The 57,671-nt window shown below is 42.9% G+C and carries 48 protein-coding genes (1 of these 48 only partly in view); 25 read left to right on the top strand and 23 right to left on the bottom strand.

The window, feature by feature from the left end; all coding sequences use genetic code 11:
* Positions 1 to 33: 33 nt before the first annotated feature.
* From nth to DXX94_RS19010, 8 genes are all read right to left on the bottom strand, one after another.
* Positions 34 to 741, bottom strand: a complete 708-nt coding sequence (gene nth / locus DXX94_RS19045; RefSeq protein WP_181901612.1) for an endonuclease III — start codon at positions 739 to 741, stop codon at positions 34 to 36.
* A 204-nt stretch (positions 742 to 945) separates the two neighbouring features.
* On the bottom strand, positions 946 to 1,650 hold the full coding sequence (locus tag DXX94_RS19040) for an electron transport complex subunit E (RefSeq protein WP_116000647.1): 705 nt from the start codon (positions 1,648 to 1,650) through the stop codon (positions 946 to 948).
* Positions 1,647 to 2,279, bottom strand: a complete 633-nt coding sequence (gene rsxG, locus DXX94_RS19035; protein WP_116018795.1) for an electron transport complex subunit RsxG — start codon at positions 2,277 to 2,279, stop codon at positions 1,647 to 1,649. The genes DXX94_RS19040 and rsxG overlap by 4 nt, the downstream gene beginning before the upstream one ends.
* Positions 2,276 to 3,340, bottom strand: coding sequence for an electron transport complex subunit RsxD (rsxD, locus tag DXX94_RS19030; RefSeq protein WP_116018793.1), 1,065 nt, complete (start codon positions 3,338 to 3,340; stop codon positions 2,276 to 2,278). The genes rsxG and rsxD overlap by 4 nt, the downstream gene beginning before the upstream one ends.
* Before the next feature lie 3 nt (positions 3,341 to 3,343).
* Positions 3,344 to 5,998 carry an electron transport complex subunit RsxC gene (gene rsxC, locus DXX94_RS19025; protein ID WP_220348268.1) on the bottom strand — a complete coding sequence of 885 codons (2,655 nt, stop codon included), beginning with the start codon at positions 5,996 to 5,998 and terminating at the stop codon, positions 3,344 to 3,346.
* 19 nt (positions 5,999 to 6,017) lie between these two features.
* Entirely contained in the window at positions 6,018 to 6,575 is a 558-nt protein-coding gene (rsxB, locus tag DXX94_RS19020) for an electron transport complex subunit RsxB (protein ID WP_116018789.1), read from the bottom strand.
* Positions 6,575 to 7,156 (bottom strand): electron transport complex subunit RsxA, encoded by a 582-nt coding sequence (rsxA, locus tag DXX94_RS19015; RefSeq protein WP_116000642.1) that lies wholly within the window; start codon positions 7,154 to 7,156, stop codon positions 6,575 to 6,577. The genes rsxB and rsxA overlap by 1 nt, the downstream gene beginning before the upstream one ends.
* 148 nt (positions 7,157 to 7,304) lie before the next feature.
* Positions 7,305 to 9,179 carry an EAL domain-containing protein gene (locus DXX94_RS19010; RefSeq protein ID WP_116018787.1) on the bottom strand — a complete coding sequence of 625 codons (1,875 nt, stop codon included), beginning with the start codon at positions 9,177 to 9,179 and terminating at the stop codon, positions 7,305 to 7,307.
* Positions 9,180 to 9,640: 461 nt separating this feature from the next.
* Between DXX94_RS19010 and rimP the strand changes: the two genes are divergently transcribed.
* The 9 genes from rimP to DXX94_RS18965 all read left to right on the top strand — a co-directional run bounded on the left by rimP (position 9,641) and on the right by DXX94_RS18965 (position 21,514).
* Entirely contained in the window at positions 9,641 to 10,096 is a 456-nt protein-coding gene (gene rimP / locus DXX94_RS19005) for a ribosome maturation factor RimP (RefSeq protein ID WP_116002404.1), read from the top strand.
* Positions 10,097 to 10,124: 28 nt separating this feature from the next.
* Positions 10,125 to 11,621, top strand: coding sequence for a transcription termination factor NusA (gene nusA / locus DXX94_RS19000; RefSeq protein ID WP_116000640.1), 1,497 nt, complete (start codon positions 10,125 to 10,127; stop codon positions 11,619 to 11,621).
* Between the two features lie 21 nt (positions 11,622 to 11,642).
* On the top strand, positions 11,643 to 14,303 hold the full coding sequence (gene infB / locus DXX94_RS18995; RefSeq protein ID WP_116018785.1) for a translation initiation factor IF-2: 2,661 nt from the start codon (positions 11,643 to 11,645) through the stop codon (positions 14,301 to 14,303).
* A gap of 275 nt (positions 14,304 to 14,578) precedes the next feature.
* A complete protein-coding gene (gene rbfA / locus DXX94_RS18990; RefSeq protein ID WP_116018783.1) occupies positions 14,579 to 14,995 on the top strand; it encodes a 30S ribosome-binding factor RbfA in 417 nt (138 codons plus the stop codon).
* A 3-nt stretch (positions 14,996 to 14,998) separates the two neighbouring features.
* The gene (gene truB, locus DXX94_RS18985) at positions 14,999 to 15,940 is read left to right on the top strand and encodes a tRNA pseudouridine(55) synthase TruB (protein WP_116000637.1); all 942 of its coding nucleotides are present in this window, start codon (positions 14,999 to 15,001) and stop codon (positions 15,938 to 15,940) included.
* Positions 15,941 to 16,128: 188 nt separating this feature from the next.
* Positions 16,129 to 16,398, top strand: a complete 270-nt coding sequence (rpsO, locus tag DXX94_RS18980; protein WP_116000636.1) for a 30S ribosomal protein S15 — start codon at positions 16,129 to 16,131, stop codon at positions 16,396 to 16,398.
* Between the two features lie 331 nt (positions 16,399 to 16,729).
* Positions 16,730 to 18,859 (top strand): polyribonucleotide nucleotidyltransferase, encoded by a 2,130-nt coding sequence (pnp, locus tag DXX94_RS18975; RefSeq protein ID WP_116018781.1) that lies wholly within the window; start codon positions 16,730 to 16,732, stop codon positions 18,857 to 18,859.
* 288 nt (positions 18,860 to 19,147) lie between these two features.
* Positions 19,148 to 20,023, top strand: a complete 876-nt coding sequence (gene nlpI / locus DXX94_RS18970) for a lipoprotein NlpI (RefSeq protein ID WP_116018779.1) — start codon at positions 19,148 to 19,150, stop codon at positions 20,021 to 20,023.
* 174 nt (positions 20,024 to 20,197) lie between these two features.
* Positions 20,198 to 21,514 (top strand): hypothetical protein, encoded by a 1,317-nt coding sequence (locus tag DXX94_RS18965; protein WP_147302317.1) that lies wholly within the window; start codon positions 20,198 to 20,200, stop codon positions 21,512 to 21,514.
* Positions 21,515 to 21,594: 80 nt separating this feature from the next.
* Here the strand turns inward: DXX94_RS18965 and DXX94_RS18960 are convergent, their stop codons facing one another.
* On the bottom strand, positions 21,595 to 21,822 hold the full coding sequence (locus DXX94_RS18960) for a hypothetical protein (RefSeq protein WP_116018775.1): 228 nt from the start codon (positions 21,820 to 21,822) through the stop codon (positions 21,595 to 21,597).
* 145 nt (positions 21,823 to 21,967) lie between these two features.
* On the opposite strand from DXX94_RS18960, the gene DXX94_RS18955 reads away from it, so the two are divergent.
* Complete coding sequence (locus tag DXX94_RS18955) at positions 21,968 to 23,641, top strand: SufS family cysteine desulfurase (RefSeq protein ID WP_116018773.1); 1,674 nt, start codon at positions 21,968 to 21,970, stop codon at positions 23,639 to 23,641.
* 116 nt (positions 23,642 to 23,757) lie between these two features.
* Here DXX94_RS18955 and tcdA read toward each other — a convergent pair whose 3' ends face one another.
* The 3 genes from tcdA to DXX94_RS18940 all read right to left on the bottom strand — a co-directional run bounded on the left by tcdA (position 23,758) and on the right by DXX94_RS18940 (position 27,669).
* The gene (tcdA, locus tag DXX94_RS18950; RefSeq protein ID WP_116018771.1) at positions 23,758 to 24,549 is read right to left on the bottom strand and encodes a tRNA cyclic N6-threonylcarbamoyladenosine(37) synthase TcdA; all 792 of its coding nucleotides are present in this window, start codon (positions 24,547 to 24,549) and stop codon (positions 23,758 to 23,760) included.
* Positions 24,550 to 24,683: 134 nt separating this feature from the next.
* Entirely contained in the window at positions 24,684 to 26,222 is a 1,539-nt protein-coding gene (locus tag DXX94_RS18945; RefSeq protein ID WP_116018769.1) for a response regulator, read from the bottom strand.
* A gap of 160 nt (positions 26,223 to 26,382) precedes the next feature.
* Entirely contained in the window at positions 26,383 to 27,669 is a 1,287-nt protein-coding gene (locus tag DXX94_RS18940; protein WP_116000628.1) for a citrate synthase, read from the bottom strand.
* A gap of 370 nt (positions 27,670 to 28,039) precedes the next feature.
* On the opposite strand from DXX94_RS18940, the gene sdhC reads away from it, so the two are divergent.
* The 8 genes from sdhC (at position 28,040) to sucD (ending at position 38,243) form a co-directional block, all read left to right on the top strand.
* Positions 28,040 to 28,414, top strand: a complete 375-nt coding sequence (sdhC, locus tag DXX94_RS18935; protein ID WP_116018767.1) for a succinate dehydrogenase, cytochrome b556 subunit — start codon at positions 28,040 to 28,042, stop codon at positions 28,412 to 28,414.
* Positions 28,408 to 28,755: a succinate dehydrogenase, hydrophobic membrane anchor protein gene (gene sdhD, locus DXX94_RS18930; RefSeq protein ID WP_116000626.1), complete on the top strand. Its 348-nt coding sequence runs from the start codon at positions 28,408 to 28,410 to the stop codon at positions 28,753 to 28,755. The genes sdhC and sdhD overlap by 7 nt, the downstream gene beginning before the upstream one ends.
* The gene (gene sdhA / locus DXX94_RS18925; RefSeq protein WP_116018765.1) at positions 28,756 to 30,528 is read left to right on the top strand and encodes a succinate dehydrogenase flavoprotein subunit; all 1,773 of its coding nucleotides are present in this window, start codon (positions 28,756 to 28,758) and stop codon (positions 30,526 to 30,528) included.
* A gap of 11 nt (positions 30,529 to 30,539) precedes the next feature.
* Entirely contained in the window at positions 30,540 to 31,250 is a 711-nt protein-coding gene (locus tag DXX94_RS18920) for a succinate dehydrogenase iron-sulfur subunit (protein ID WP_116000624.1), read from the top strand.
* An 81-nt stretch (positions 31,251 to 31,331) separates the two neighbouring features.
* Positions 31,332 to 34,139, top strand: coding sequence for a 2-oxoglutarate dehydrogenase E1 component (locus DXX94_RS18915; RefSeq protein WP_116018763.1), 2,808 nt, complete (start codon positions 31,332 to 31,334; stop codon positions 34,137 to 34,139).
* Positions 34,140 to 34,188: 49 nt separating this feature from the next.
* Positions 34,189 to 35,679 (top strand): 2-oxoglutarate dehydrogenase complex dihydrolipoyllysine-residue succinyltransferase, encoded by a 1,491-nt coding sequence (gene odhB / locus DXX94_RS18910; RefSeq protein ID WP_116018761.1) that lies wholly within the window; start codon positions 34,189 to 34,191, stop codon positions 35,677 to 35,679.
* 525 nt (positions 35,680 to 36,204) lie between these two features.
* Complete coding sequence (gene sucC / locus DXX94_RS18905; protein WP_116000621.1) at positions 36,205 to 37,371, top strand: ADP-forming succinate--CoA ligase subunit beta; 1,167 nt, start codon at positions 36,205 to 36,207, stop codon at positions 37,369 to 37,371.
* The gene (gene sucD, locus DXX94_RS18900; RefSeq protein ID WP_116000620.1) at positions 37,371 to 38,243 is read left to right on the top strand and encodes a succinate--CoA ligase subunit alpha; all 873 of its coding nucleotides are present in this window, start codon (positions 37,371 to 37,373) and stop codon (positions 38,241 to 38,243) included. Before sucC ends, sucD begins: the two co-directional genes overlap by 1 nt.
* Before the next feature lie 953 nt (positions 38,244 to 39,196).
* Here sucD and DXX94_RS18895 read toward each other — a convergent pair.
* The 3 genes from DXX94_RS18895 to DXX94_RS18885 all read right to left on the bottom strand — a co-directional run bounded on the left by DXX94_RS18895 (position 39,197) and on the right by DXX94_RS18885 (position 42,032).
* Positions 39,197 to 40,516 (bottom strand): spinster family MFS transporter, encoded by a 1,320-nt coding sequence (locus DXX94_RS18895; protein ID WP_116018759.1) that lies wholly within the window; start codon positions 40,514 to 40,516, stop codon positions 39,197 to 39,199.
* 406 nt (positions 40,517 to 40,922) lie between these two features.
* Positions 40,923 to 41,549: a VF530 family DNA-binding protein gene (locus DXX94_RS18890; RefSeq protein WP_258872247.1), complete on the bottom strand. Its 627-nt coding sequence runs from the start codon at positions 41,547 to 41,549 to the stop codon at positions 40,923 to 40,925.
* 24 nt (positions 41,550 to 41,573) lie between these two features.
* Positions 41,574 to 42,032, bottom strand: a complete 459-nt coding sequence (locus tag DXX94_RS18885; protein ID WP_116000615.1) for a YHS domain-containing (seleno)protein — start codon at positions 42,030 to 42,032, stop codon at positions 41,574 to 41,576.
* A gap of 278 nt (positions 42,033 to 42,310) precedes the next feature.
* Here DXX94_RS18885 and DXX94_RS18880 point away from each other — a divergent pair, with 278 nt between their 5' ends.
* Positions 42,311 to 42,541 carry a glutaredoxin family protein gene (locus DXX94_RS18880; RefSeq protein WP_116018757.1) on the top strand — a complete coding sequence of 77 codons (231 nt, stop codon included), beginning with the start codon at positions 42,311 to 42,313 and terminating at the stop codon, positions 42,539 to 42,541.
* A gap of 235 nt (positions 42,542 to 42,776) precedes the next feature.
* Here DXX94_RS18880 and DXX94_RS18875 read toward each other — a convergent pair whose 3' ends face one another.
* The 3 genes from DXX94_RS18875 to DXX94_RS18865 form a co-directional block, all read right to left on the bottom strand.
* Complete coding sequence (locus DXX94_RS18875; RefSeq protein ID WP_116018755.1) at positions 42,777 to 44,855, bottom strand: S9 family peptidase; 2,079 nt, start codon at positions 44,853 to 44,855, stop codon at positions 42,777 to 42,779.
* Between the two features lie 181 nt (positions 44,856 to 45,036).
* Complete coding sequence (locus DXX94_RS18870; protein ID WP_116018813.1) at positions 45,037 to 45,846, bottom strand: hypothetical protein; 810 nt, start codon at positions 45,844 to 45,846, stop codon at positions 45,037 to 45,039.
* 222 nt (positions 45,847 to 46,068) lie between these two features.
* Positions 46,069 to 46,791: a sulfite exporter TauE/SafE family protein gene (locus tag DXX94_RS18865; protein WP_116018753.1), complete on the bottom strand. Its 723-nt coding sequence runs from the start codon at positions 46,789 to 46,791 to the stop codon at positions 46,069 to 46,071.
* A gap of 450 nt (positions 46,792 to 47,241) precedes the next feature.
* Here DXX94_RS18865 and DXX94_RS18860 point away from each other — a divergent pair, with 450 nt between their 5' ends.
* From DXX94_RS18860 to DXX94_RS18850, 3 genes are all read left to right on the top strand, one after another.
* The gene (locus DXX94_RS18860) at positions 47,242 to 48,306 is read left to right on the top strand and encodes a transporter (protein ID WP_116018751.1); all 1,065 of its coding nucleotides are present in this window, start codon (positions 47,242 to 47,244) and stop codon (positions 48,304 to 48,306) included.
* A 38-nt stretch (positions 48,307 to 48,344) separates the two neighbouring features.
* Positions 48,345 to 48,887, top strand: coding sequence for a YfiR family protein (locus DXX94_RS18855; RefSeq protein ID WP_116018749.1), 543 nt, complete (start codon positions 48,345 to 48,347; stop codon positions 48,885 to 48,887).
* Between the two features lie 72 nt (positions 48,888 to 48,959).
* Entirely contained in the window at positions 48,960 to 50,993 is a 2,034-nt protein-coding gene (locus DXX94_RS18850; RefSeq protein ID WP_147302316.1) for an EAL domain-containing protein, read from the top strand.
* 109 nt (positions 50,994 to 51,102) lie between these two features.
* Here DXX94_RS18850 and DXX94_RS18845 read toward each other — a convergent pair whose 3' ends face one another.
* The gene (locus DXX94_RS18845) at positions 51,103 to 51,996 is read right to left on the bottom strand and encodes a LysR family transcriptional regulator (protein WP_116018811.1); all 894 of its coding nucleotides are present in this window, start codon (positions 51,994 to 51,996) and stop codon (positions 51,103 to 51,105) included.
* 84 nt (positions 51,997 to 52,080) lie between these two features.
* On the opposite strand from DXX94_RS18845, the gene DXX94_RS18840 reads away from it, so the two are divergent.
* The gene (locus DXX94_RS18840; protein ID WP_116018746.1) at positions 52,081 to 53,244 is read left to right on the top strand and encodes an alkene reductase; all 1,164 of its coding nucleotides are present in this window, start codon (positions 52,081 to 52,083) and stop codon (positions 53,242 to 53,244) included.
* A 111-nt stretch (positions 53,245 to 53,355) separates the two neighbouring features.
* On the opposite strand, the gene DXX94_RS18835 is transcribed toward DXX94_RS18840, so the two are convergent.
* Positions 53,356 to 54,396 carry a DUF2955 domain-containing protein gene (locus DXX94_RS18835; protein WP_116018744.1) on the bottom strand — a complete coding sequence of 347 codons (1,041 nt, stop codon included), beginning with the start codon at positions 54,394 to 54,396 and terminating at the stop codon, positions 53,356 to 53,358.
* 23 nt (positions 54,397 to 54,419) lie between these two features.
* Positions 54,420 to 55,484, bottom strand: coding sequence for an HlyD family secretion protein (locus tag DXX94_RS18830; protein ID WP_116018742.1), 1,065 nt, complete (start codon positions 55,482 to 55,484; stop codon positions 54,420 to 54,422).
* Between the two features lie 99 nt (positions 55,485 to 55,583).
* Here DXX94_RS18830 and DXX94_RS18825 point away from each other — a divergent pair, with 99 nt between their 5' ends.
* Positions 55,584 to 56,444, top strand: coding sequence for a LysR family transcriptional regulator (locus tag DXX94_RS18825; protein WP_116018740.1), 861 nt, complete (start codon positions 55,584 to 55,586; stop codon positions 56,442 to 56,444).
* Positions 56,445 to 56,525: 81 nt separating this feature from the next.
* Here the strand turns inward: DXX94_RS18825 and DXX94_RS18820 are convergent, their stop codons facing one another.
* On the bottom strand, positions 56,526 to 56,921 hold the full coding sequence (locus tag DXX94_RS18820) for a response regulator (protein ID WP_116000604.1): 396 nt from the start codon (positions 56,919 to 56,921) through the stop codon (positions 56,526 to 56,528).
* A gap of 224 nt (positions 56,922 to 57,145) precedes the next feature.
* Between DXX94_RS18820 and DXX94_RS18815 the strand changes: the two genes are divergently transcribed.
* Complete coding sequence (locus DXX94_RS18815; protein WP_116018738.1) at positions 57,146 to 57,403, top strand: DUF2999 family protein; 258 nt, start codon at positions 57,146 to 57,148, stop codon at positions 57,401 to 57,403.
* Positions 57,404 to 57,628: 225 nt separating this feature from the next.
* Here DXX94_RS18815 and DXX94_RS18810 read toward each other — a convergent pair whose 3' ends face one another.
* Positions 57,629 to 57,671 carry the final stretch of a hypothetical protein gene (locus tag DXX94_RS18810; RefSeq protein ID WP_116018736.1) on the bottom strand. Its footprint extends 281 nt past the window's final position, so the window shows 43 of its 324 coding nt (coding positions 282-324); the start codon falls outside the window, past its right edge — the gene reads right to left on this strand; it ends in the stop codon at positions 57,629 to 57,631.

Genomic DNA, 57,671 nt, shown 5'->3' with positions numbered 1-57,671 from the left:
TGTTGAGTAAGCTAGAGTTTTACCTGTATTTTCTTACTTGTGCTTTTTCGCTTGCTCTTTTAGCACTTCGTTAACAAAGCTTTTACGGCCATATTGGCGAGTGATAATACACTTATCTAAATTAAATCCTCTTGCTGGGCAATACTCGCGGCCGTAGTAAATAATCTGTAAGTGCAAGTCGTTCCATTTTTCTTTGGGGAATAGGCGTTTACCGTCGCGCTCTGTTTGCTCTACGCTTTTGCCATTTGATAAGCCCCAACGATACATCAAACGATGAATATGGGTATCAACCGGAAAGGCGGGTACATTGAAGGCCTGTGCCATCACCACTGATGCAGTTTTGTGACCAACGCCTGGCATTGCTTCTAATGCCTTAAAATCTTGTGGTACTTCACCGTGGTGTTGCTCGATAATCATTTGTGACAAGTGCCAAATGCCTTTTGATTTCATTGGTGATAAGCCACACGGTTTGATGATAGCTTTGATTTCATCAATAGTCATTTTCACCATATCGTATGGATTGTCAGCTTTAGCAAAGAGCTTAGGGGTGATTTGATTAACGCGCTCGTCGGTACATTGCGCTGATAACAGCACAGCAACTAAGAGGGTGTAGGGATCTGTGTGATCGAGCGGAATAGGCACTTCGGGGTAAAGTTCATCAAGAATCTCAATGATTGCTTGTACTTTTTCCTTTTTAGAAATTACCTCTTTCTGTGAAATAGGCTCAAGCGCGTCAGTCATAATATCAATTCTCTAGTCTTTTCTGATCTTTCTAGTAATTAGGGAAGAGCAGCAGCTGTGCTTTAGTTTTGGTTTGATAAGAACTCACCTAAGCGCACTGATGCATTGGTTTGTGCCTTGGTTTATGGCATTGTTTTATGCATCGTTTTATGCTTCTGTGAGTTCCATACTGAGAGCTGCTCTAGTCGCGGCTATAGTCGATTTTTAGTCAAAATTAACCCGTACACGCTCAATGTTTTCTTGTTGCTCTGGCGCAGGTTGGCGCGCTGCTGCTTGGCTATCGATATAGTTCTTTAATGCGATTAAAAAGCCCATGCCGATAAAAGCGCCAGGCGGAAGAATGGCCAGTAGAAACTGGCTATCGAGATGCAATACTTCAATACGCAAGCTGGTTGCCCATTCACCAAAGAGTAAATGCGCACCATCAAATAACGTGCCTTGACCAAGCAGCTCTCGCATTGCGCCTAGCACAACAAGTACCGCAGCAAAGCCAAGCCCCATCATTAAGCCGTCAAAGCTCGCTTGCTTGATTGGATTTTTCGAGGCGTATGCTTCAGCACGGCCAATGATCGCACAGTTGGTTACGATTAGCGGTAAGAAAATACCTAGCGATTCGTATATTCCATAAGTAAAAGCGTTCATTAAAAGCTGCACGCAAGTTACGAACGCGGCAATAATAAGCACGAAAATAGGAATACGAATTTCTTTTGGTACCCAGTGGCGAATTGCTGAAACGGTTGCGTTAGAGCCGATTAACACCAATAAAGTTGCGAGCCCTAATCCCAATGCATTGGTAACTGTTGAAGTTACCGCCAATAGTGGACATAAGCCAAGTAGTTGCACAAGGCCAGGGTTGTTTTTCCACAGTCCTTGCCATGCAAGTTCTTTATATTCTTCAGTTAATTTCACTGCTCAACCTCACAGGCATTGGCTTGCTGAAATAGGGTGTCTTTGTGTTGTTCAAAGTAATTCGCGGTTTTTTTCACTGCTTTAACAACAGCGCGAGGTGTAATAGTCGCACCAGTAAATTGGTCAATCATGCCACCGTCTTTTTCAACCGCCCAGCGGCTACTTTCTAGCTCTTCTTTACTGCGGTTGTTGAAGCTAAATATCCAATCACTTTTACGCTCTTCTACTTTATCGCCTAAACCTGGGGTTTCTTGATGTTTAAGCACGCGCACAGCACCAAGCTTGCCATCAACATGCATTGCAACCATCAGGAAAATTTTTCCACTGTAACCATCAGGCGCAACGCTAGTTATGGCAGCAGCAATCGGCTGATCGTTATGCGTGGCGAGATAGGCAAGTTGATCATCTGAGCTGCCAAGTAATGGGTCATTAATACGAACGCAGCGCTGCGACATATCATTGTCGTGGATGTCGTCAGGCACAACGGCATGCAAGGTACTGAGCAATTGTTTTTGTTCTTGTTGTTTTATGCGGTTTTTAGTCAATTCAAAGGTCAGTGAAACCACCGCCGTACAAGCAACGGCGAATAATGCGAGAATTTTGGCATTCTTGGTAATGGCTATTTTCATTGCTTGCCTCCCAACTGATGACCAAAGGTACGTGGGCGAGTGTATACATCAATTAACGGTGCCGCCATATTACAAAGCAATACTGCAAACGCGACAGCGTCTGGGTAGCCACCAAACTTACGGATCAAGAACACCAATAAACCTGCCAGAGCGCCAAACACTATACGGCCTTTAACACTTGTTGCGCCTGAAACTGGGTCAGTAATAATGAAAAATGCGCCGAGCATAGTAGCGCCAGACAACCAGTAAAACATGGTTGATGGGTTAAGATCTGGACTAATTAAATGAGCAATCAGGCTACAAACAAATAAGCTTGCTAGAAAGCTTAACGGAGTAGACAAAGGGATTGCTTTTTTTGCTAGTAGTAATAAACCGCCAGCAAGGAAACCAATGTTTACCCACTCCCAACCTAAGGCAAAGTGTTCACCAAATACCGGAGACTTAGCAGCTTCTGCTAATGTGAAGCCGGTTGCAATCGTCGTTTTTAACGTGTCCAACGGTGTTGCCATGGTGTAACCGTCTATATGCGTGCGCAGCTGTTCTGCTGAATAACCTAGGCTGGTACTTTCAGTGAAGATCATCCATAAGGTGTCAGTAAAACCATATTCAATTGCCATCAGCGGAGCTGGTGGCAGCCATGTGGTCATTTGCACTGGAAATGAAATGAGCAGCATTACATAAGCAGCCATCGCGGGGTTGAACGGGTTGTGCCCTAAGCCACCGTAAAGCTGCTTTACCACAAGAATGGCAAAGGCGGCGCCCAATACCGAAATCCACCATGGGGCGACGGCAGGTAAACAAATGCCCAGCAGTACCGCGGTTAAAATGGCACTGCCATCTAGCAGTTCCGTTTTGATGGGTTTGTCTCGTAACGACAAGACTAAAAATTCGCACACTAACGCGGTAACAATGGCTAAGGCGATATGAATTAAATTACCCCAACCAAAAAAATACCATTGAGCGGCAATACCGGGAATGGTTGCCAAAATCACTAGGCGCATTAACGCCGAAGTTTGTTTTTGTATATGATTATGGGGTGAGCTTGCTATCCAAAATGCCATGGCTTATTTTGACTCTTCTCTTTGTTGCTTCTTTGCTTTGGCTTTGGCAACGGCCGCGGCGATACGTGCTTTTTTCTCGTCAGCAGCACTGCTGGTTGACTCTACCGGCGCCTCTTGTTGTTCGGGCTGAATAACGGCTTCTTCTGTTTCAGTTGTGCTGGTTGAGTTTTCTTTGATGCTTTTGCTATCCGTGTTTTCGCTGTCAGTACTTTCGCTTTCTAATGAAGCTTCACTCTTTGCCTCGCCCTCTGATTTAGCCTCAGTTTTTTGCTGAGCTAGCTTTTTCGCTTTGGCTTTGGCAACAGCATTAGCGATTCTGCGCTTTTTAGCATCGGCTGCATCATCAGAAGCACCTTGCGGCGCTGAATCTTGAGATTGCGCCTGAATATCAGGGTTTTCTTCACTAGCGTCAGCGTGTTTGGCTGCTGGTTCGCGCTTTGAGTCACTGTGTGACTGGTCTGGCGAATCCGGTTCAGCTTTTGTTGCTTGCGCTTGTTTTTTCGCCTTGGCTTTAGCAATAGCGGCAGCAATTTTAGCTTTTTTGTTATCGGCGCTATCAGAATTGCCAGAGCTATCAGCACTGTCTGAAGCAGCTGGCGGCTCTGCGTTTGCTTTAGCATCTTCGCTTGCATTTTCTTGTGCGGTTTTTGCCTTTTTCGCTTTTGCTTTGGCAATAGCTGCGGCGACACGTGCATTCTTTGAAGCCTCTTTGGCTTGCTTATTCTCTGGCTCATGCGAAGCTTCAGTCGATATTGACGGGTTAGTGTCAGTATCCTTTTTACTTTCGGCTTGTTGTGGTTTTTCAGCAGTGCTTTTCTGGTTAGCAGGTGAGTCCCCACTTTCAGCAGCTTTAGCAAGTTTCTTAGCTTTAGTGCGAGCGATTGCCGCAGCAACACGATCATCTTTTGCAGCAGCCGATGTTTCATTACTCTGGTTAGTATCTGCTGCGACACCAGCTTTTTTAGAAGTTTGCTCAGAAGCTTGTTGGGCTTGTGCTGCTTTTTTCGCTTTTGCTCTGGCAATCGCTGCGGCGGCTCTTGATTTCTCTGGGCTCGCGGTTTGCGTAGCTGTTGCCTCTGTCGCAGCCTCGGTTGTACCTTCTGACTGGGCTTTTTTCGCTTTCACGCGGGCAAGTGCTGCGGCCACAGCAGATTTTGCTGACGCACCTTCACCAGAGTCAGCGTTCATCGCCGCTCTTCTTGCTTCCGACGCTTTGCGCTGTTTTTCTTCCCGTGCTTTTTTCTCGCGTTCTAATCGGGCTTTACGCGCTTCGAAACGAGATTTTGCTTTTTCAGCTTTTAAGTCTTGCAGCTCTTGTTGGCGAATTTCTGCTTTTGCAATTCGGTAGTAATGCACCAACGGAATATGGCTTGGGCAAACATAAGCACATGCGCCACAATCAATACAATCAAATAGGTTGAGCGCTTTAAGCTTGCTGTGATCTTTGGCTTTTGCCGACCATTGCAACTCTTGTGGTAGCAGTTTACTTGGGCAAACTTCCGCACATTGGCCACAGCGAATACATTCAACTTCTTTGTTGTTTAAGTTAAGTTCATGGCTGGCGGGCACTAACACACAATTAGATGTTTTCACCACAGGTACCATATCTGTTGGTAGCGTGAAGCCCATCATTGGCCCGCCCATAATAACGGCTTGTTGTGAGCCGTTTACTTTTGCCGGAAGGCATTGGGTAATTAAGTCTTTTACTGGCGTGCCAATGGCAGCCCATACGTTTTGTGGCTTCTCAAGCCCTTGGCCTGAAACCGTAACAACGCGTTTGATTAACGGTGTGTCGTGAATCACAGCTTCGGCAATGGCAAAACAACTAGCAACGTTTTGCATCACAATGCCTTGGTGAATAGGTAAACTACCACTGGCGACTTCTTGGCCTGTCAGCGCTTTGATTAATTGCTTCTCACCGCCGGTAGGGTAGATGGTTGGCAATACACATACTTTAACGTTTTCAAGCTCTGCTGTTGCATTGCGCAGTGCTTCAATTGCTTGCGGTTTGTTGTCTTCAATGCCGATAAGCACCATACGCGGGATTAACAAGTGCTTTAAAATATTAATACCATCGACGATGGTTGCCGTTTGTTCACGCATTAATAAATCGTCAGCCGTAATGTAAGGCTCGCACTCGGCCGCATTGACAATTAAAAAGTCAATATTAGGTTTGCTATCTACTTTAATATGCGTTGGGAAGCCAGCGCCGCCCATGCCGCTAATGCCTGCATTAGCTATTTTCTGGATAATATCAGTGCGTGATAATGAGGTGAAATCTTCACAAACATGACGCTCTCGCCAGCTATCAAGGTTATCTGGCTTTAAGAAAATACAAAGCTCGCTCAGTCCTGAAGGGTGGGCGATGACATGTAAGGCAATTTTTTCGATGGTACCACTGGTTGGCGCATGAATAGGCACTGCCATAGGTGAACTTGGTGAGGTGAGTGGCTCACCTTTAAGCACGTGATCGCCTTCTTTTACTTGAATATCGCCAGGCACACCAATGTGTTGCTGCACTGGAATAATTAACAGCTCTGGCAATTGCAACGGTTTGATCGGCTTATCGGCCGTCAGAAACTTTTGCTCGGGTGGGTGAACACCACCGTGAAACTTCCAGAACTGATTATTTTGGATTCGATTAATAATGTTTTGCACAGAAATACCTAATCAAGCTCTATGACTTTAATTCTAAGACGGGAATAGCGTTTAGATCCCATTGCCAGTTGCGTGTGGTTTGGGCGATAGGGCGCATTTCGATACAGTCAACCGGACATGGCGCAACACAGAGATCGCAGCCCGTACATTCGTCGCTGATAATAGTATGCATCTGCTTGGCTGCTCCGATAATAGCGTCAACCGGACATGCTTGAATACATTTGGTACAGCCAATACAGTCTTCTTCAATAATGAAAGCTACTTTAGGTGTATTGTCTTGCTCGTGGCTAGCATCTAATGGCTCGGGCTCTACGCCCATTAAATCGGCAATTTTTTTGATGGTATCATCACCGCCAGGCGCACATTTATTAATAGCTTCGCCATTGGCAACCGCTTCTGCGTATGGCTTACAGCCTGGGTAACCGCACTGTCCGCACTGAGTTTGAGGCAGCAAGGTGTCTAGTTGTTCAACTAAGGGATCGCCTTCTACTTTAAACTTTACTGAGGCGAAGCCAAGCAATGCGCCAAAGGCAGCAGCGATAAGGCCTAGCACTAATATTGCAATAATCGCTGTCATCAAAATTTCACCAAACCAGTAAAACCCATAAAAGCTAACGACATTAGTCCAGCGGTTATCATTGCGATCGCAGAGCCTTTAAATGGCGTTGGCACATCAGCATCAGCGAGTTTTTCGCGCATCGCAGAAAACATTATTAACACCAGTGAAAAACCAGCTGCGGCGCCAAAACCATAGACAATTGATGACAAAAAGTTGTGTTGTTCTTTAATATTTAACAGGGCAACACCTAACACCGCGCAGTTAGTGGTGATCAGTGGCAGGAAAATACCTAACAATCGGTACAAGTTAGCACTGGTTTTATGCACCACCATTTCGGTAAATTGTACAACAACAGCTATCACTAAAATAAAGGCCATGGTTTCTAGGAACTCTAACCCTAGTGGTGCCAGAATATAAGTGTGTACGAGGTAACTCAGCATAGAGGCCAAAGTCATTACGAATGTAGTCGCAAACGACATGCCGATGGCAGTTTCAGTTTTTGAAGAAACCCCCATAAAAGGACACAAGCCCAAAAACTGAACTAATACGAAGTTGTTCACTAATACTGTGCCGATCAGCAACAGCAGGTAATCAGTCATATAGGAAAAAGTTATCGGATAAATTCGCCATATTATCCGTGTTTATCGTCAAATTAACAACTTATGGATGGTAGGGTTTTTCACTTTTTACTTCTGAAAAGCTCGAGGAAAAACCCCTTTTTGCCACATGAGTGGGATATTACGAAATTTAGATAGGTTTGGGTTTGCCGATGTAAAAGCCTTGGCAACCATCGATAAATAAGCGCTCCAACGTGTGTTTCTCTTCTTGGCTTTCAACACTTTCAGCAAGCACTGTAATACTGAGCCGGTGGGCAAGGTCAACCATTACGCGCAGAAAATATTGGTTGTTTTTATCATCATCAATATCGCGGGTGTAGGTACTGTCCATTTTGATAAAGTCTGGCTTTAAGTCACGGAAGAACTTAAACGAAGTTAAACCAACACCAAATCGCTCAACTGTGACACGTGAACCTGCACGATGAACCAAATCAATAAAACGCTTACTGGTTTTAATGTTTTGTTGCAGACCGAATTCTGTGATTTCAAAAATAATACGAGGTGCGATACTCGCTTCTCGCAACAGTTTACGCTCTAACCAGATCAAGAAGTGCTCATCACTTATCGAGCGCGCACTCACGTTAATACCAAAGCTTTGGTCGACGATATTTTTAGAGATGATCTCATTAATCGCGGTTTCAATGATTAATTTATCTACGGCAGTTATCTTATCGAGCTTTTCGGCCATCGCGATAAAAGATGCGGTTGGTAGCATCTCATCATTTGAATTTAAGAAGCGAGCCAGTACTTCCCCGTACACTTTACTGTTGCGCGTTGTTGGCTGAATCGGTTGAACCAATAAACTGATACGTTGGTTGTCTATCACGTTATCAATTTCTTGGCGCCAATTTTGATTGCCTTGATTGAAGTCAGTATTTTTGAGTGCTTCAGAGTCTTTCTGAATATACCAAGCATTAATGTGTTGGGTTTGCGCAATACTAATGCCTGTATCGACTAGGGCAAGCAATTCACCCAGTGGCTTGGTTTGGTCAAAATAAACAAGGCCAGTGTAAGCAACAGAGTCAAGATCTGCACTTTGTTGGAATTCATTAAAGCGCTGAGTTAAATCGTTAGCAAAGTTTTCCGCCTCTTTTAGCGTGATGTTTGGCAAAATGGTAGCAAAGTCTGAGCTGCTTAGCTTAAACAGTCGGCCTGAGCGGTATGCTGCGACGGCGCTTTGAATTAAGCTAGCGACGTTTTTAATATAATTGTCACCTTCATGGTAACCGTGAATCTGGTTAACGGTCTGTAATTCACTACAACGACTAATGACTAACACCCCAAACTTAGTGGCGCTTTCGGGCTCTCGCAGCGACTCATAATATTGTACAAATCGGTTTCGGTTATCCAAACCAGTTAAGTGGTCAGTATAGGCGTGTTGCTCTAACACTGATGAGGTCGACACTTGCTTTTCTATTAACTGCTTAATTTCAGCTATGCCAGTTTTTAATTCCGGTATTTCAATTAAGTCGTCATAAACCTCAGTGTCATTAGAGGAAATAAGTGATAAATCTTTTTTAATTTGGTGACTAATCGCCGACATGAATTTGCCATTTTTGCGAACACTCATTTGTGCGGCAACAACGACTAATAAAATAATCAGGCCAGTGAGTGAAAAGAGTATTTTAAGTACAAATAACGAGTCTTTTGACGTATTTAATTGGTAGTTAATCATCAAGTCGACGGTGCTTAAGGATACCTTTTGCGCTGGCGGTTGGGTCAGCGGAAAGGTGAAGCCAGGACTTGGGTTGCTGTAACTGTAGATTTTTTCGCCGTCGTAGCTGTTGATGGTTAATTGGCTGTAGTCTTCACTTTTTCTGAGTACATTCGCTAGCTCTTTACTTTTGCCCAATTGCTGGGCGAAAGCACTAATTGCAGCTTGGTGCTGCTCGTGCTTTTGCGTTGTGTACTCGGCCAAAAAAAACACTGAGAGTGCTGTACTTACGATAACAAATACAACGCCCAACAATATATTTCTCGCTAATAATTGAGAAAATGTGTACATGACTTTGCTATGGATCCTGTTGAGAATTGACGCTCTTTACCCTTATTTTATAACATGAATATCGATATAAAACTAACTTGTTGTAAATAATCATGTTATTTAGTTATAAGTGTTAAAAAACCCGACAATTCCCCGTTGTTTACGGCAAACAAATAAAACATCTCTTTTCCCGATTTTAACTTGCTTATATAGTGGGCTAACTATATAATTCCGCGCATCTAATTGAGCGACATGATTGCACTGAGAAGTTTACGTCTGCGTTTACTTTGATCATGAAGCTTTTCATTGATGCTGCTTTATTACAAAGCTGGTGCATCATTGAATACAATGGGCTCAGTGAAATTAAGGCCCCTTTTGTTGGGCCTTTTTTGTTTGTTGCGTTGTTACTATTCAATCGCCGACAAACAACAGCTTTATTTCGCTGGGCTTTATGCCCTTTTTTTATATCTGGAGATTTAGGATTGGCAAAATTCGAGCATAAGCTAACAGACATGCTACGCCCGGCTGTAGAGCAGCTTGGTAAAGAGCTTTTAGGTGTTGAATTTATTAGTGCGGGTAAGCACTCAATTTTACGACTATTTATTGATCATGAAAACGGTATTAACGTTGATGATTGCGCAGAGGTTAGTCGTCAGGTGAGTGCAATTTTGGATGTTGAAGATCCAATTAGCACAGAGTACAACCTAGAAGTATCGTCTCCAGGCTTAGACCGACCGTTATTTGATTTGGCGCACTTTGAAGCCGTTGTTGGTGAAACTGTCGATGTCAAGCTTGGCTTACCGTTAAATGGTCGTCGCAAGTTTAAAGGGGTACTAGAAGCCGTTGAAGCCGAGACACTTGTTGTCGTTGTTGACGGCGAAGCTTTTGAACTGCCATTTAGCAGTGTTGATAAAGCGAACCTAGTCCCACAGTTTTAATTATTGAGTAAGTAGAAGGCTAAAGAACATGAGTAAGGAAGTTTTACTGGTCGTAGATGCCGTATCGAACGAAAAAGCGGTACCTCGCGAGAGCATTTTCCAGGCGATGGAAACTGCGCTAGAAACTGCTACTAAGAAAAAATACGAAGGCGATATTGAAGTACGTGTTTGCATCGATCGCAAAACTGGTGATTTTGACACCTTCCGTCGTTGGTTAATTATCAATGATGCTGAACAAGAAATGGAAAATCCATTTGCTGAAATAAGCTTAGCTGCTGCTCAATTTGAAAACCCAGAATTGAATGTAGGCGACTACGTTGAAGAGCAAATTGAATCAGTAAAGTTTGACCGTATAACGACACAAACTGCTAAGCAAGTTATCGTACAAAAAGTACGTGAAGCAGAGCGTGCGTTAATTGTCGATGCATACCAAGAGCAAGTAGGTGAGCTAATTACCGGTGTTGTTAAAAAAGCAAACCGCGATAGCGTTATTCTAGACTTAGGTAACAATGCTGAAGCGATTGTTTACCGTGATGACATGTTACCACGTGAAGTCTTCCGTCCAGGTGACCGTGTTCGTGGTTTGTTATACGCAATCAAACCTGAAGCTCGTGGTGCACAATTATTTGTAAGTCGCACTAAGCCAGAAATGTTGATTGAACTATTCCGCGTTGAAGTGCCAGAAATTGGCGAAGAAATGTTGGAAATCAAAGGTGCAGCACGCGATCCAGGCTCACGCGCTAAAATTGCAGTAAAAAGCAATGACAAGCGTATCGACCCAGTAGGTGCTTGTGTTGGTATGCGTGGTTCTCGTGTACAAGCTGTATCTGGTGAACTTGGTGGTGAGCGTGTTGACATCGTGTTGTTCGACGACAACCCAGCACAGTTTGTTATCAATGCTATGGCGCCAGCAGAAGTTGCATCAATCATTGTTGATGAAGACAAAGGCACTATGGATATTGCTGTTGAAGAGGGCAACCTTGCAATGGCAATTGGTCGTAACGGTCAAAACATTCGTTTAGCTAGCCAACTAACAGGTTGGGAACTAAACGTGATGACAGTTGACGACATGAACGCTAAGCACCAAGCGGAAAATGACAAAGTATTAAACCTATTCACTGAAAAGCTAGATATCGACGATGAGTTCGCTGGTGTATTAGTGGATGAAGGTTTCACATCGTTAGAAGAAATTGCCTACGTACCTGTCAATGAGCTATTAGAAATTGATGGTATGGACGAAGATATCGTTAACGAATTACGTGAGCGTGCCAAAGGTGCATTAACCACTCAAGCACTAGCAAGCGAAGAATCATTAGAAGGTGCTGAGCCAGCAGAAGACTTATTAGCACTTGAAGGTTTAGATCGTCACTTAGCATTTGTACTTGCAAGCAAGGGTGTAGCAACACTTGAAGATCTTGCAGAGCAAGGTGTTGATGATTTAGTTGAAATTGAAGAACTTGATGAAACCAAAGCAGGTGAGCTAATCATGGCTGCTCGCAACATCTGTTGGTTTAACGAAGAATAGAACGCCGGGGGAATTATTTAAATGGCAGAAGTAACCATATCCGAACTCGCCAGTGAAGTCGGTACGCCGGTTGATACACTAATCAGTCAATTTGCTGAAACAGGTGTTACCAAAACGTCAAACGACACAGTAACCGAGCAAGAAAAAGAAGCGTTATTGACTCACCTGCGCAAGCAACACGGTGACGACAGCGACGCTCAGCCAAGCAAAATGACGCTTAGCCGCAAAAAGAAAACAACACTTTCTGTGGGTAGTGGCTCAAAAGCTAAACAAGTGCAAGTAGAAGTGCGTAAAACACGCACTTACGTGAAGCGCAGTGACTTAGAAGAACAGCAACAAGCTGAAGCGGAAGCTAAAGCTGCTGAAGAAGCGAAGGCACAAGCAGAAGCGGAAGCTAAAGCAGCTGCTGAGGCAGAAGCAAAAGCTAAGGCAGATGCCGAAGCGAAAGCTAAAGTAGAAGCAGAAGAGAAAGCTAAGGCGAAAGCGGAAGCGGACGCTAAAGCAAAAGAAGCGGCACAAGCGAAAGCACAAGAAATTGAAGCGGCAAAAGCTTTAACGCCTGAGCAACAAGCAGAAGCTGATGAAGCAGAGCGTATTCGCAAGCAACAAGAAGCAGAAGCAAAAGCAAAAGCGGAAGAAGAAGCGAAAGCGGCGGCAGAAGCGGCACGTAAACTTGCTGAAGAAAATGAAGCGCGCTGGAAAGCTGAAGAAGAAGAGCGTAAGAAACACGAAAACGACGTGGTTCACGTAACATCTTCAGTATACGCGCAAGAAGCAGAAGATAAAGTTGATGCTGAAGACGAAGGCGGTCGTCGTCGCAAGAAGAAGAAGCCACAAGATAGACCTGTAAGAGCGGGCAAAGGTAAGAAGAAAACCTTATCTGCACCACAAAGCTTAAAACATGGCTTCCAAAAACCAGCTGAAACGAAGCTACAAGATGTTCGCATCGGTGAAACGATTTCAGTTGCTGACCTTGCCAACAAAATGTCGGTAAAAGGCGCTGAAGTTGTTAAAGTGATGTTCAAAATGGGCGCTATGGCGACCATTAACCAAGTGATTGACCAAGAAACAGCCGCGCTTGTTGCTGAAGAAATGGGTCGCAACGTGGTATTAGTGAAAGAGAATGCCCTAGAAGAAGCGGTATTATCTGATCGCGGTGATGCGGGTGAAGCGGAAAAACGTGCACCAGTAGTGACTATCATGGGTCACGTTGACCATGGTAAAACATCACTACTTGACTACATCCGTGAAGCAAAAGTAGCAGCAGGCGAAGCCGGTGGTATTACGCAGCATATTGGTGCTTACCACGTAGATACTGATCAAGGTATGGTCACTTTCCTAGATACTCCGGGTCACGCCGCCTTTACGGCAATGCGTTCTCGTGGTGCAAAAGCTACTGATATCGTAATCATTGTTGTAGCTGCCGATGACGGTGTAATGCCACAAACGATTGAAGCTATTCAGCACGCGAAAGCAGCAGAAGCGCCAATTGTTATCGCTGTTAACAAAATGGATAAAGAAACTGCTGATCCAGATCGCGTTAAAACTGAGCTTTCTCAACACGACATTATCCCAGAAGATTGGGGTGGTGATGTGCAGTTCGTTCACGTTTCAGCGAAAACTGGTCTTGGTATCGACGAGCTATTAGATGCTGTATTGCTTCAAGCTGAAGTATTAGAGCTAACGGCTGTTGTTGATAAAATGGCAAATGGTGTTGTTGTTGAATCTAAGCTTGATAAAGGCCGTGGCCCAGTAGCTACTGTACTTGTTCAAGAAGGTACCTTGAAGCAAGGTGATATCGTACTTTGTGGTTTAGAGTATGGTCGTGTTCGTGCGATGCGCGATGAATTAGGTCGTCAAATCAAATCAGCAGGTCCTTCAATTCCAGTAGAGATTTTAGGTCTTTCTGGTGTACCGCAATCAGGTGACGAAGCAACGGTTGTTAAAGATGAGAAGAAAGCACGTGAAGTTGCGCTTTACCGCCAGGGTAAATTCCGTGACGTGAAACTTGCTCGCCAGCAAAAAGCTAAGCTTGAGAACATGTTCTCAGACATGGCAGAAGGCGATGTTTCTGAAGTTAACGTGGTACTTAAGTCTGACGTTCAAGGTTCACTTGAAGCGATTTCTGATGCGCTCGTGAAGCTATCAACTGACGAAGTTAAAGTGAAAATCATCGGCTCTGGTGTGGGTGGTATCACAGAAACTGACGCATCACTTGCTGCAGCATCAAATGCTATCGTGGTTGGTTTCAACGTTCGTGCCGATGCCTCTGCACGTAAAGTGATTGAAGCGGAAGGCGTTGATTTACGTTACTACAGCGTTATCTACGACTTAATCGATGAAGTGAAACAAGCAATGAGTGGTTTACTTGCGCCAGAATTCAAGCAAGAAATCATTGGTCTTGCTGAAGTACGTGACGTATTCAAATCACCGAAGTTGGGTGCAATCGCAGGTTGTATGGTAACTGAAGGTATCATCAAGCGCAGCGCGCCAATTCGTGTACTACGTGAAAACGTGGTTATCTACGAAGGTGAACTTGAGTCACTACGCCGCTTTAAAGACGACGTACAAGAAGTTCGTAACGGTACAGAATGTGGTATCGGTGTTAAGAACTACAACGACGTTAAAGTCGGTGACCAAATCGAAGTTTTTGAAACAGTTGAAGTTAAACGTAGTTTGTAATTTAACTAAGCTACTCACGTTAATTTCTGCGTTGGAAGTGCTCACATATAGTTATATGCTCCGCGCTTCCGCCTTGAACTTAACGAGATTAGCAATAGTTAAAAATACAAACAGAGCAAAAGTAGACTGTAATTAATTGTTAAATGGGGGCTTTGCCCCCGTTTTTTATCTCAGCTATTCTGTTTTCAATGGCAGTTTCAATAACTGTAGTTTTAGCAACAGAATTGTGAATAGACCGTTGAGAATGGAGAGTTGAGAGTAGACTAGGAGTTTTTATGAGCAGAGATTTTTCTCGTACCGATCGCGTTGCTCAACAAATTCAAAAAGAAGTAGCCACCATTATCCAGCGTGAAGTCAAAGATCCACGTTTAGGTATGGTGACAGTGAATGCCGTTGAAGTAACGCGCGATTTAGCCTACGCCAAAGTATTTGTGACTTTCTTCACCCTTGAAGGGCAAGACGAAGAAGTATCGGTCAAAATTTTAAATGAAGCGGCTAGCTTTATTCGCACCTTGCTTGCCAAGCGCATTAAAGCGCGCATTATGCCAGAGCTTCGCTTTGAATATGATGCATCACTTGTTGAAGGTGTGCGTATGACTAACTTGGTTAACCAAGCAGTTGCTGAAGATCAGCGCCGCGCTGGTGAAGACGCTACTGATGAGCAAAACTCAGACGAAGGTGGGGAAGCATAACCCATGGCGAAACGCAGAAAAGGTCGTGCAGTTAACGGCATTGTACTGTTAGACAAGCCATTGGAGATCTCGTCAAACAAGGCGTTGCAGCAAGTTAGAGGGATTTATTTCGCACAAAAAGCAGGTCATACCGGTGCGCTTGACCCACTAGCTACTGGTATGCTGCCTATTTGTTTGGGTGAAGGGACTAAGTTTTCTCAGTTTTTATTAGATACTGACAAAACCTATATTGTCACAGCCAAGCTTGGCGTGCGTACCACCACCAGTGATGCGGATGGCGAAGTGGTGAGCACCAAGCCAGTTGACGTGACAGATGCGGATATTTTGATTGCGGTTGACAAGTTTCGCGGTAAATCAAAGCAAATTCCGTCAATGTACTCGGCACTGAAATATCAAGGCCAACCGCTTTATAAGTACGCCCGCGAAGGTATTGAAGTGCCACGTGAAGCACGTGATATCGAAGTATTTCGTTTAGAAGTGCTACGCATAGATGGCGATGAAATTGATATGGAGCTGCATGTATCAAAAGGCACGTATATTCGTACCATCGTTGATGACTTAGGCGAATTACTTGGCTGTGGCGCTCATGTGTCTATGTTGCGTCGCGTCAGTGTAGGCAGCTACCCACGGGATAAAATGGTGACCATTGAGCAGTTAGAAGAAAAGCTTCAGCAAGCGAAAACTGAGGGTGTTGCGCCATCAACTTATTTAGATGAGTTGTTGTTACCAATGGAAACCGCACTTGAAGGTATGCCTAAAGTTGAAGTTGACGACGCCTCTGTGGTTTACCTTCGCCACGGTAACCCTGTGCAAGCATCAGGTGCGCCGCTAGATGGCTTGGTACAAGTATTTACCGAGCAAGGTGAATTCTTGGGTGTTGGTTACATCAATGATGATGGCTTAGTCGCACCTAAACGCATAATTGTGCCAGCGGCAGAAGAATAAGCTAGGTAACTTTTGTAGCGAAGTGATTTAACTATCCCGGTTTAACTATGGTGGTTTAGCTATGGCAGTTAAACGCCTGGTTGCAAAAATAGGCGAGGGTGCTAGAATACGCGCTCTTTTGAACGTCTTGCTGATTTAGTGTTCGGCTTGACGCGATTTTTAACACTAAACTATATAAGGTATTTATTATGTCTTTATCAACTGAGCAAAAAGCAGCTATCGTTGCTGAATACGCAGTTAAAGAAGGTGACACTGGTTCTCCAGAAGTACAAGTTGCTTTGTTAACAACACAAATCAACCACCTACAAGGTCACTTCAAAGCGCACATCCATGATCACCACTCACGTCGTGGTTTATTACGCATGGTTAGCCAACGTCGTAAGCTTTTAGACTACTTAAAGCGTAAAGATGTTGAGCGTTACACTGCGCTTATCGGTAAATTAGGTCTACGTCGTTAATCGACGGCTTATTTGCCCATCAAACTCATTTGAGTTTGGTAAAAGAAAGGCGCTTCGGCGCCTTTTTTGATCTTTGTGATTTGCTTATGAACCTCTGCCACCATTCAACATTCCAAAACACTCACTTTTTGACTGCTCTGCTAACGTAAAATAGCGCCTGAATTCCCTTTAATAATTTCTATCAACTAAGTAATTATGACAATCTGGTTTTAATTGATTTAAGCGCTAGTAATAGCGGTTGTTATCGCTATAATTAGCGAGCAAATTAAATGAAAGAAAACAGAGCTGACTTAAATAGGTAAGTTGGTGTCTTAAACTAAGGAATCTGTAAATGTTTACTCCGGTAACTAAAACATTTGAGTACGGTCAACATACCGTAACTTTAGAAACGGGTGTTATTGCTCGTCAAGCAACAGCAGCAGTAATGGCTTCAATGGATGATACGTCAGTATTAGTATCTGTTGTTGCTAAAAAAGAGGCGGTAGAAGGTCAAGACTTCTTCCCATTAACGGTAAATTATCAAGAAAAAACATACGCTGCGGGTAAAATCCCTGGTGGTTTCTTCAAGCGTGAAGGTCGTCCTTCTGAAGAAGAAACATTGATTGCACGTTTGATTGACCGTCCAATTCGTCCGTTATTCCCGGAAGGCTTCACGAACGAAGTACAGGTAATTATTACTGTTGTTTCTGCTAACCCAGAAATTTCACCTGACATTATTTCATTACTAGGTACATCTGCAGCGTTAGCAATTACAGGTACACCTTTTAATGGCCCTGTAGGTGCTGCGCGTGTTGGTTATAAAGACGGCCAATATTTATTAAATCCACTTCAATCTGAATTGACAGAAAGCCAATTAGACTTAGTAGTTGCCGGTACCGATTCTGCTGTATTAATGGTTGAATCAGAAGCTGAAATTCTTTCTGAAGAGGTGATGTTAGGTGCTGTGGTATATGGTCACGAACAATCACAAAAAGCTATCGAAGCAATCAAAGAGTTTGCTGCCGAAGTAAATACGCCATCTTGGAACTGGGAAGCACCAGTGAAAAATGCAGAGCTTATCGCAAAAATCGACGAGCTAGCATCTGCCCAAGTAAACGAAGCTTACCAAATTACTGAAAAAGCTAAGCGTTACGAGCGTGTTGCTGAAATTCGCAACGAAGTAGTTGAAAAGCTACTTGCTGAAGATGAAGCATTAAACGTTCAAGAAGCAAAAGATTTATTCCACGACTTAGAGAAAAATGTCGTACGTGGTCGTATCACGCAAGGTCACCCACGTATTGATGGTCGTGATCCAGAAATGATCCGTGCCCTAGATGTAATGACTGGTGTATTACCACGTACTCACGGTAGTGCAGTATTCACACGTGGTGAAACTCAAGCGTTAGTGACAGCAACACTTGGTACACAACGTGATGCACAGAAAGTTGAAACCATTCTTGGTGAGAAAACTGACAACTTCATGTTGCACTACAACTTCCCTCCGTACTCAGTAGGTGAAACTGGTTTTATCGGTTCTCCTAAGCGTCGTGAAATCGGTCACGGTCGACTAGCCAAGCGCGGTGTGTTAGCAGTAATGCCAACGGTTGAAGAATTCCCGTACGCAGTTCGCGTGGTATCAGAAATCACTGAATCAAATGGTTCATCGTCAATGGCTTCTGTATGTGGTACTTCATTAGCACTTATGGACGCTGGTGTGCCAATTAAGGCGTCTGTTGCTGGTATCGCGATGGGTCTAGTGAAAGAAGGTGACAACCATGTTGTACTTTCTGACATTCTTGGTGATGAAGATCACTTAGGTGATATGGACTTTAAAGTAGCAGGTACTTCTGAAGGTATTACTGCACTTCAAATGGATATCAAGATTGAAGGTATCACTCAAGATATTATGCAAACTGCGCTTAACCAAGCAAAAGCAGCGCGTATTCATATCTTAAGCGTGATGGACCAAGCGATTGATTCAGCACGTGACGATATCTCTGATTTCGCACCACGCATTCACACGATGAAAATCAGTGCTGACAAGATCCGTGAAGTTATCGGTAAAGGTGGCGCAACAATTCGTCAACTTACTGAAGAAACAGGCACTACGATTGAAATCGAAGATGACGGTACGGTTAAGATTGCAGCGACTGATGCAGGCCAAGCAGAAGATGCAATTAGCCGCATTAAAGCGCTAACAGCTGAAATCGAAGTAGGTGAAATCTACACAGGTAAAGTTGTTCGTATCGTAGACTTCGGTGCGTTCGTTAACGTTTTACCTGGTAAAGACGGCTTAGTTCACATCTCTCAAATTTCAGAAGAGCGCGTAAATGCAGTAGCTGACGTGTTAACTGAAGGCCAAGAAGTGACTGTTAAAGTACTTGAAGTTGACCGTCAAGGTCGCGTGCGTTTGAGCATGAAAGAAGCTGCAGCTAAGCCTGCTGCTGAAGAAGCAACTGACGCGCCAAGCGAAGAAGCTTAATCTTCACTTTCATTACTAAAAGCTAAACATTAGCAAACCAATAAGTTGGCTAGCTAATTTGGCTAAGAAAAAGGGAGCTATCAAGCTCCCTTTTTTATATACTCAAAAAGTTATTAATTACTCTTTCAAAAAATCTAGATTCTTTGCCGTATAAATGTCATGTAGCTTGCTAACTTGATGGGTTATTTGCCTATTAATAGCGGCTGTTTTATTTTCTTTGGTATGAAATGTATAAACAAGATTTTGCATTCTAGGTTAGTGATAAGTTAACAGTAGGTATCTTTCTGAGTGAAAAAATTAGCTATTCTTGCGTTAACCACCAGCTTTCTGTTTATTCAGGGCTGCGCTTCTACTTCGCAATCAACATCAGCCGTTAATAACCTAGTTATTGCAGAGCCTTTACCCGTTAATTTCAAAAGCGAAATTGCACTTGCACGCTTAAGCGAAGTGATTCAACGTGCAGAAATCAGTGATGCTGAACGCGCTCAGCTTTATTACGATCGCGGTGTAATTTATGACAGCGTAGGCTTGAGAAATCTGGCTCGTCTAGACTTTAATCGCGCTTTGCGACTCAAACCAGATCTTGTTGATGCCTATAATTTCCTTGGTATTCACTTCACCCAAATGCAGGAATTTAATCAAGCCTATGACCAATTTGACTCAGCCATCGACTTAGCACCAGAGCATGAATATGCGTTTTTAAATCGCGGTATTGCCCTATATTACGGTGGTCGTGCTGAGCTGGCCGCAGATGATTTACAAGTTTTTTTGAGCAAACAAACAAACGATCCTTACCGCATTCTTTGGTTATACATAGCCGAGCGCGCATATTCGCCAGAACAAGCCGAAATTAATTTACGCGAACGCGCCCAGCGAGTTGGAGACCAAGTTTGGGCCAAACAAATTATTCAGCTTTATCTAGGTGAACTTTCACAGCATCAGTTTATTGGGCAATTAACGCAGAATGTGTCTTCAAATAAAGCACTAACCGATAGGTTGTGTGAAGCGTACTTTTACCTCGGCAAACACGCACAATTTAACGGTCAAAGCAAAGTTGCTTTAAACTTTTTTAAGTTGGCATTAAGCACCAATGTCTATGAGTTTGTTGAGCACAGGTATGCCAAACTAGAGCTTGATCTTGTTAGACAAGGCGAGCAGTTTTAGCCGTTAAATGACTTACTACCGACTGCTACTTAGTGTCGTATTATGTCGTATTTTAAAATATTAATAATCTTGAGCTTGATGGTCGTTGTGCCATCAAGCTCTTTTTCATTTTACGACTATTTTAATCGACTTACGCTAAACCAAGAGCCTGATAGCGCGCTGCAGACTTTTGCCTTGAAACAAAATCATATAAAGGCGCATTCATTTAACTTTGCTAATAGTGATGAAGGCAGTTTTAGTTGGTTACATAGTGGCGTGCGTTTAGCTCGAACTGACCCGATGATCAGCACCGATATTGGTAGCTGGCATTTGGCTCAAGGTCATTTCACGCAAGCAGAAAGATATTTAATGCAAGGCCATCTGAAAGGAATAGATGAAGCGACCCATAAGCTATTAGTGCTATGGCAGGAAAGTGAAGAGCATAGCAAAATTAATGAGCTTGATGTGGGTGGTATTGCTAATTGGGATCTCGATCTAGCAGCCGCCAAATTAAATGGCCTAATGGCAACAGGCGAGCAAGACAAGCTGACGCTACTCGCTGCTAAGTTCAGAGCTCAAACTCATTTACTGCCTTTGTATTATGAGCTGGTAGAGTTCAAGGTTATATCGCAAGCTGAACCGTTGCAGCGTTTCAAAGCTGATATTGATGCAAATAAATGCCCATTATCTATTACCTTATTGGCAAATCAGCTAGGTGACTTAAGGCACTGGCAACAGCTTGCTACAGAGTACCAAAAGTCAAACCTAAACCAATTCTTGTGCATTGCTGATGTTCGATACGTAAAGCCATTTACTCATGCCTGTCAGCTAGAAACAAAAACACCTATTCGCTGTAATGAAGCTCAATTAGCTAGCGAATTAACGTCACTAGCACATGCACCAAGTGATTACATAGCGCTGATGCTACCTAAAGGCGGCGCTAATGTTCACATGGGCATACTGTATTTGGATAGAGCAGATGATGGCAAAATCTTCACTCATGAAGTTGCTCACTTGCTAGGATTTGTTGATGAATACAAACTCAAGCAATCACATCCAGTATGTCAATCAACTAATAGCGAATTAAGTTGGAATATCGCAACGGTAAGCACTAAAACTGTTTCTGATGGTTATATTTCATTGCAGCAATTAGAAAAATTGCCTTGGTACACACAAATTGCACCGACGATTAATGCTAATCAAGCTAATCAGGCCAAGCAAACCACCCTAACCAAGATTCCTGTGAATCAAACATTAACTCCTGAAGGTGTGGGCGTCTTTGTTGCAGATACTTGTATGGAGAGTAAAAGCGTTACTGCGTTTAAGCCCATACAACGCAATACCATGATGAATAATCATGATTACCCTTTACCACCATTATATGTTCATTTGCTTGGCCAAAATCTGAGTAGGTTTAAAATGCCAAGTTATCACTATAATTTTGGCGTTGCGATGTATCGAGCAAAAAAGGGTAAGGAAGCGTTGAGCTGGTTAAACAAGGCTAGACATTAACACCAAATATGAATGTGATTGAACAGATGGTGTCGTTTTTATCTGCCAGCGACTTTATTAAGTAGCAAAAATTGCGCTGGCTAACTTCTTTTTAATGTTAGAGGTTCAGTGTTTTCGATAGCTTGATTATATTTAATCGTTGTAGTCGTATCTTTAATCGTAGTAGTGGGCTTTTTAGTTGAAGCAAGCAGGCCGTCTCTCACTTCTGCTATAGGCCACATTGACTGGTTTAATTGAATATTTTCCGATTTACCCCATGTTGTTTTATTCTGTTCTACCGAATCTCTAAACCAAGAGTAGAGCGTCATATTTATTATCCTTCTTTTATTGTCTAATAGGTATAGACCACAAATTGTGTAATTGACAACGAATGAACTGAATAATTGCTCTGTCGAATACAGATACTAAGGTATAATTGTGGAAGTTTTATGTAGGTAAAATGTCAAATTCTTGATGGCTGAATTCTCTCCCAAACAATTTCGTAAACAATTCCCACTGTTTTCATCAACCCCGTTAAATTCGTCAATGATTTACTTTGACAATGCAGCAACCACGCAAAAGCCGCTTGCAGTGATTGACGAGATTGCCTATTACTATCAAACGTCGAATGCCAATGTGCATCGTTCATCGCATCAATTAAGTGCGAGTGCTACCGCTAAGTTTGAAAAGGCTAGACTAGTCGTAAAGCAGTTTATAGGGGCGAAAAACGATAAAGAAATCGTGTGGACTAAGGGCACAACAGAAGCGATCAATATTGTTGCACAGTGCTATGCTAGACCTCTGCTGACCAAACATGACGAAATTGTTGTGAGTTATGCTGAACATCACGCCAACATTGTGCCTTGGCAGCAAGTAGCAGAGCACACGGGCGCTAAGCTTAACGTGTTGCCATTAACGTCTTGCGGCCGTATCGATTTATCGAGCCTTGATAGTGTTATCAACAGCAACACTAAGCTTATTGCTATTAACATGATTTCTAACGTCACTGGCAAGCGAAATGCGATAGAAAGGATTATAGCTAAAGCGAAAGCAGTAGGTGCGAAAGTGCTTATCGATGGCGCGCAAGCGATAGCCCATGAACGCATTGATGTACATCAGCTTGATTGTGACTTTTTTGCCTTTTCAGCTCATAAAGTGTTCGGGCCGACGGGAGCGGGTGTTTTGTATGGCAAAGAGCAACTACTAACGGCAATGCCACCGTATCAGTTTGGCGGTGAGATGATCAAAAAAGTTAGTTTCAACGGCACTAGCTTCGCTGACTTACCTTTTAAGTTCGAAACAGGAACGCCAAATATTGCGGGCGTACTTGGCTTAGCAAAAGCGCTGGCATTTACCAAACAATATCAAGCATCAATGGCTATCTACGAGCAACAACTAATTGACTACACCCATAGCCAGTTAAAAACGATACCTCAAATAAAGTTTTTATTTGATGAAAAACCAGATATTCCAATTTTCTCTTTTGTCATTGAAGGAGAGCATAATCAGGATGTTGCTGCCTACCTAGATACCCGAAACATTGCTATACGAGCAGGTCACCACTGCGCGATGCCATTGATGGAATACTTGGGTCAAACAGGGTGTCTACGCGTATCTCTAGCACCCTATAACTTAATAAGTGAAGTAGATAGCCTGATCGTAGCATTAAAAGGTTACTTAGCTGCCGGTGCAGGGCATACAAGTGTTCAAATGAATGTTAGTACGGAGCAGGCGGCTCCGCTCAATAACCCTTTTGATAAAATAGCTGAGCAGTTTGCTAGGGCGAAAGGCTGGGATGGTCGACATCGTGAAATCATGTTACTAAGCAAACAACTCGAACGTTTACCTAAAGATGAACGTAATAGCGATTTCCTAGTGCAAGGTTGCGAGAGCGATGTTTGGCTCAAAGCCAATAAAGACGCTAGCGGAATATGGCAATTCCAAGCTGACTGTGACGCGAAAGTTATCCGCGGTTTGCTGGTCATTGTGTTGGCTATTTTCAATCATCAACACAGTGAAAAAATCGCGACAATTGATGTTGAATCATACTTTGACGAACTTGGCTTGATTCAGCACTTAAGTCCATCACGCGGTAACGGGCTAAGGGCAATCGTTGAGCGTATTAAAAGGCTAGTGAGCGAAAATTGAATTGGCTAGTAGCAGGTTAAACTTTATCTGTTTAATGTATTTAATACGGTCGATTGAATAATCAACTGAACCCATTTGATAGGTTCAGTTGATAGTAATCAAATAAGTGGACTGACTTATTTAAGGTTAAGCTTTCGTTTAAGTAGCTTATCGATCGCCTTGCCTACCGCAAAAAAGCCGAAGCTAGCAGTTACATGAGTAGCGGCGCCAAAACCGCCACTGCAGTCTAAACGCATGGCTCCGTCTTGACTTTGTTTGGCATGGCAAACATTGCCATCAGCATCAGGGTAAACCAGTTGCTGAGTTGAAAAAACAGCGTCAATGCTGAATTTACGTTTAGTGTTTCGCGAAAAGTTATAATCGCGGCGCAATAAGTTTCGTACCTTCGCAAGCAGCGGATCTTGATAGGTCTGACTTAGATCGGCAATCGCAATTTGCGTCGGGTCAGTTTGACCGCCAGCGCCACCAACCGTAATCATAGGAATTTTTTGACGTTTACAATGTGCGATAAGTGCGGCTTTTACTTGCACAGAATCAATAGCGTCGAACACATAATCAAAACCTGAGGTGATAAGCTCTTTGGTGTTTTCTAGTGTGATAAAGTCTTCAACTTCGGTGACGTTACAGTCTGGGTTGATTTGTTTGATGCGCTCCGCCATCGTTTCGACTTTGCTTTCACCCACGGTGTCAGTTAATGCATGGATCTGACGGTTAATGTTGGTTACGCAGATATCATCTAGGTCAATTAAGGTGATATGACCAAAGCCAGAACGAGCAAGTGCTTCAGCAATCCATGAACCGACGCCGCCGATACCGATAACACAAACCGAGACATTTTTAATTACTGCCGCGCCTTGAACCCCATACAGCCGTTCAATTCCGCCAAACCTAAGCTGATAATCTGACATACAACTAAATTAACCCAAAGTAAAAAGGCGCGTATTATAGCAAGAACTACCCGCTAAATTGCAATTGCTTTGCACAGCGTGGCTACTTATCGTTGCTAATATGGCTTAACTTAATCTGGGTTAAAAGTCTTAGGCTATTGACCTTGGGCAGGCAGCGTTACGATAAACCTAGTGTATAGCTCTTGTTCAATTTCGTATTGAATTTGACCACCTTGGGCTTCGGTCATTAACTTCGCTGAGTACGCACCAAGCCCTGAGCCTTGTTTGATATTACCTGACACATATTTATCAAATAGGTTGTTGCGCAGTGGTTCTGGTATTACGCCAAGGTTTTTACAAGAGAAAACCAAGGTGTCATTGTCATCGGTCAGTTCAATGGAAATTTCTGAGCCGACGGGAGCCGCTTCTACGGCATTTTTAATCAGGTTGCTAAAAACAGACAGACATAGCAGTGGCTCAATACTCGCCTGACATTTGCTGTGGTTGTTAAAAACCAGTTTGATTTGCTTATTTTCAGCCTCTAATTGGCAGCCCGAAATAGCATCTTGAATCAAAGGTTCAATAGAAGTCGCAACAGGTGAAAATTGATAGATGCCTTGTTCTATTTTATACAGCTCTAAAGAGAGGTTAATCATTCCTATCACGTTATTGACTGTAGATTTTATTGCGCTTGCCAATGGCTTATCGGTTATTTTTCCTGCGTGGAAAAGAATGCTGGCGAGAGGTGCCTTCAGGTCGTGCTGGGTGATTTTTTCAATATCTTCGCGTAATTGCGCGGTTTCTTCTAACTGATTGACCTGTCGAGCGAGCTTTTCCTGATTATGCTTTAGCGTAGTATGCGTATTGACACGTGCCAGCAAGATTTCGCCTTGTAGAGGTTTGGTAATGTAATCTACCGCGCCAGCGGCAAAACCTTTGGTAATGTCTTCCACTTGGGATTTAGCCGTTAGGAAAATAACAGGGATGTGAGCTGTTTCTGAATCATTTTTAATCGCACTACAAACTTGGTAGCCATCCATTTCGGGCATCATGATATCAAGTAAAACAAGGTCTATTTTTCCGCGTTGTTTGGCGAGAATAGTTAACGCTTGCTTGCCATTTTTCGCGGCAATAACGCGATATCTGTTTTTGAGGATACCCGCAGCAACTTCGATATTGCTTGATTCGTCGTCAACAATCAGTACTGAGCCACCTGTTTCGGCTTTCTCTTCGGATGTTAGGCGGATGTCTTGTTGCTGATGATGCTCAAAACATGCTGAATTTGTTAGCTGATGTAGCGTTGTGCATAGGTTATGTCGATCAAACGGTTTGGCGAGAGTTGTCGCATCCAGATCTGGTCGTTGCTCTAACGATATTTTGGTCGCAGGCTCTCGATATAGCACTAGGTGTGGCGCTTTGGTTGTCCGCACAGATTGGCTAGTTTGCTCTGAATGAATAGTATTTTGAGCATTTTCCAAAACTTGAATTTCTTCCAGTAACCTAACTGGCGTGAAATCAGCTAAGTTATCACCAATGATCAGCAAATCGACCGGCTGCATGGTCATCAATTCAAGTGCATCTTGGCCATTTTCAACAAACGCAATTGCTGACCTATCAAAGTTGCAACCAATTAATATTTTGGCAATGGCTTCTCTGGCAAGTCTGCTGTCATCAATTATTAGTACGTGCTTCAAGTTTGCGTGACCATAAAGTAAACACCCGTAATATCAAGAATATAAAAGAACCGTTCATTTGTATAGATGGCGGGCTTAGATGGCTTGTATTCGGTAAGGCTAAAACTAAAAAAGCAGCCCGTAAAGGCTGCTTTTTAATCAACACTATATAAAGCAGAGATTATCTGTTTTTAAGTGGTGTAAATTCACGGTTGATTTCGCCAGTGTATTTTTGACGAGGACGACCAATTTTTTGACCTGGTTGAGATAGCATCTCATCCCAATGTGCACACCAACCAACAGTACGAGACATCGCGAAGATTACTGTAAACATGCTTGTTGGGATACCAATCGCTTTAAGAATGATACCTGAGTAGAAATCTACATTAGGGTATAATTTCTTCTCGATGAAGTATGGGTCTTCTAACGCAACTTTTTCTAGTGCCATTGCAACGTCAAGAAGCGGATCATTAACACCAAGCTCTTCTAATACTTCGTGACATGTTTCGCGCATTACCGTTGCACGTGGGTCGAAGTTTTTGTAAACGCGGTGACCGAAGCCCATTAAGCGGAACGGGTCTTCTTTGTCTTTTGCTTTTGCAACAAACTCGTCAACACGAGATACATCACCGATTTCTTCTAACATGTTCAAACATGCTTCGTTAGCACCACCGTGCGCAGGGCCCCATAGTGACGCAACACCAGCAGCAATACATGCGTACGGGTTAGCGCCAGAAGAACCCGCTAAACGAACAGTTGATGTTGAAGCGTTTTGCTCATGGTCAGCGTGAAGCGTAAAGATACGGTCCATTGCTTTAGCAAGCGTTGGGCTAACCTTGTACTCTTCTGCAGGCACAGAGAACATCATGTGTAGGAAGTTCTCAGCAAAAGTTAAGTCGTTGCGTGGGTAAACGAACGGTTGACCAATGCTGTACTTGTAAGCCATCGCAGCAATTGTAGGCATTTTAGCAATTAAGCGATGTGAACAGCGCATGCGTTGTTCGTGATCGGTAATGTCTAAATCACTGTGGTAGAAAGACGACATTGCACCTACTACACCACATAGCATTGCCATTGGGTGAGCGTCAGGCAAGAAGCCTTGGAAGAAGTGCGCTAGTTTCTCGTGCACCATAGTGTGGTTAGTAATGATGTTTTTGAATTCATCATACTGTTCAGCCGTAGGTGCTTGACCATTTAACAAGATGTAGCAAACTTCTAAGTAGTCTGCTTCTTTTGCTAATGCGTCAATTGGGTAACCGCGGTGTTGTAAAACACCTTTGCCACCGTCAATAAAAGTAATCGCTGATTCACAAGAAGCTGTTGCTAAGAAACCAGGGTCATAGGTGAAGTAGCCAGAAGCACCTAAAGTGCGGATGTCTATTACGTCGTTGCCTGCCGTGCCAGATACTACCGGTAGTTCAGCAACTTCTTTACCATCAATACTAAGAGAGGCTTTAATATCAGCCATATGTTTTATCCCCTATAATTTTTTACTTACTGCGTAACTATGACTAGTTAGTCAGTTTTTCTGAATATAAAACTGCGGGTATTCTACTGCAAAGTCACCCCATAAAGTCAATTCAAATGTGTGTTTGAATTTACGAAATTGATAGATAAATAGCTCATTCGCTTAAAAAGTATACGCAACTCGTTAAAATCGAACGGAAATTGTAATTCCCAAAGTTCAACTATATAATCAGTCTGATCTTCATCTGTTTGGAGATGCATTCGTATGCATCTTTAAACGGATGAAGATCACTGGGGGGTTGCTCATCAACAGAATTTCATGAGTAACAATAAAAAAGTTGAAGGCTCCAAGAGCACTTTAGGCATCAATCGTGAAAAAAGAACGTCCTGTAAACCTTGACCTGACTACAATTAAGATGCACCCAGCAGCGAAAGCGTCAATTCTACACCGTATTTCTGGTGTGGCGATGATCTTTGCTATTGGTATCTTGTTGTGGACACTATCATTATCCTTATCTTCCGCTGAAGAATTTACGCAAGTTAAAGCTATGCTTGATGGCGTGTTCTTTAAATTAATTATGTTAGGCATTGCCGCTGCAATCATCTATCACTTATTAGGTGGTATCCGCCACTTATTGATGGACATGGGCCACTTTGAAGAGAAAGTGTCTGGCAACACTAGTGCTAAATTTGTGATTGCGCTATGGGTAGTACTAACCGCAGTAGTGGGAGTTTGGTTATGGTAAATAATGTAGCAACTGTAGGCCGTAGTGGCGTACATGACTTTATTCTTCTAAGAGCTAGCGCTGTTGTATTGGCAGCTTTTGTACTATTTATTGCTGGTTTTTTTGCATTCACTCCTGAAATAACGTTTGAAATTTGGCATGGCTTATTCGCTAATCTAGCGATGAAAGTATTTACTCTAGTGTCATTATTTGCACTACTTATTCACGCTTGGATTGGTATTTGGCAAGTATTGTCTGACTACATCAAAGCAACTTTCCTACGTGGTGTATTGCAATTTGTTTTCTCTGTAACCTTGCTAACTTACTTCGTAGCAGGTTTCTTAATTGTATGGGGTGTGTAAGTGAGCATTTCAGTTCGTGAATTTGACGCTATTGTAATTGGCGCTGGCGGTGCTGGTATGCGTGCCGCATTAGCCATTTCTGAATCAGGCCAAAGCTGTGCTTTGATTTCTAAAGTTTTTCCTACTCGTTCTCACACAGTATCTGCACAAGGTGGTATTACTGTAGCGTTGGGCAACGCACACGAGGACAACTGGGAATTCCACATGTATGACACCGTTAAAGGTTCTGACTACATTGGTGACCAAGACGCAATCGAATACATGTGTAAAACCGGCCCTGAAGCCATTATCGAAATGGAGAACATGGGTTTACCATTCTCCCGTTTTGAAAATGGTAAGGTTTACCAACGTCCATTCGGTGGTCAATCTAAGAATTTTGGTGGTGAACAAGCTGCTCGCACTGCAGCTGCAGCTGACCGTACAGGTCATGCGCTTCTTCACTGCTTGTACCAGCAAAACGTTAAAAACAAAACAAACGTTTTTTCTGAGTGGTACGCATTAGATATCGTTAAAAACAGTGAAGGTATCGTTGTTGGTGCTACCGCTATCGATATCGAATCTGGCGAAGTATGTTACTTCAAAGCTCGCGCAACCGTACTAGCTACGGGTGGTGCTGGCCGTATTTTCGCATCAACGACTAATGCTCACATCAACACAGGTGATGGTGTTGGTATGTCACTTCGCGCTGGCGTTCAAATGCAAGACATGGAAATGTGGCAATTCCACCCAACAGGTATTGCAGGTGCTGGTACGCTAGTAACTGAAGGTTGTCGTGGTGAAGGTGGTTACCTGCTAAACAAAGACGGTGAGCGTTTCATGGAACGTTATGCACCTAACGCTAAAGACTTAGCGGGTCGTGATGTTGTTGCTCGTTCAATGATGACCGAAATCCGTGAAGGTCGTGGTTGTGACCACCCTCAATACGGTCCACACATCAAGCTTAAGCTAGACCACTTAGGTCGAGAAACGCTTATGCAACGCTTACCAGGTGTTTGTGAACTTTCAGAAACGTTCGCTCACGTTCACCCTGCTGATGAACCAATTCCTGTTATTCCAACGTGTCATTACCAAATGGGTGGTGTACCTTGTAACGTTAATGGTCAAGCAATTCACTTTAACCCAGAAACTGGTGAAAACACTATCATCGAAGGTTTATTCGCTGTTGGTGAAATTGCTAACGTATCTGTTCACGGTGCGAACCGCTTAGGTGGTAATTCACTGCTTGATTTAGTGGTATTTGGACGTGCAGCGGGTAATTTCTTAGGTGAATACCTAGCTGATACTCAAACGGCAAAAGAAGCTACAGAAAGTGATCTTGAAAGTTCTTTAGCAAGGTATAACCGTTGGGAATCTTCTACTAGTGGTGAAGATCCAGTTCAAATCCGCAAAGATTTACAACAATGTATGCAGATGAACTTCTCTGTATTCCGAGAAGGTGAAGCGATGGCGGAAGGCATGAAGGAGCTAACGGAAATCCGTGAACGTCTTAAAAATGCCCATCTAGCTGACAAGTCTCGCGAGTTCAATACTGATCGTATCGAATGTCTAGAGCTTGATAACCTAATGGAAACAGCATACTGTACGGCAAAAGCTGCAAACTACCGTACCGAATCGCGCGGCGCTCACTCACGTGAAGATTTCTTAGACCGTGATGATGAAAACTGGTTATGCCACACCATTTACACGCCAGAGACAGAAGACATGTCTAAGCGTGATGTGAATATGAAACCAGTTCACCGTGAAGCATTCCCACCGAAAGTTCGTACCTACTAAGGAGCATAACGATGAAACAAATTTTTTCGATTTACCGTTACAATCCTGATGTTGACAACGCACCATACATGAAAGAATACGAGCTGGAAATTCCAGAAGGCTCAGATATGATGGTGTTAGATGCGTTAATCTTGTTGAAAGAGCAAGATTCAACGTTATCTTTCCGTCGTTCATGTCGTGAAGGTGTTTGTGGCTCAGACGGTTTAAACATGAATGGTAAAAATGGTTTGGCTTGTATTACGCCATTGTCTGCTGTTAAAGCAAACAAAATCGTATTACGCCCACTGCCAGGTTTACCAGTTGTACGCGATTTAGTTATTGATATGACTCAGTTCTACAGTCAATATGAAAAAATTAAGCCGTACCTAATTAACGATGGAAAAGAGCAACCAGCGCGTGAACATTTACAGTCTATCGAAGAGCGTGAGCACTTAGATGGTTTATACGAGTGTATTTTATGCGCATGTTGTTCAACGTCTTGTCCATCATTCTGGTGGAACCCAGACAAGTTTATCGGCCCAGCAGGTCTTCTACATGCATACCGCTTCTTAATTGATAGCCGTGATACCGCGACAGAAGAGCGTTTGGACGGATTACAAGATGCTTACAGCGTATTCCGCTGTCACGGCATCATGAACTGTGTTGACGTTTGTCCGAAAGGATTAAACCCAACCAAAGCCATTGGCCATATCAAGTCAATGCTTTTACAAAGAGCCGTTTAATCAGCTAGGGTGGGGCGCTTGCGCCTCACCCAGATTAAACACATTTATTGGTTGCTTTTTCCCCTGGTAAAGGAACAGCTAATGCCCGAAGGTGTAATGAAGGCTTGGTTAGAGTCTTCCCATTTAAGTGGTGCTAACGCTACTTATATTGAAGAATTGTACGAATTATATTTAGAAAATTCACAATCTGTATCGGCCGAATGGCGCGATGTATTTGATTCTCTCCCTAAGATTGAAGGTTCGAATGTTGAATACAAACATTCAGCCGTCCGTGACGAATTTAAAGAACTAGCAAAACAGCCTGCTCGCAATGTCATTGTTTCTGGTGGTTCTGACGCAAGACAAGTAAAAGTTTTGCAACTTATCAATGCCTATCGCTTCCGTGGCCATCAAAACGCCAATATCGATCCGCTCGGTTTATGGCAACGTGATAAGGTAAGAGATCTTCAATTATCACACCACGACTTATCTGAAAACGACTTTGACAAAGAATTCAACGTCGGCTCATTCGCCATTGGTCAAGAGACCATGAAGCTAGGCGATTTATACAAGGCATTACGTAAAACCTACTGTGGCAGCATTGGTGCAGAATACATGCACATGACCTCAACGGAAGAAAAACGTTGGATCCAAGACAGACTAGAGTCTGTGCAGTCACAAGGTCAATTCACTGCTGAGCAAAAAGAAGAAATTCTTAAGGGCTTAATTGCTGCTGACGGTTTAGAAAAATACTTGGGCGCAAAATTCCCAGGTGCAAAGCGCTTCTCACTTGAAGGTGGTGATGCATTAATTCCTATGTTGAAGGAATTAATCACCCGCGCAGGTACTCACGGCACCAAAGAAGTGGTTATGGGTATGGCTCACCGTGGCCGCTTAAACGTTTTAGTAAACGTAATGGGCAAAAACCCGAACAAATTGTTTGATGAGTTTGCTGGTAAACACGATGACTTAGTGGGCTCAGGTGATGTGAAATATCACATGGGTTACTCATCAGATTTTGTTACGCCTGGTGGCAATGTTCACTTGGCACTAGCGTTTAACCCTTCGCACTTAGAAATTGTTAACCCAGTAGTTATGGGCTCTGTACGTGCTCGTCAAGATCGCCGCGAAGGCAACGACGGTGACTCAGTACTACCAATTACCATTCACGGTGATTCAGCAATTGCGGGTCAAGGTGTCGTACAAGAAACCTTTAACATGTCGCAAGCGCGTGCCTTCACGGTTGGTGGTAGCATTCGCATTGTCGTGAACAACCAAGTAGGTTTCACAACGTCTAAGCCAGAAGATACACGCAGTGGTGAATACTGTACTGAAATCGCAAAAATGGTACAGGCGCCAATTCTTCACGTTAACTCTGATGATCCAGAAGCTGTTATCCTAGCAACGCAAATCGCATTAGACTTCCGTAACAAGTTCAAGCGTGATGTGGTAATTGACTTAGTTTGTTATCGCCGTCACGGTCATAACGAAGCTGACGAGCCAAATGCAACGCAGCCGTTGATGTATCAAAAAATTAAGAAGCATCCAACGCCGCGTCAAATTTACGCAGACAAGCTAAACACTGAAGGTTCAATTCCAGCAGCTAAGTCTGAAGAGCTAACAGCCTACTACCGTAAGCTATTAGACGAAGGCCAGTGTACTGTTGAACAATGGCGCCCAATGACTGAACACTCAGTTGACTGGACTCCATTCCTAGGCCATGACTGGGATGACGAATACGACCACGAAATTCCGGTTGAAAAGCTAAAAGAGCTAGCAACAGCAATTTCAAGCTACCCAGAAGATCACCCAGTACATTCTCGTGTTAAGAAAGTGTATGACGATCGCCAAAAAATGGCAGCGGGTGAAAAGCTTCTTGATTGGGGCTTTGCAGAAAGCTTAGCTTACGCTGCTATCGTTGATGGCGGTGATCGCGTTCGCATTACAGGTCAAGATGCGGGTCGTGGTACTTTCTTCCACCGCCATGCGGTATTGCACAATCAAAACGATGCAAGCACCTATTTGCCATTACAAAATGTACGTGAAGGCCAGGGTGAGTTTGATGTTCATGACTCGGTACTTTCAGAAGTATCAGTACTTGCCTTTGAATACGGTTACACCACGGCAGAGCCAAATGGTTTAACCATTTGGGAAGCGCAATTTGGTGATTTTGCTAACTGTGCACAAGTGGTATTTGACCAATTCATTTCATCAGGTGAACAGAAATGGGGCCGTTTATGTGGCTTAACCATGTTGTTACCACATGGCTATGAAGGTCAAGGCCCTGAGCATTCATCAGCTCGTTTAGAGCGTTACTTGCAGCTTTGTGCAGACCACAACATGCAAGTATGTGTGCCATCAACACCAGCACAAGTATTTAACATGTTACGCCGCCAAGTGGTGCGTCCAATGCGTCGTCCATTGGTGGTTATGTCACCTAAATCACTACTTCGTCACCCGTTAGCGGTTTCTTCGTTAGAAGAGTTAGCGACTGGCGAATACAAAAATGTGATTGGTGAGATTGATGACAACATCAAGCCAGAAAATGTTGAGCGCGTTGTATTCTGTAGCGGTAAAGTTTACTACGAATTGCTTGAGCAACGTCGTAAGAACGAACAAACCAATGTTGCGATTATTCGTGTTGAACAACTATACCCATTCCCAGAAAAAGAGCTTGCTGCTGAATTAGCACAATACAGCCACGTTAAGCAATTTGTCTGGTGTCAGGAAGAGCCGCAAAACCAAGGTGCTTGGTACTGCTCGCAGCACCATTTCCGTGCAACAATTCCTGAAGGTACATATTTGACTTATGCCGGTCGTAAAGCGTCTGCAGCGCCTGCGGTAGGTTACATGTCTGTCCATGTAAAAGAACAACAAGCGCTAGTAACCGATGCGCTAAATGTAGAATAGACCCTCTTTTTTTAAAGAGAATATTAAAGAGTGTGTAAGGAATAAATTAATGACAACCGAAATTAAGGTTCCCGTTTTACCAGAATCAGTTGCCGACGCAACAGTTGCAATTTGGCACGTACAAGTAGGTGACAGTGTCACTCGTGATCAAGTACTGGTTGATATTGAAACAGATAAAGTAGTACTTGAAGTACCAGCAACTTCTGACGGTGTGATCACTGAAATTAAAGAAGTGGAAGGCGCAACGGTTTTAGGTGAACAGGTAATTGCTATCTTGGCAGCTGGTGCAGCAGCGGCAGCTCCAACAGCAGACGCAGCGCCAGCACAAGCAGCTACTGCTGCTTCAGGCAAAGTAATTGACATCGTAGTACCTGTACTACCTGAGTCAGTTGCTGATGCAACTGTAGCGACTTGGCATGTAGCTGAAGGTGAAGCAGTTTCACGTGACCAGCAATTAGTTGATATTGAAACGGACAAAGTTGTCTTAGAAGTTGTTGCTCAAGAAGACGGTGTGATTGGTAAAATCATCAACGCTGAAGGCGACACAGTATTAGGTCAGCAAAAAATTGGTGAACTAAACGCAGGTGCAACGGCATCAGCAGCACCAGCGGCGGCGCCAGCACAAGAAGAACAAGCATCAGGTGATGAAATTGCGTCACCATCAGTACGTCGTTTAATGACCGAAAAAGGCTTATCTGCGAGCGACGTGAAAGGCACTGGCAAAGGCGGTCGTATCACGAAAGAAGATGTTGAAGCAGCAGCTAACAAGCCTGCAGCAGCACCTGCAGCAAGTGCGGCAACGGCAGCTGCAACAGCTGGCGCGGCAGCAGCATTAGGTGAGCGTAGCCAAAAACGTGTGCCAATGACGCGTTTACGTAAAACTATCGCTAATCGCCTACTTGAAGCGAAGAACTCAACAGCAATGTTAACTACGTTTAACGAAGTTAACATGAAGCCAATTATGGACTTGCGTAAGCAGTACAAAGACGTATTCGAGAAAACACACGATACGCGCTTAGGCTTTATGTCGTTCTACGTGAAAGCAGTAACTGAAGCATTAAAACGCTTCCCAGCGGTTAACGCTTCAATTGACGGTGACGACATTGTTTACCACAACTTCTTCGATATCTCGATTGCCGTATCTACGCCTCGTGGCTTAGTAACGCCAGTACTTCGCGATGCTGATCAATTAAGCATGGCGGGTATTGAGAAAGGTATTAAAGACTTAGCAATCAAAGGTCGTGACGGTAAGTTAACGATGGATGATATGCAAGGTGGTAACTTCACTATCACTAACGGTGGTGTATTTGGTTCACTACTTTCAACGCCAATCATCAACCTGCCGCAAACAGCTATCTTAGGTATGCACAAAATCCAAGATCGCCCAATGGCGGTTGACGGTAAAGTTGAAATCTTACCTATGATGTACTTAGCACTTTCTTACGACCACCGTTTAATCGATGGTAAAGAGTCTGTAGGTTTCCTCGTAACGATTAAAGAATTACTAGAAGATCCAACACGCCTTTTATTGGACATATAAGTACTTGATATCTAAGTACCAGATATCAACTGTATAAAACGTAAAAGCCGCTTTTTAGCGGCTTTTTTGTGCCTGTTTTCTAGCTGTCGTAATTTATGGCGTTATTGATTTTGTTATACCGCTTATGAATTTAGGCTATGTGTCTGGGGTCTGCTGCTAGGCTGTAGTTTTAAGATATGCAGGTTATACGCGCAGTATTTTAAAGCGCTTTTCTAAAAACCAAGCAGCATAGAAAAAATAGGCTAGAGTTATAAGCACTGCTTGAATGTGTTGATCGGTTTATCTGCAATAGTGACCTTATTTGAGTGATTTTAGTGGCCGAATTTAGCGGTGATTTAGGTGAGTAAATTGTATCGCTATTAGGCGGCAGATTTGACCGTAAACTCAAATGAAAAGGGGGGTTTAATCCCTTTAGTTTTATCTATATAATCACGACACAATTATAATCGTTTAGTGCATTTGCTCAATGTCGTATTTTTTAGCAAACGTACTAATCTCCACTCAAATAGTAATTGGAAAAACACCATGAATTTGCATGAGTATCAAGCGAAACAACTATTCGCTGAATATGGTTTACCAGTTTCTGAAGGTTTCGCTTGCGATACACCTCAAGAAGCTGCCGAAGCTGCTGACAAAATTGGCGGCGATATGTGGGTTGTTAAGGCACAAGTTCACGCTGGTGGCCGTGGTAAAGCTGGCGGTGTTAAGCTAGTAAAAACCAAAGAAGAAATTAAAGAATTCGCACAACACTGGTTAGGTAAAAACTTAGTTACTTACCAAACAGACGCAAACGGTCAGCCAGTTGCTAAAATCTTAGTAGAAAGCTGCACAGACATCGCTAACGAATTATACCTTGGCGCTGTTGTAGACCGTGGTTCTCGCCGTGTTGTATTCATGGCATCAACTGAAGGCGGTGTAGACATCGAAACAGTTGCTGAAGAAACTCCACACTTAATTCACAAAGCGGCGATCGACCCATTAGTAGGTCCTCAAGCTTACCAAGCACGTGAATTAGGTTTCAAACTTGGCTTAAACCCAACTCAAATGAAGCAATTCGTTAAGATCTTCATGGGCTTAGGTAACATGTTTACTGATCACGATTTCGACTTATTAGAAATCAACCCGCTTGTAATCACTGAAGCTGGTAATCTTCACTGTCTAGACGGCAAAATCGGCGTTGACTCAAACGCTTTATACCGTCAGCCAAAAATCCGTGAAATGCACGATCCTTCACAAGAAGACGAGCGTGAAGCACACGCGGCACAGTGGGAACTTAACTACGTTGCACTAGACGGTAACGTTGGTTGTATGGTTAACGGTGCTGGCCTTGCAATGGGTACCATGGACATCGTAAACCTTCACGGTGGTAAGCCAGCTAACTTCCTAGATGTTGGTGGCGGCGCGACTAAAGAACGTGTAGCAGAAGCATTCAAAATCATCCTTTCAGATGACAACGTATCTGCAGTACTAGTAAACATTTTCGGTGGTATCGTTCGTTGTGACATGATCGCTGAAGGTATCATCGGTGCTGTTAAAGAAGTAGGCGTAAACGTTCCTGTTGTTGTTCGTTTAGAAGGTACTAACGCTGAAGCTGGTCGTGAAGTGCTAGCTAACTCAGATGTTGACGTAATCGCTGCTGAATCACTAAAAGACGCTGCTGAGAAAGTAGTAGCTGCTGCGGAGGGCAAATAATGTCTGTATTAATTAACAAAGATACTAAAGTTATCTGTCAAGGTTTCACTGGTGGTCAAGGTACTTTCCACTCAGAGCAAGCTATCGCATACGGTACGCAAATGGTTGGTGGTGTATCACCAGGTAAAGGCGGCCAAGAGCACTTAGGTCTACCAGTATTCAACACAGTACGTGAAGCAGTAGAAGCAACTGGCGCAACAGCAACAGTTATCTACGTACCAGCACCATTCTGTAAAGATGCAATCTTAGAAGCTATCGATGCAGGTATCGAGTTAATCGTTACGATTACTGAAGGTATCCCAACGTTAGACATGCTTGACGTTAAAGTTAAGCTTGAAGAAACTGGCGTTCGCATGATTGGTCCTAACTGTCCAGGTGTTATCACGCCGGGCGAATCTAAGATCGGTATCATGCCAGGTCACATCCACAAGCCAGGTAAAGTAGGTATCGTATCTCGTTCAGGTACATTAACTTACGAAGCCGTTAAGCAAACTACTGATGCTGGTTTCGGTCAGTCTTCATGTGTTGGTATCGGTGGTGACCCAATCCCAGGTACTAACTTCATCGATGTGCTAGAAATGTTCGAAAACGACCCGCAAACTGAAGCAATCGTAATGATTGGTGAAATTGGTGGTACGGCTGAAGAAGAAGCTGCTGAGTACATCAAAGCAAACGTTACTAAGCCTGTAGTATCTTACATCGCTGGTGTTACTGCACCTGCTGGTAAGCGTATGGGTCACGCTGGCGCGATTATCGCTGGTGGTAAAGGTACAGCTGACGATAAATTCAAGGCTCTTGAAGCGGCTGGTGTTAAAACCGTTCGTTCATTAGCTGATATCGGTACAGCACTTAAAGAAAAGACTGGCTGGTAAGCACTTAGCTTAAAAGCTTGTTAAAAAGGTCGCTTAGGCGACCTTTTTTGTGTCTGTTATTTGTGTGTATTGTAAGCGCTGGCGACTGGTACAAGTCAACTCAGAATATTGTTGATTGCTGGTGTTAAAGAACTTTCGCTCCCTAGCTAATACCGGCGTAGCGTTAAAAGAAAAGCTGACATGGTAATTAACTTACTTTTAAACTAACTTGAAAAACAACTGAAGGCGTTTTTAATATTTACTTTATATATCGGTAATATTTCATATACACCCTCAAATTTTTTTCATTTTCCGATGGTAAACTCACGCATTTTTTCGATGTGAGTTAGAGCTAAATTTTTACATCACTCCGAAAAAAACATCTTGTCTTGAGTTTTTTATATGGTGTTTTGTTAAGAAATTTGGCTGTGTATGCCTTATCTAGAGCTAGAATAGAAAGCTACTAAAACGCAGTAATACTTACCTAGTTATAAAGATTTAACAGCATGAGAGCCAGAGAGTAACAGCTTTCACCTGCATCCATGCAGGCGATACATGAATCGGTTTATTTATTTCAGGCGTTTGTTAAGCAGAGTAGTGCTTCGTTTAGTTTTAGTGATGAATTTCTATGCACTAAGATTTCTTTTAGTAAAACCAATAAGCCTTGAATTCAACACCAATCCCTTGTCAGCGATTCAAATAAAATTTAGGTGGTTCTACCATTATCAGCATTGATGCTGACAACTGACGTTGTGACAGGGATGTCGCATTGTCAGGTATAGTTTAATCACCTAAATTTTATTTGTTGTTTTCGCTGTTTGGGAGCTGCGGCCACTGCCGCAATAGAATCGAAAAGTTTAACTATTCGATAAAGCCTTTTGACTGCTCAAATATACCAGCTCAAGAAATTTAGCTAGGTATTTCTGAAGAGTAACCCTTTAACTCAATATTGAGTTAAAGGGGGAGTGTTGCCTTTATTGTGGTGCGTTAGCGAGATCTTCGCGTAAGTTTCTCGAAGCAAAATAGAAGTGGCAAATAGACCAAAAGCTGATTATTGGTAAGAGATATAACATGGCTAAGCCAAGTGATTTGTCACCGTGTGTTGCTGATAAAACATCACTTAAGAAACCAATTGATGATGGCCCGAGGCCAAGGCCGATAATATTGATGATTAAGAAAAATATCGCCGATGACACCGCGCGCATTCGCAGGCCAACTAAACTGTGGATGGTTGCGACAACAACACCTAAGTAAATGTTACCGACAAAAGCGGGTAAAATTAGGCTGATAAGTGCAATATTTTTATCGGTAGCGATACAAAATGAAATTAAAAATGGCAATGCCGTTAACGAGGCCAAACCTGGCAACCATGCGTACCAGCGTTGATCTTTCTTGGCAAGTTTATCTGCCAGTACGCCACCACTAAAGACTCCAATAGCACCGCCAACCCCGACAATTAGTGCCAACCAAATGCCAAGTTCAGTGGTCGGCATATTGTAATTTCTGATCAGTAGTGACGCTGACCAGCTCGCTAAGCTGTAACTGACAAATGCGGTAAGGGCTGACGCTAGCGCAATATGTCGAAATGACATACGGCTAAACAGCAAGCTGATTACTTGCTTAAAGGTTGGCGCTTGTTCGGTTGAGGTGCGGTTTTCGCTCAAGCCTCTAATGGGTTCTTTAAGGGTCATACGCACTATGATGGCAAGTAAAATACCCGGTGCGCCAACCGCAATAAAAGCAACGCGCCAACCGTACAATTCGTTAAGCCAACCGCCGAGCAAAAAGCCAAATAACACACCAATATTCGCGCCTGTTGCATAAAAGCCTAATGCGCCCGCTCTGGCATGAGGTGGAAAAATATCTGAGATAATGGAATGTGAGGGAGGACTACAGCCCGCTTCACCAACACCCACACCTATACGGGCGAGTAGCAGGTGAACAAAGTTTTGAACAAAGCCACTGACAGCGGTCATTAAACTCCAGACAAATGTGGCCAGTGAAATAATATTACGGCGATTGCCGCTATCGGCCCACTTGGCAATTGGAATGCCAGCGAGTACGTAAAAAAGTGCAAACGAGAAGCCTGTTAGTAATCCTAGTTGCGTATCAGAGAGACCAAGATCGGCTTTTACGCCTTCTTGCAAAATAGACAGTAGTTGTCGGTCAATAAAGTTAAAACTGTAAACGACAGTGAGTAGGCCTAATGCGTAATATTTTTGTCCTTTGGTGGCGCAGCTCACTTCTTTGGTAGGCGCTTGTGCGCCCAGGTGCTGAGTATTCGTTTGCGTCATTGTTCCCTCTTCAGATGGTTATTATCATTATTTGGCGCGAATTTCATACTCAAACGAGAGCATTGATAAGTCAATAGTTTAGTTAGACAATTGTTTACAGCCTCATCGTTTTTTGGTGATAAGAAGAACTAAATGAGGTCAGCTTCAAATCAGTAATACTTAGCTGCCTTTCGTTCCGATTTTGTATTGTTTCTTGTTAGGAATGCTACCTTGCCAGAGTAATGAACGAGCAATAAATGGGATCAGAATCCTATCAGAAGTGGCTGATTTCCAGTGATACGAATTTAGCTGCGATCTTTAGTGACGAAAGGAGTAACGCAGAGAGTAGTTGTCTGAATTTGAAAGAGGGAACAATTGGATTTTCCCTCTTTTTTGAACTAGTGCAGCTGGCATTCCAACAAAGGTGTTACTGAGGAGAATTCTCCCACGGGTTTTTTGGGGGCGTATGTCCTTTATCAACTTTATTTCTTTGCTTATGCGGCTTTTTCTTATCGTTGAAGCGACCTTTTTCCTTTGGTGCTAGTCTAGGCACTGGCGCTTGGCCTGCAATTAACACTTTAGGCGATCTTGGCTTTTGATGAGCAGGGATTATCCTGTCTCTTGGCGGGATTTCAAATTGATCATCTGGTGCTTTGGGTAGGTTTTTAAATTCGTATAAATAGAAACGTTCTATTTTTTCTCGTGCCCATTCGGTCTTTTTAAAAAACTTAACACTAGACTCCATACTAGGGTTGTTTTTAAAACAATTAATTCGCGTATATTCGGCCAATATTTCCCACCCGTAGTGAGATATTAACTCTTCTAATAATGTTTCGAGTTTTAAACCATGCAATGGATTATTTTCGTAAATTGACTGTTCGCTCATGAAAGTGACTAATTGATAAAAACTAAGGCTATTATAACGGTTAATCACTTCATTCAAAAAACAGAATTCAGTAAAAGAAGTAAATAACGTTAGAGAGGAATTAAGGGCGTTGGTTTGCGGTGCATATAAAAAATCCGCAGCTGGTTGAAGCTGCGGATTCTTAATCATTAATCAGAGAGGTAGATAGATTGCTTACTTTTCTGCAGCTTTAGCTTTTGCTTTTTCCCAGCTTACATCGGCATTTTCAATGTAGTATGCCGTGTCTTCTAACCAGATATCGCGAACTTTTGGCGTGTTGTTTAGGTATAACTTACCGTCAACTAGGCTAAAGGCTTCTGGGTCTGAATCAATGATAAAACCATTTGATAAGCCGTATGCACAGTATCCGCCGTATTGTGGCGCGTATTTTACTGGGTCAGCGTCAAATTTCGCTTTATTTTCAGCAGATGCAAAACGCCATACTGATTCGTTGTAAAGTGAAGTAAATTGCTCGTTACCTTTTACCGCTTTTTCTTCGGTGTGATAAGCAACAACGTCGTAACCACCAATTGCTGCGCCTTCAAGAGTTAGCACTGGTGTTGATGGTACAGTTGCACAAGCAGTTAACAACAAAGCAAATAATACGGGTATTACTGATACAAGTTTACGCATAAGAATTCCTTTAAAATGTAGTTACTTAATCCTAGACCTTAAAATTCAAAAAACCTATTCAAGAATATTTATTTGTTTTGCTCATATTGGCAATTTAGTTGTTGATTGTTTGCGAGTTCAGCGTAGGTTGCAGGTGTTTTTATTTATAACAAACCTTCTATCTTGCTTTGCTTAGTTGGCTTTGCTTAACTTACTTGCCTATGCGGCTTATGCTTTGCTGTTTTTATGTGATCAATCAAGTAAAATAGCAGTGAATTACGATTCTCAAAAGGCCAGCTATGAAGCGCGTTGTTCTTTATATTTCAGATAAATGCCCACATTGTCGTGAAGCACAAAAATACTTAGATGATAACGGCATTAAATATCGATTAACGAATGCGAAAATGCAGCGGGGGAGAAAAGAGTTGGATGCTATTGGCGCACGCTCTGTCCCTGTGCTCAAAATTGGTAATGAGGTGATGATAGGTTGGAATCTCAAGAACTTTAAAAAGCTCTATGGCGCTGGGTAATTGATAAAGCTAGGAATATATTATCAATCACGTTAATTCACCGACAATTAGCTGTTAAGGCGAGCAGTGTTGTAGCGCTAATAGAAACGGAAAAAGAAAAGAGACGTCAAAGAAACATAAAAAGGGAAGCAAACGCTTCCCTTTTTATGTTTCTTTGATGCTTATTTTAAGCTCTGTAGCGCTGTACTAAAAGCACAGCGCATTGCAGGCTTATCGCTAACCTGAACTCGGTTAACTACTTTGCAGCTTTGAGCTTTTTAATCATCACCTCTTGTTCCTCTTGCGTGTCTTTCTTGTATTTCTCAAACCACGCCAATGTATGCTCAATTTTAGCGATCATGCGCGATGGCTTACCAGCGATACCGTGCGGTGAACCTGGTACTTTCACTAAAACTGTATCTACCATACGTAGTTTTAATGCTTGGTAGAATTGTTCGGTTTCTGCCATTGGTGTGCGCAGATCTTCTTCGCCAGTGATCAACATGGTTGGGGTGGTGACATTACCTACCAACGACATTGGCGAGCGTTGCCAATAGTGCTCTACATGCTCCCAAGGCATACCAGGGAATTGGGTTGGAATTTGCAGTAGACCACTGTCAGCGGTTAGCACTTTACTCAGCCAGTTAATAACAGGTTTAGCGACTAGGGCAGCATTAAATCGGTCAGTTAAACCAATCGCATAGGCAGCGGCAATACCGCCTGCTGAGCCACCGGCGATAAACAGGTTTTGATCATCAACAAAGCCTAAATCAATCATGGCATCAACACCTGAGTTGTGATCGGCAAAGTCTTCTTTTGAACTGTATTTGTATTTGAGCAACATGGCAAAGCGCTCACCGTAAGAACTACTGCCGCGATGATTATCAAAAAACACGACATAGCCTTGTTCAGCAAAACGTTGCAGCTCTGCAGAGAAGTGAGGGCCATAGGCAAGGTGAGGGCCACCGTGTATTTCTACGATTAATGGATATTTTTTATTTGGGTCAAAATTTGGCGGGGTAATGTACCAGCCTTGAATCGGTTCACCATCAAATGACGATTTATAGTTAATTTCATGCACTTCACCTAAGGTTTTATGTGCTAGTAAATCTTCATTTAATTGCGTGATTTGGCTAACTTTCCCTTTTTTAGAAACTACCGCAACATCGGCAGGGCGCAGTGCGTTGCCGTGTGTAAACGCAATAGTACCTGAGCTGTTGGCATCAAATTCACCGCTGATATAAGGGCGACCTAAAGTTGTGCCTGTAACTGTATCGGTAAGGTCTTTTATTTTGCCTTTGGTGGTAATGGTGGCGATTTTTCGCTTACCAAAGTCATCATAACTAAAGGCTAATTGCGAAGCAGATAACCATTTAGGGTTTTGAATGGAACGGTCGAAATCTTCAGCGATAACTTTGCTTGATTTATTTGCCCAATCCATCACATTTAATTTGGCATTTCGATATGGGTTAAGCGCGTTTGAGGTGGATAAATAAGCGAGGCTCTTACCGTTATCTGAAAACTCAGGATTGAGCTCACGGCCAGGTGCACTGGTCAGTTGGCTAAGTTCACCGTCAGCAACATTGACCGCATATAAATCGCTTTCTAGGCGTTTATATTCCCAATCTTTGCTTCGGTTGGCGGAGAAAAGAATTTGCTTACCATCTTGGCTCCATTCAAGCTTGCCGCTGTGATGATAGTTACCACTGGTTAGTTGGCGAGGCGTGCCGCCATCAGCGGGGATCACAAAAATATGCTGGTAACCAGGCTCGACGAGTCCTCGGCCGTCAGCTTGGTAATAGGCTTGGTCGATAACTGTGACAGGTTTTGACCATTTCGCACCTTTTGGTTTTTTCGGCATTTTGACAAGTGAAGTGCGTTTGTCTTTCACCTTGTGGTGGTATGCGAACCATTGGCCGTCAGGTGACCAAGTTAAATTACTGATATTGCCTTGAATTTGGCTAACTAAAGCGGTGCGATTCTCTTCAAGATAGTGCACGTGTATTTGGCTAGAACCGGTTAAATTGCTGATAAAGGCAATGCGTTTGCCATCTGGCGACCAAAGGGGTGAAGAGTACTGTTTGTGATCAGAAAACAGCGGGGCTTGAGTTTTGCTATCAATATCAACCAACCACAAATTTCTGTTTTTGCCGTCGGTCATAATATCGTTTGAATTTCGAATATAGACCAGTTGCTCACCATCAGGTGATACTTGTATATTGCTGGCGTATTCCAATGAAAAGATATCTTCTGCGGTAAAGGTGTTAGCTGCTATCACCGCAGGGGAAGCTACCAAAGATAAGGCAATGGCAATTTTGCCTAGCTTGTTAACCATATTGTCACTCCAATCGTTTTTATTGTTTGCTTTGGCTGATTTGCTACGAGCTTAAATGCACTAAAAGCATTCGGTCAAATATGCCGATATTCCAGTTACTCTGCAACGAGAATACGTTAATTAGTCGACAAGTTTAGACGACTGGTATTGATTGCAAATTATGGTTGCAGCAAGGCCTAGACTAAGCTGACGTCAATAACTTGAATTCTGGCGTTTTACTTTTCGCGGTTAATTCTTTTACCGCTTTTTTAAACTCGCCACGTAGGTGAGATTTTAAATGCAAGGTTACCTGTTTTACCGGAATATCTTTTAACACCGCAAACATGGCCAAACAATACACCATTTCATTTTCGGGCAATGCCACTTCACGATTAGCGTACTTGTTGTAGCAACTGCCGCAGCCGCCTTTAAATTGATAGGCTGTGTTGGCAAACATCACACCAAAGCCTAAAAAGCTCGCGACTAAATCTATCGCTTGTGGCAGAAACCTTTCTCCACCGGGCGGGGTAAGGCCTTTTTGAGCTATTAAGATGGCAGCATATGCTTGAGCATATGAAGCCACCAAATCTTGTGGTTGATTAATTTGATTAGGGTTGTAGCTGACATAAATATTGTTATTCACATTTTCACTTGCGTTTTGGCTAAAGTCTTTGGTGAATACCTGTACTTTGTCACCGCGAATGGCGTCACCAAAGTGCAATTTCGGCATTTGTTGATACTGCGGGTTTTGCTGATAGGCCATTGGTGAAATTAACTTGATTGGCCAATTCTTCATACCAGCATAGGTGAGCGTTTTTTCAAATACTGACGCTGCCATTTCTTCAATACTGGATACCTTACCCGGATAAAAATCGCTGGTTGGCAATATTAGCTGGCTATTGTTTTTAAACTCTTGGGCGTCAAAATGGCTGAGTGCCCAATGGTAAGTATCGAGAATCCAGAGCGTCGTTGAGTCGTCTAGATAGGGTTTAGTTTGGAAAAGTGATAACAGCATAGGGTAACTTTGAAAATTCGCTTTTGAACTAGATAAATTAGCACTTTACTTTATATCACTCTAGCTAAGTTAATTTCATTGGGCTATGCGCAACCCATTGATTCGCCGCCGAGCAGTATAAAGTTAAGGTGGTTTGATTCATTAGACCGAGCAATTGGCTAAAGTATTCACAACTCTACTATTTCCCTAATTTATTAAGCGATATGTCTACCTTCAAAGCTAATAAAAAGACCTAACAATTGCAATCACGGCAGTAATTGCGCTTAACACCAGTATCCAGCGCTGCGCTAAATGCGCTTTGACAATGCCTTGGAATTTAGTGGAAGTATATAAACCTAGTGCAACACCGGGTGTCGCAATAGCAACGATTTTTAGTGTTTCAAAGGTTATTTCACCGATACTGGCAAGCGTAATAATCGCGACGAAATTTAAAAACAAGAAAAATGCTGTTAAGTTGGCGATAATATTTTTAATCGCGCCATGCTGGTAAAGCAGGGCGATTGGTGGGCCGCCCACAGCGGTTAGGGTGCCCATAAAGCCTGAAGTAAAGCCAGCAATAACATTGTTGCGTTTATTAACTTTAGGTTTAAAGCCGAGCAGTGAAATAAGCACTGCTGTTAAGATCAACAGCCCAAAGAACAATTCAAACTGATCTTTCGTGGCAATTTTCAATACTAACCCCGCCAGAACTGTGCCGACAAAGCCACCTTTCATTGCCCAAGACACTTGATCAAACTGTAAATGACTTTTGTCTCTTACCATCATCATAAGGGTGAGTACGGTAGAAATTAAAATCAGCGGTGCGGGTACGAGTGTTGGGCTGATTAAAAACAGTAAAGGTGCACAGAACATACCGACACCATAACCTATCAGTCCTTGCAGTAAGCTGCCAAAGAATACCACAAGGTTAATTAATAGTAGGGTTATTAGGTTATATTCCATCGAGCGTATGTTTTAGGTTAATGTTCAATTTTAGTAGCTGATTTGTGTGACTAAACCAACAGGGTTAGGCTGCGAGCTTTGCCTTGTGCAAACGCAGTATTAGCGTTTTGATTCGAGATGTCGTGACAGCCTCTTATTATATGCAATTTAACAATTTAATCTGTAATAGTGTGTGACTTGTGAGCACTTTTGTCTGTGAATTGCATTAGTGGCGAAATTATTAAGCGATATCGCCTGTCTAATGTTCCGCTTTTATGTATCTGTAAAATAAATCTATGCGGAAAAACCTTATGAGTTAGTGCTTTTGAAGGTACATTGAAAGCGCTAACAGGTATGATTTGAATAAATACCCAAAAAATTTATAATTTGCAACTCGTGTTCAAGTGCTGGTGTGTTCAATGGCAATTAAGTGCTGGACAGTCGTCATTTAAAAAGTGTGATGGATATTTAATGGATTATCCTTGTAGTTCTACTTTAAAAATTGTTGTTCCTTTGTTAATGGCATCGTCATTAACCTCTTTTCAATTGCATGCAAATACCCCGTCAGAAATGGCTGACATGAGTTTACAGCAGTTACTTTCGCTTACCATTGAAGATGCGGCTACTTTAAATAAACGTTGGCAGGCAAGTGTATTATATAAGCAAATGCGCTTAGATGGTTATATGACAGGTAGCACCGACCTGAGCAACGAAGAAGTATTGTTTCGTCCAGGTGAAGTTCGCACCGACAGTAACTACCCGATACTACCAACGGTGATTACGCAAGAAGCAGTGATTTCGCAGCTGGCTTATCGCATCGATGAAAATCAATCAATTGGTTTATCCATTCCACTCATCCGCCAAAGCACAGATCATATTAGTATTGTGCCCAACTACCCTGAATTTACGATTGATTCACAGGGGTTAGGTGATTTGGCAATTGATTATAAAGCGGTGTTATTCCGTGATTTAACGCGCAAAGTTACCTATTCAGTTGGTGCTTCACTACCCACAGGGTCGATTGATCAAAAAGGTGATACCCCAAGGGCTGCTGGCGACCAACAGCTCCCTTATACCATGCAGCTTGGCTCGGGTACTTGGGATTTTGTCGGTGGCTTGGGCTATCAACACACGCTTGGTGATTGGCGTTTGGGTGCAGACTTATTTGTAAAACTTAGAACGGGTAAGAACGATCGCGATTACCGTTTAGGTAATCGATTTGCGTTATCCACTTGGGCGCGCTTAACAATCAATGACAGCATTCAGCCGTTTGCCAAAGTCAGTTATCACGATTGGGGCAGCATTAATGGCCGTGATGATGAAATAACGGTACCAGGTCCTTTCCCTTATCCAGCCAATATTACGAATCCGAATAACTATGGTGGTCGCCAAGTGAATACGGCTGCTGGCGTAGAGTTTACGTTAGCAGATCATACAATTTCATTGGAATATAGTTTGCCCGTTTACCAATCGCTAAACGGTGTTCAGACCAAAGAAAAAGGCAATGCGGCAGTGCGTTGGCAAACTGAGTTTTAATTATCACTAATTTTATACGGCACAACGCTCGCTACTTCATGTTTCAGTTAATTACTCAACGCGTTCAAAACGTTAGGTTAGCAATACTCGCGTTAATTTTAGCGCTAGTACCACTGACGCATTCGAGTGCTAATGATGAAATTAGCACAAAATATCAGGTAATGGCTGGCTTCTTACTGCAATTACCTAGCTATGTGCAGTGGGCAGATAACTCTAGCGAAATTCACTTGTGCTTGGTCGGTGACGATATGTTTGGTGGCTTTATTGATCAAGTACTTGCCGCGAAAGTGGCAAAAGGCGCATCAACTAGCATACAAATTAATCGTATACCACAAGGCGAAAGCCTTGAGCGATGCCATCTTGCTTTTTTTAGTAGTTTGCCAAGTGCTGGATATCTGGCCACACAACAACGTGTATTGCTTGTTGGCCAACATGAAGACTTTATTGATGCTGGTGGAATGGTGAACTTCTATTTGGCACAAAGCAGGCTAAAATTTGAGATTAATTTAACCAAAGTGAAGCAGCAAGGGCTAGCAATGAGCTCTCAACTGTTAAAACTAGCGAAAATTACTGGACGATAAAGGAACGAGATTGTGTTGTCAGCTGTGCTAAACAAAATTCGACGTTTATCCATTCGCTATAAGTTGAGCCTTATGATGATGCTTATCAGCATGATTGTACTAACCAGTTCAACATTGTTTATTTACCGTCACGAAATTAAGCAGATAGAAGCGTCAGAAATTAGTACTGTGCAAATACAGGCGTCTTTGATTAGCGCTACGATTGAGTCTGCGCTTGCCTTTAACGACCTGCCGACCGTGCGAGATACCCTGCGGTTAATCAACAATAAGAACGGTATTGAATACGTCGCAGTATTGCTTGCTGACAATACTATGTTTGCCGAATCTGATAAAAATACCCAGCTAAAGCCAGCGACGCTTAACCTCAACAATAGCCCATTGATGATGGCAAACTACTTTGATGTGGTTGAGCCAGTAACACTTGAAGGTGAATTGCTTGGGCATGTGTATATTCGCGCCAATGTTGACAAAATTAACGATAAACGAGCCTATTATCAAAAGGTTATTCTGAGCGTTTTGCTCTTGAGTTTACTTTTAACCTACGTGCTTGCAAGGCTGTTACAGCGGATTATTACTGTGCCGTTGGCATCGATGGTGGAACACGTTGAACAAATAAGTGAGAAAAAAGATTATCAAGGGCGCCTTAGCTTAACTAGCCAAGATGAGTTTTCGACCTTAGCAAATGGTTTTAATCATATGCTTGATGTCGTGCAAGAGCGCGAAGATAAGCTTACTCAGCACAGCTCAAATTTGCAAAAACTAGTCGATGAGCGCACTAAGCAACTTTATCAACAAGCCAACTTCGACTCGCTCACACAACTACCTAATCGCCATTTATTGATGACACGCTTAGATGGTGCCATTAATAGGGCACAAAGTAATGGCCACCAGCTGGCGGTGCTATTTATGGACATCGATCGCTTCAAAATTATCAATGATAGTTTAGGGCACAATGTGGGCGATCAACTATTGCAGAAAATAGCCAGTCGATTGTCTCGATTAAGTGATTATAGTGGCCGAACTTCTGATGTGGTAGCAAGACTTGGTGGTGATGAATTTGTTTACTTAATCGAGCAACTCCCACATGAAGCGGAAGCAACTAACATTGCGCACTTGATTAATGATCTATTTTTGCAGCCAGTTAAGCTGCAAGACAGAGAATTGCATGTTAGTACGAGCGTTGGTATTGGTATCTACCCTGAACACGGTGAAGATAGCACTACGCTGCTGAAAAATGCTGACGCTAGTATGTATTATGCTAAAGCCAAAGGCCCGGGAAGCTATAGCGTTTACAGCAAAGAAATGAATATTTTGTCGTACAAGCGGCTTGAACTCGAAAATAATCTTCGCAATGCTGTAGCGAACAATGAGCTTTTCCTTGTATATCAGCCTCAGGTATCCCTGAGTAACAGCGGCTACCGAAAAGCCGAGGCTCTATTGCGTTGGCATAACCCTCAACTTGGCCGTGTTAGCCCTGCTGACTTTATTCCTGTTGCAGAAGAGATTGGCTACATTAACGAGTTGGGCAAATGGGTCATTGCCAGTGCCTGCCAACAGCTCAAAAAGTGGCAAGGGCAAGGGATAACGGATTTAGTAGTCGGTGTTAACATTTCTTCTAGCCATTTATTAGCACCCGATTTATACGACTTTATTCAAGCACAAGTGACCCAAGCTGGGATTGGTTACCATCAGCTTGAACTGGAAATTACCGAAGACGTGTTTTTAGACCATTCAACCACAACTATCACTCAGCTAAAGCGATTACAAGCGCTAGGTATTCGCATTGCCATAGACGACTTTGGTACTGGCTATTCTTCGCTACAGTATTTGAAAAACCTGCCCGTTGATACCTTAAAGCTCGATGGTATGTTTGTGAATGACTTAGAGGAAAACGAGTCAAGTCGCGGGATCGCGTGCTCTACTATTTTGCTTGCCCATAGTTTGAAGTTAAAACTGGTCGCTGAGTGTGTAGAAAACCAAGCACAACTAGATTTTCTCAACAAGCACGGTTGTGATTTTGTGCAAGGCTACTATTTGCATCGACCGCTAACCGCTCAGCAGCTTACCGAAACCTTCTTAGAAAAGTCTTTGCTAACCGAGGTCTAGTACTATTTCGTATGAACTGGCAGTGCATGGAAATTAATGCCTGTTAACGAAGTAACAAACGTCTATGACCAGTAAGCTGTTTTCTTTGATGCACACTGCACTATTTAGTCTATTCACTCGCAGCTTGCATTAGTAGTTCGCGAATATACGTATGCAGTTTGTCTTGGCTTGAACGTTGATGCCATACGGCAATGACATCAAACCCCGGGACTTGTTTGTCTAAGCTAATAATTTTCAACGTTGGATCGGGTAGCAAGCGAGCAGGTATAAATCCACATAAATCACTATGCGCGATACATGCCTTAGCCGCGGTAAAGGTTGGTACGGAAAGTACGACATTTCTCGGGTGACCTTGATCGGCAAACCATTTATTGGCTGCGCCACTAAATTCTCCTCTTGATGGTGACACTACCAGTTGAGGGATCTTTGCGACATCGCTAATGCTCGACTGAACAGCTATATCTTGGTTATCTTTCGAGGCAACACATAAATATTGCTCTTGATAAAGCGTTGTGCTCGGGTAGTTATTCGGTGCAAACATCGGGTTAGTTATTACCAAATCCACCTTGCCGGTAAGCAAACTAGAGTCGATATCATCTAGGCTTAATGTTTTTACTGCCAGCTTCACCTTGGGCGCATGTTTGCGCAATAGGGTAAGAAATTTTGGCAGTATCACGGTTTGCTCAAGATCAGTAGAGCAGATTGTAAATGTTGTACTAATGGTTTTTGGGTCGAACTCTTCTGCGATCAAAAGATCTTCAATGCTCGCCAGTGCTCTAGTCACTTTTGTTTGCAGTGATTGCGCGAATGGCGTTGGCACAACACCATTACTGGTGCGTATAAATAAGCGATCATCAAAATTGTGGCGAAGCTTCTTTAGTTGTTCGCTTACAGCTTGCTGACTGATGCCAAGTTGATCTGCTACTTTTGACAGGTTGCGCTTTTCCAGCAGGGCTTTGAGCACCTGCAATTGTCGAATATCAATTTTAGATAAAAGATTCACTTGTATCACTAACAGTTAATAGTTGTTTTTAATTGTATCTTGGCGAATCTAAAATTCCATACAAAATTCGCTACAGGAAATAAAATGCAGCATTCCTCATTATTTAGCTCTGTTAATTTAGGGCCATACTCATTACGCAACCGTATTGTACTGCCTCCATTAACCCGTTCTCGTAGCTCACAACCGGGTGATATTCCCAACCAGCTTATGGCGAAATATTACACTCAACGTGCTGGCGCCGGCTTTATGGTTACCGAAGGAACTCAGATTGAACCTCGTGGTCAAGGCTATGCTTGGACACCTGGTATTTATAGTGAAGCCCAAGTTGCTGGCTGGCGCTTAGTGACAGATGCCGTGCACCAAGCTGGCGGTACAATATTCGCGCAGCTTTGGCACGTTGGCCGTGTTTCGCATACATCGCTTCAGCCAAATGGTGATGCGCCTGTCGCACCGTCTGCAATTCGCGCAGATGCAGTAAGCGTTTTCATTGAAACTGCCCCAGGTCAAGGCGCATTAGCTGAGCCAAGCCAGCCAAGGGCATTATCGACCAGCGAAGTAGAAGAACTTGTTGGCCTGTACAAACAAGCAGCGATAAACGCGAAAGCGGCGGGTTTTGACGGTGTTGAGTTACATTGTGCCAATGGGTATATCGTCAACCAATTTATTTCTGAGCATACCAATCAGCGCACCGATAAATACGGTGGTAGTTTGGAGAATCGTTTGCGCTTTTTGAAAGAAATCACCCAAGCGGTTGCTGATGTTATGGGGCCAGACAAAGTTGGTGTTCGCTTTGCGCCACTGTTTGAAAGTACCACTGAAGATAGGGTGTACCTGGGGTTAGTCGAAAGTGACCCTCAACAGACTTATATCGAAGCGGTGAAAACAGTTAACAGCATTGGTATTGCTTATGTATCACTCGCCGAGGCTGACTGGGATGGGGCTTCAGGTTTACCAGACGCTTTTTACCAAGGTGTTCGAGATAACTTTGATGGCTTGGTGATGTATGCTGGCAAATACACCGCAAAACGAGCGGAGCAAATGTTAGCGAAAAATCTGGGTGATATTTTTGGCTTTGGTCGAGGTTTTATTGCTAACCCCGATTTACCGACACGCATCGCCAATAATTGGCCATTAAACCCTGTTGACCCAACAACGATGTACGGTGGTACCGATATCGGTTATACCGATTACCCTGTTTTTAATGAGAATGCGAGTAGCAACAAAGAGCTTGATGCACAAGCCGTTTAAGTTAGTCCGTTTTAACTTAAGAAGTACAAAAAAGGCGAACAATTAAGTTCGCCTTTTTACGTTTAAGTTTTTGATATTAAATTTTTTTCAACTCAGCTTTCAGAGCATTGGCTAAGCTGGCTTTTTATCGCCAAGCTTGCGCGCTGCACGCTTTTGCTTAGGGCCAATAATAAACTTGTTAATGCTTTGGTGGGCAACGGTCATCACCATGACCAAAACCACAACACCAACAAAGATAGAGCTAAAGCGATAGAGAATTGAGAAGGTGGCATCTTGCTGGCCTGGAATAAATGCGGTTGTCAACGGAACTGAAAATGCTGATGTCGCCGAAAAGCCTATCGCCGATGGGATCATGCCTTTGTTAAATAGCAGGCTAATCACGCCCATCAAAATAGTGAAACCAAGCCAGAATAGCAGTGGGTTATTTATCCATTTGCCTAACATTACATGCAGGACAAGCCCCATAATACAACCTAGTGCCGTGCCAATAACACGCACTTTACCAACGCCAATACCACCTTGCAGACTCAGTGGTGACAGCATAATAACCACTGATACAAGTACTGGTAGTGAATCAATAAGATCCATAGTTTGGAAAACAAAGAATAAGCTCATGGCAACAACCCAGCCCATTGCAACTTGTGCAATTTTTTCCGCTTCCGTTTTGGCGGCAAAAGGGTCTTCTTCCGGCGCAGGTTCAGTGCCCTTGGGATCAGAAAACAGCCAGTGCGCGAGTAAATAGTTGAGGACACTAATGAGTGCGATAATCCACATGTTGATATTAAAATCGGTAATATCAAAGTAGTCATAGCTGGCGTAATTAAACACCATAGAGCCAATAAAGATCCCCATAAAACCAAATAAGTAAGTAATTTGGTGCATCATGGCAATGCATTTTATCAGCATAAAGATGGCAACGGCGCCGGTGAGTAATAACGGATGCGCTTGGAATAGCTCGAGAATAATGGTTGCTTCGGCTGAGCCAAAAATGATGGAAAACACCAGCATGACAATGAATGGCAGGCCAAAACCTTTTTCTAAGTTAAGCACGAAGGCTGGAATGAGTACGGCCAAGAAGCCGTAGTTCCAGTCGAAAATCATGCTCAGTGCCAACCCAAGTGAGCTGACAAACCAAATACGCATTGCTTTCATGCCAATAGCTCCGTCAATACGCCTTAGTAAATGTAGTGATACCAGCTCACTAATTTAATTTGTGCTTTTGCCATCATTGACCAGAAATCGCTATTACTTGGGTAGATGGTCACCGTTGCACGTGAGCCCACGAATAAGCCTGAAGGTAATTCATCTTCACTGTCAAAGTTAACGCGAATACGCTGCGCGTCTCGTACCCAGCGATTGTTCACTTCAACTTTTGCTAGTTTACCATCAGGCGCTTGCTGTACGGCTGAAATACCAAAATCTCGGCTTGCTAAGCTAAAGCGATAAATTTTGCCCGGAAAAGCGTCAAAGGTAACAAAAGCACCGTTGCCCTGTGTGGTATTGGCCAACGACTTTTCACGAAAGTCTGCCGTTACCCACATAGTTTCAGTTGGAACAAAGGTTAAGATTGGTTGGTTGGCTCTTGCGATAGTACCTTTTTGTACCTGCAAGTTAGTGACGATACCATCGTTTGGCGCAAGAATTTGCGTGTACTGCAAGTCAAGCTCTGCCTGTTCAATGCTATTGCGTGCGATTTTAACTGGAGTACTTTGACCGCGTGCTTCACCTAATTGGCTTTCAACGACGTTGAGGCTCTCTTGCTCAGCTCTTAGGTTTGCTGAAGCAACTTGCAACGCGGCAAGCGCGTTGTCTAGTTGCGCTTTTGAAATTAAGGCTTGGCCAAATAGTTTTTCAATACGGGTATGTTCAAGCTCAGCATTATTGTAGGTCGCTTTAGCACGTGCGATTCGCGCTTGTGCTGCTTCACGTTGCGAGTAAAGGGTGTTCTCTTGATCAATGGCCGACTGCAAGGATAGCTTGGCTTTATCCAACGCAATTTCAAACTTACGGCGATCAATCGAGATAATAACGTCGCCTTTTTTGACCTGCTGGTTGTTGTGAACATGCACGTCAACGACGTTACCTGTGATTTCAGGTGATAGCTGAACTACATAGCTTTGTACACGACCTTCACTTGTTAGTGGCGCATGGCGATCTGCAACAACAATATATGCAAATAGTAAAATAAATAGGACAATTAATGACCCCATCCAGCGCTTAAACGTTTTTTCAGCAGACAAAACTGTTACCTCAGTTACCAAAATCACGCGAATTATATATATATTCTCAGTTGTGCAGTAGAATGATAGACAACACACATAAGTGCTAAAAATAGGACAATGAAAGCTAATCTAGACGATATTTACTTATTTTCTCAAACAGTTCTGCATGAAGGCATAAGCGCGGCGGCACATGCCAACGGTTTGCAGCGCTCGAAGGTTAGTCGTCGATTGCGAATGTTGGAAGAAGCGCTTGGTACTGAGTTACTAATTCGTACAACTCGTAACATTGAATTAACAACTCAAGGTAAGGAGTTGTTTGCCTTAACCAAGCAGCCACTTGAGCAAATACTCGAAGGTGTGAATGCGCTGGCAGGAGACTTAGACGAGCTATCAGGGAAATTGCGTATTGCGATACCCTCGGCGCTAATGAGTACTAACTTATTCAACAATATATTAACGGAATACATTGAAACGTATCCAGACATTAATATTGAAGTTGAAAACTACCAAGAGGGCGTTGATTTAAAGCGCCAGTCGTTCGATATTCAAGTGCTACCTAGTGTGGTTAAAGTGGCTGACACTAGTTATGTTCAATTCAGTATATTGCCATACCGTTGCCACCTTGTTGCATCGCCAGATTATTTGGCTCGCCACAACAAAATATCATCACCGCTTGATTTAAAAGAGCATCGAATTTTAACCAATCGATACAATGCCGACTTGTTAGCTCCACATCTTAATATTGCACTAAAATCCGATGATCTTTATGTGCTTTTGAACATGGCAACATCGGGCACAGGCATAGCATTTTTACCGAAAGTCAATACTAGAATATCGATAGAGCAGGGCGCTTTGGTGGAGGTGTTAACAGGGATGAATTACCCAGAGCAGCATTTAACGCTGATTTATCCTTCTTCGTCATACTTGCCACGAAAAGTGAAAGCGCTAATTGATATTTTCCGTGAGAAATACAGCTAAGCAGTGCCGATGCTAAGTTTAGCGACTCAGCCCTTCAGTCAAGCATCGCTTAGCGCGATACTGGTTTTCATTAGCGTAAATTTAGCCAGCAGACGCCGTTTGCTTGGTCACCAGCGACTCTTTGATCCAATTGAGCTGCTTGATTAACGTGTTGGCGGTGAAAGGTTTAAACATTACGCCGTTAACACCAGCTTTAATAAATAGCTCAACCTCACTGCGCTTATCTTCACAAGTCACTAAAAGTACAGGTATGTGCGCTAGCGACTCGTTACCTCGTATACGCTGAAGTAATCCGAAACCGTCTAATTTGGGCATATGATAATCGGTTATGATGACATCATATTGTCGAGCTTTGAGTAAATCTAACGCTTGTATGCCGTTAACCGCTTCTTCGACTTGTTCATAACCGATACTTTTAAGCATACGAATCATTACATGACGCATTGAGTCCATATCATCAACGACTAATATTCGCATTATTCTATTCCCTTTTATTTTTGGTCAATACACAACGACTTATTCAACTATAGCACCAAATATTGCATTGCAAGGGTTTAGTTACCGCTCACTATACAGTGTAACTTTTGACGGCTTGAATACGCTTTTTCATACCTAAAATAAGTACATATAGTTGCTGCTCGAATCATAAAATTACAACCGTTATAATGGTTAAGTTTTTTCTGATACAAAGAGCTATATTAATGAATCCAATTATCCAAGTTTTACAAACGAATAACATTGCTGAAGATCAAATCAAAGGAATTTTTGCGGAATTAACAACCAACCCTCTAATGGCGATGAATACTATTGCTGGCCTTGGGATCCCACAAGAACAATTACAACCAGTAATGATGCAAGTGATGACCAATCCTGGCTTAATTAAAGAAGCCGTTGAAGAATTGGGATTAGATGTTGAGGCGATGGAAAAAGCAAAACAAGCCTTTAAACAAGGTCAATAAGCGAATAAAAAACTATCCTTTCTATTTTTATCAGTTCTAAACAAGACAGTTCAGTCAGCTTTAGCTGCTAAAAAAAGCTAAGACGATAACATAAACTCGTTGTCGCCTTAGCTATTCTGAGTATTCTTCATACGCTGCGGTTACTGCAATCAAGTGAGCCAACCAAACTAATTAATCAAGCCAGCCAGCTAAACAATCAAGCTAACTAAGCAAACCAAAAGCCAATCACTCAAATGAGGCAGCCAAGAGCTTTTTCGCTTGCTGACGA

This window comes from Thalassotalea euphylliae, assembly GCF_003390375.1.
Lineage (GTDB): Bacteria > Pseudomonadota > Gammaproteobacteria > Enterobacterales > Alteromonadaceae > Thalassotalea_F > Thalassotalea_F euphylliae_A.
The sequence above is the reverse complement of the archived record's forward strand: the minus strand, read 5'-3'. Positions and strand labels throughout refer to the sequence as shown.

Excerpts from the sequence above, each read along its gene's own strand:
- DXX94_RS18895 (WP_116018759.1), bottom strand. The coding sequence starts at position 40,516 with ATGACGCAAACGAATACTCAGCACCTGGGCGCACAAGCGCCTACCAAA.
- DXX94_RS18835 (WP_116018744.1), bottom strand. The coding sequence starts at position 54,396 with ATGAAAGCAATGCGTATTTGGTTTGTCAGCTCACTTGGGTTGGCACTG.
- DXX94_RS18865 (WP_116018753.1), bottom strand. The coding sequence starts at position 46,791 with ATGGAATATAACCTAATAACCCTACTATTAATTAACCTTGTGGTATTC.
- rsxG (WP_116018795.1), bottom strand. The coding sequence starts at position 2,279 with ATGAAAATAGCCATTACCAAGAATGCCAAAATTCTCGCATTATTCGCC.
- rpsO (WP_116000636.1), top strand. The coding sequence starts at position 16,129 with ATGTCTTTATCAACTGAGCAAAAAGCAGCTATCGTTGCTGAATACGCA.
- DXX94_RS18820 (WP_116000604.1), bottom strand. The coding sequence starts at position 56,921 with ATGCGAATATTAGTCGTTGATGATATGGACTCAATGCGTCATGTAATG.
- DXX94_RS18875 (WP_116018755.1), bottom strand. The coding sequence starts at position 44,855 with ATGGTTAACAAGCTAGGCAAAATTGCCATTGCCTTATCTTTGGTAGCT.
- DXX94_RS18955 (WP_116018773.1), top strand. The coding sequence starts at position 21,968 with ATGGCTGAATTCTCTCCCAAACAATTTCGTAAACAATTCCCACTGTTT.
- DXX94_RS18890 (WP_258872247.1), bottom strand. The coding sequence starts at position 41,549 with ATGATTAAGAATCCGCAGCTTCAACCAGCTGCGGATTTTTTATATGCA.
- truB (WP_116000637.1), top strand. The coding sequence starts at position 14,999 with ATGGCGAAACGCAGAAAAGGTCGTGCAGTTAACGGCATTGTACTGTTA.
- DXX94_RS18860 (WP_116018751.1), top strand. The coding sequence starts at position 47,242 with ATGGATTATCCTTGTAGTTCTACTTTAAAAATTGTTGTTCCTTTGTTA.
- tcdA (WP_116018771.1), bottom strand. The coding sequence starts at position 24,549 with ATGTCAGATTATCAGCTTAGGTTTGGCGGAATTGAACGGCTGTATGGG.
- nth (WP_181901612.1), bottom strand. The coding sequence starts at position 741 with ATGACTGACGCGCTTGAGCCTATTTCACAGAAAGAGGTAATTTCTAAA.
- sdhD (WP_116000626.1), top strand. The coding sequence starts at position 28,408 with ATGGTAAATAATGTAGCAACTGTAGGCCGTAGTGGCGTACATGACTTT.
- DXX94_RS18880 (WP_116018757.1), top strand. The coding sequence starts at position 42,311 with ATGAAGCGCGTTGTTCTTTATATTTCAGATAAATGCCCACATTGTCGT.
- rsxD (WP_116018793.1), bottom strand. The coding sequence starts at position 3,340 with ATGGCATTTTGGATAGCAAGCTCACCCCATAATCATATACAAAAACAA.
- infB (WP_116018785.1), top strand. The coding sequence starts at position 11,643 with ATGGCAGAAGTAACCATATCCGAACTCGCCAGTGAAGTCGGTACGCCG.
- pnp (WP_116018781.1), top strand. The coding sequence starts at position 16,730 with ATGTTTACTCCGGTAACTAAAACATTTGAGTACGGTCAACATACCGTA.
- DXX94_RS18855 (WP_116018749.1), top strand. The coding sequence starts at position 48,345 with ATGTTTCAGTTAATTACTCAACGCGTTCAAAACGTTAGGTTAGCAATA.
- DXX94_RS18850 (WP_147302316.1), top strand. The coding sequence starts at position 48,960 with ATGATGATGCTTATCAGCATGATTGTACTAACCAGTTCAACATTGTTT.
- DXX94_RS19010 (WP_116018787.1), bottom strand. The coding sequence starts at position 9,179 with ATGTACACATTTTCTCAATTATTAGCGAGAAATATATTGTTGGGCGTT.
- DXX94_RS18920 (WP_116000624.1), top strand. The coding sequence starts at position 30,540 with ATGAAACAAATTTTTTCGATTTACCGTTACAATCCTGATGTTGACAAC.
- DXX94_RS18885 (WP_116000615.1), bottom strand. The coding sequence starts at position 42,032 with ATGCGTAAACTTGTATCAGTAATACCCGTATTATTTGCTTTGTTGTTA.
- DXX94_RS18825 (WP_116018740.1), top strand. The coding sequence starts at position 55,584 with ATGAAAGCTAATCTAGACGATATTTACTTATTTTCTCAAACAGTTCTG.
- sucC (WP_116000621.1), top strand. The coding sequence starts at position 36,205 with ATGAATTTGCATGAGTATCAAGCGAAACAACTATTCGCTGAATATGGT.
- nusA (WP_116000640.1), top strand. The coding sequence starts at position 10,125 with ATGAGTAAGGAAGTTTTACTGGTCGTAGATGCCGTATCGAACGAAAAA.
- DXX94_RS18840 (WP_116018746.1), top strand. The coding sequence starts at position 52,081 with ATGCAGCATTCCTCATTATTTAGCTCTGTTAATTTAGGGCCATACTCA.
- rsxB (WP_116018789.1), bottom strand. The coding sequence starts at position 6,575 with ATGACAGCGATTATTGCAATATTAGTGCTAGGCCTTATCGCTGCTGCC.
- odhB (WP_116018761.1), top strand. The coding sequence starts at position 34,189 with ATGACAACCGAAATTAAGGTTCCCGTTTTACCAGAATCAGTTGCCGAC.
- rbfA (WP_116018783.1), top strand. The coding sequence starts at position 14,579 with ATGAGCAGAGATTTTTCTCGTACCGATCGCGTTGCTCAACAAATTCAA.
- sucD (WP_116000620.1), top strand. The coding sequence starts at position 37,371 with ATGTCTGTATTAATTAACAAAGATACTAAAGTTATCTGTCAAGGTTTC.
- rsxA (WP_116000642.1), bottom strand. The coding sequence starts at position 7,156 with ATGACTGATTACCTGCTGTTGCTGATCGGCACAGTATTAGTGAACAAC.
- DXX94_RS18960 (WP_116018775.1), bottom strand. The coding sequence starts at position 21,822 with ATGACGCTCTACTCTTGGTTTAGAGATTCGGTAGAACAGAATAAAACA.
- DXX94_RS18915 (WP_116018763.1), top strand. The coding sequence starts at position 31,332 with ATGCCCGAAGGTGTAATGAAGGCTTGGTTAGAGTCTTCCCATTTAAGT.
- DXX94_RS18940 (WP_116000628.1), bottom strand. The coding sequence starts at position 27,669 with ATGGCTGATATTAAAGCCTCTCTTAGTATTGATGGTAAAGAAGTTGCT.
- DXX94_RS18815 (WP_116018738.1), top strand. The coding sequence starts at position 57,146 with ATGAATCCAATTATCCAAGTTTTACAAACGAATAACATTGCTGAAGAT.